Genomic DNA, 57671 nt, shown 5'->3' with positions numbered 1-57671 from the left:
GGGGTAGCGCGCTGGCGGCGGCTGATCGACGCGTTCCTGGTACAACGGGAACGGCTGGTCCGGATCCATCCGGACCTGTACGAGATGACGCTGCCGAATCCCGGTGCGACGGAGGAACAGTTGCTCGCCGCGGAGGAACGGCTGGGGTTCCGCATACCTTCGCAGTACCGCGAGTTCCTCACCGTGGCCAACGGCTGGAGTGAATGGAATCAGGACACCGCCCTGCTCTCGTGCGATCAGATCGGGCACGGCACGATCAGCGAATCGGAAGGGCTCGGGATCAGGCTCGCCGACGGGGACGTTCTGGTCGACTGGAGGACCGACGACGACTGGGTCCGGATCGCCGACAGTGACGGAACCTCCTCGGAGACCTTCGTACTGCACCGCGATTCCCAGGGGTACCGGGCGGGGCAGCTGATGATGACACCGCACGGTCACCGCTTCCACGACTCCTTCGACGACTACCTCGTCGATCAATTGGCGGCGCTGACCGAGTGGCTCGACGGCGAGGAGCTCGGACCGCGCGGGAGGTACTGGGGCAGGGATCTCCGGCTGGACCCGCCGACGACGAGGGAGATCGTCGAGCGACTCGCTGCGCTGCGCGCCGAGTTCGCGCAGCTACGGGCCGTGTCTGTTCCAGAATCACCGAACCCGCCGGCAGCACCGTCGGACATCGAGGTGCTTGAGCGCGAGCTCGGTCGGGCGTTGCACCCCGAGCATCGCGAGCTTCTGGAGGTCGCCGACGGATGGCCGGGCAACCCGCGCATCCTCAGCGTTGCGGAGATCCGATCGGGAGAGCGATGGGCCGAGGCGTTCGAGGCGCGGGACCGCCACAACGACTGGCAGGCCGCCGAATTCGCGAGGGTCGGCAGCACCACGTGGCGGAAGCCGCCGCCGTCCGCGGAAGCCGCCGCGCGTGCGTCGGTAGTCCCCTTCGCGACGCAGGTGATCGCAGCGTACGGAGTCGACATCGAGGATGGCTTCGTCCGCGATGCGATCGACGATGCCAAGTATGGGCCAGATGTGGCTTCCTGGCTCATGAAACCCCCGGTTTCACGATCGCAGCCGAGGCGGGCGGGCTGATCGGTGCAGGCCGCGATAGCCTGGAGCGCGTGACTTCTACGTTGACCGCCGATACGGCGAACGGAATCGATTTCAAGGTCGCGGACCTCTCTCTCGCCGAGTCCGGCCGCAAGCAGCTGAGCCTGGCGGAGCACGAGATGCCCGGCCTGATGGCGTTGCGTCGCGAGTACGCCGACGTCAAGCCGCTGAAGGGCGCCCGCATTTCGGGCTCGCTGCACATGACGGTGCAGACCGCGGTGCTCATCGAGACCCTCGTGGACCTCGGCGCCGAGGTGCGCTGGGCGTCGTGCAACATCTTCTCCACCCAGGACGAGGCGGCCGCGGCCGTCGTCGTGGGCCCGCACGGCACCGTCGAGGCGCCGCAGGGCGTGCCGGTGTTCGCGTGGAAGGGTGAGACCCTCGAGGAGTACTGGTGGGCCGCCGAGCAGATGCTGACCTGGCCGGGTGAGCCCGCCAACATGATCCTCGACGACGGCGGCGACGCCACCATGCTCGTGCTGCGTGGCGCGCAGTTCGAGGCCGCCGGTGTGGTCCCGCCCACCGACGAGGACGCCGACAGTCACGAGTACCAGGTGTTCCTGGCCCTGCTGCGCGAGTCGCTGGCCAAGGACGCCACCAAGTGGTCGACGATCGCCGAGTCGGTCAAGGGCGTCACCGAGGAGACCACCACGGGCGTGCTGCGCCTGTACCAGTTCGCGGCGGCGGGCGAGTTGGCGTTCCCGGCGATCAACGTCAACGACTCGGTCACCAAGAGCAAGTTCGACAACAAGTACGGCACCCGCCACAGCCTCATCGACGGCATCAACCGCGGCACCGACGTGCTCATCGGCGGCAAGAAGGTCCTCATCACCGGCTACGGCGACGTGGGCAAGGGCTGCGCCGAGTCGCTCGCGGGGCAGGGCGCACGCGTCCAGGTCACCGAGATCGACCCGATCAACGCGCTGCAGGCCCTGATGGACGGCTACGACGTGGTCACCGTCGAGGACGCGATCGGCGACGCCGACATCGTCATCACCTCCACGGGCAACAAGGACATCATCCTGCTCGAGCACATGAAGCAGATGAAGGACCACGCGATCCTCGGCAACATCGGCCACTTCGACAACGAGATCGACATGGCCGGCCTCGAGAAGTCGGGCGCGGTGCGGCTGAACATCAAGCCGCAGGTCGACCAGTGGACCTTCGGCGACACCGGTAAGTCGATCGTCGTGCTGTCGGAGGGCCGCCTGCTGAACCTGGGCAATGCGACGGGCCACCCGTCGTTCGTCATGTCCAACAGCTTCAGCAATCAGGTGATCGCGCAGATCGAGCTGTGGACCAAGCCCGACGAGTACGACAACGAGGTCTACCGTCTCCCCAAGCACCTCGACGAGAAGGTCGCGCGGATCCACGTCGAGGCCCTGGGCGGGCACCTCACCAAGCTCACCAAGGAGCAGGCCGAGTACATCGGCGTCGACGTCGAGGGCCCGTACAAGCCCGAGCACTACCGCTACTGAGCGGCACCGTTGCGACAGTGACTGATCGGCACCGTCGGGCTCGCTAACGGACGCGCGACGAACTGACGCACACCTTCCACCCTCCGGACTCCTTCCGGAGGGTGGTGGTGTCTGTGACGGTCTGCGCGACGATCGATCCCGAGCCGACCGGCACCGTCGTCTGCTCGGCGGTCGCGGTTCCGGCGTCGGCGTCGATGCGCACGGCCCCGACGGTCACCTTCCAGCGCCCGCTCGGCCCGAGCGTGGAGTCGACCTCGGCGGCGAAGGTCTGCGCGGTGAACTGCTGCTGCAGCAACATGGCGTCGGCGGAACAGCGGGTTCCGATGAGCCCGGCCAGGTCCCGGTTGTTGAGGGCCGTCGTCTCGGCGGTGACGACATCGCGGATCTGCTGCTCGTCGTCGCTGCCGCGGTTCGCGAGGATGTACCACGTGGCGCCGATGATGATGGCGATGATCAGCGCCGTCGCGCCGACCACGATCGCCACGGACCGGTCGCGCCGCGGCGGCCCCGACGGTGCGGTCTGCCAGGCCTGGGCGGACGGCTGGTGCGCCCGGGGCGCGGACGGCTGGGGGGCCGACGGGGCCGGCAGGGGCGCGCGCGGTCGGGGATCGGGGACCACCCCGGTGACCGCCCGCCCCGTCACGAAGGGCGTGCCCGCCGATGAGACGGGCCCGCCCGGCGCGAACTGCTGCGGCGGCCGCGGCGGCGCGATCCCGAGCCGGCGGTAGGTCTCCGCAGGGAGGACGGGATGCAGGAGTTCGCGGGGATCAGTCGGGCGCATCGGCGCGCTCCTCCGAGACCGCCGGCGCGTGGCTGCGGTGTTCGAGCGTCTGCAGCAGCGCGGTCAGCGCGTCCAGCTTCTCGTGCACCTCGTCGAGCTCGCGGCGCATGTAGTCGCGGCTCGCGGCCTCGCCGACGGCCAGGCGCACCGATGCCAGCTCACGGGCCAGGAACTCGGTATCGGCCTTGGTCTGCGCGGCGCGGGCGCGGTCCTCGTCGAGCGAGACTCGGTCCCGGCTCTCCTGTCGGTTCTGCGCGAGCAGGATGAGCGGCGCCGCGTACGCGGCCTGCGTGGAGAACGCAAGGTTGAGCAGGATGAACGGGTACGGGTCGAAGCGCAGCGCGATCCAACTGACGTTGATGATCACCCACACCACGACGATCACCGTCTGGATCGCCAGGTAGCGGCCGGTGCCCAGGAACCGGGCGACGCGCTCGGCGCCCTGGCCGATCATGTCGTCGCCCAGGTTCAGGTGGAAACTGCGGCCGAGCCGCGGCGTGTCGAGCCGGGAGCGGTCCTTCATCGGGCGGCCTCCACGGTGTTGTCGTCGTCCTCGTCGCGCCAGTCGTCGGGCAGCAGGTGGTCGAGCACGTCGTCGACGGATACGGCGCCCAGCAGGTGGTTCTCCGCGTCGATCACGGGCCCGGTGACCAGGTTGTACGCCGCGAAGTACCTGGTCACGGCGCCGAGCGGGTCATCCGGCGCGAGCCGCGGCAGGTCGGTGTCGACGATGCCGCCCACCAGGTCGGCGGGCGGCTCGCGCAGGAGTTGCTGCAGGTGCACCGCGCCGAGGTAGCGGCCCGTCGGGGTCGCGGTCGGGGGCCGGACGACGAACACCATGCTGGCCAGCGCGGGGGTGATGTCCTGGTTGCGGGCCCGGGCCAGGGCCTCGGCCACGGTGGTCGACGGGGTGACCACGATCGGCTCGGGCGTCATCATGCCGCCCGCGGTGTACGGCGAGAAGGTGAGCAGTCGACGGACCGTCCCCGAGTCCTCGGGGTCCATCACCGCCAACAGCTCCTCGCGCTGGTTGTCGGGGAGCTCGCCGAGGAGGTCGGCGGCGTCGTCGGGGTCCATGGCCTCGAGGACGTCGGCGGCGCGGGCCTTGGACAGGTGCGCGATCACCTCGGCCTGGTCGTCGTCGCCGAGTTCCTGAAGCACGTCCGCGAGCCGCTCGTCGTCGAACGCCGCCGCGAGGGCGAGCCGCCGCTGGGCGGGCAGCTCGCGCAGGGCCTGCGCCACGTCGGTGGCTCGCATGTCCTCGAACACCGTCAGCGCCTCGGCGATGTCGTGATCGGCACTCGTGAGCGCGGTGGTGGTGAAGCCCGAGACGTGGGGGAGGTCCACCACCTGGACGCCGCCGCGCCGACTCCACCCCGTCGCGCGGATCTTGACGGCCAGGCGGTGCACGACCCAGTCCCGGGTTCGGGTCTGCTCGATCCCCACGTCCACGACGGAGGCGTCGGCACCGTCGTACGGCTCCCCGGGTTCCTCGATCCGGACCTTGGTCCCCAGGAGCTGGCCGAGGGCGAGGGCCTCACCGGGCCGGATGTGCAGGCGGCGCAGGCTCACCGAGCCGGTGTTGAGCGTGATCGCGGCCGGTTCGACGCTGGTCACGCGCAGCATCGGAACGAAGATGCGGCGGCGGTTGGCCAGCTCGACGGCGAGGCCGAGGACACGTGGCGCCTTGCGATCGGCGCGCAGACCGATCACGGCGTCGCGGACACGGCCGACCGACTCCCCGTCCGGACCCACGACGGGCAGGCCGGACAGTCGAGCGACGAATACTCTGGAGACAGCCGACATGGTGTTCAGGGTAGTTTCGTTCTACGTATCGCATGTGAGGGAGGGCGTCGAATGTCGCAACCGTTACCCGGCCCGGGGTCGCAGAATCGCTCCGGAGGGCCCGCCGGGCAGCCCTTCCGCGGGCTGCCGACGCCGCCGAAGGGCTGGCCGATCGGGTCGTTCGGCACCTACGCTGAGGCGCAGCGCGCGGTCGACTACCTCTCCGACCAGGAGTTCCCGGTCCAGAACGTCACGATCGTGGGCGTGGACCTCATGCAGGTCGAGCGGATCACGGGGCGTTTGACCTGGGGGCGGGTGCTCAGCGCCGGCGCCGCGTCGGGCGCGTGGCTGGGCCTGTTCCTCGGCCTGCTGGTCGGGCTGTTCGTGGGCGGCGGTGCGAACGTGCTGCCGACCGTGATCGCCGGCATCGTCGGAGGCGTGGTGTTCGGTCTGATCAGTGCGGCGGTGCCGTACTGGGCCTCGCGCGGTACGCGCGACTTCTCATCGACGATGCAACTGGTCGCCGGCCGGTACGACGTGCTGTGCGATCCGCAGGTCGCCGAGCAGGCGCGCGACATGCTGGCCCGGTTGAACATCCAGTAGTCGCTCGCTGCCGTCAGCACCGCCCGCCCCGCGTCGCCGTGGGGCGTGCGGGGATCGACGTCGGGGTCGGCGGTAGATGTGTTGCTCGCGACAGCGATGCGTCTGGCGCATACCCTCATCTGTGCAGGTCGAAGGCTGTTTTTCAGGCACAGGTTATGCGTTTCTTGCATAGCTCGGCCGTGTGGCGCGCGCTAGGAGCCTTCGTCGCGGCGGGTGGGCTGTTCGCCGACGAATCGTCGCTGCCCTGGTGTTCCGGGGCGCCTGCGACCTACCGCTATCGGTTCGCACTCTGCATAACGTTGCAACGCTATGAAGTGCAAAGAATGATCTGTGGACCGCGGTCCGGTCGAGTCGTGATCGAACGATCGTTGCCGATGTGGCAACGATCAGGTTATCGTTTCCGGTATGGAAACGAATCGCGGTGGTGACGGGTCTCTTGTAGACGTTGCCCGAGCCGCCCGCGCTGCGCGACGAACTGCTTCTCCGTGGTGGTTGTCCCTGGCTTGGGCGTTGAACCTCGCGGTGTACTACTCAGTCGCCCTGGGCGGGCGTCACCTGTGGCGAGACATTCTGGTGGCCTTCGTGTTCCTCGGAGCTGGAACTCTTCTCGTGAGTGGGCTCCGGCGGTTGCGTGGTGCTCGACCTAGGGGGTACGACGGGGGTTCGTTGGCGGGGGAGGTCAGTTTCTGGTCTTCCATGTCGGGGCTCGTCATCGCGATGGTCGGCTCGCGCTTTCTGGAGCCTGGTGTATGGACGACGTACGCGACATCGATAGCGATCTCGACCGCCGCGTACCTCGTCGGTGACTGGGTGGCGCGGCTGATCGCTCGCCGCGGCGAGCGATGAGCAGCTCGAGATACGGGCCGCCGGCGTTCAACGACCTCATCCACCCGCGGCAACGGCTGATGATCTGCGCGGCGCTGGACCAGGCGCGGGACATGCGGTTCGACGTGCTCGCGAAGGCTCTGGACATGAGCGCGCCCACGTTGAGCAAGCATCTGGCGAAGCTGGAGGAGGCGAAGTACGTCGCGACCCGCCGGGACTCGGCGGACTCGCGGCGGCAGTGGGTGGAGCTGACCATCACCGGCCGGTCCGCCTTCGCGCGACACGTCGCGGCACTGCGTGAGCTCACGACCTGACCCGCGGTGCCGTAGGTCTCTCCGCTCCCCGCAGATATTCCCGGGCGCCCCGAGGATCCGCGCGGGGAGTGAAGGAATCTGCGGCGTCCGGTGATTTCTGCTGCGTATCGACGCGAGTGCAGCTGCGGCCGGAGGCGGCCCCGGGGGCGAGCGGCGCACCGTCGGACCTGCGAGAACGGAGTGGAAGGACGAGGGTCTCCCGAACCTGTTTACCGAGACGCCAAGTCCTGCTAAATTGCGAGAGGGTGATAGTGATCACAAGGAGGACTCTCATGGCTGACATCCAGGGACGTGTGCGGCGGGACCCGTTCGACCAGGGCTACCTCGACGTTCTGGAGGACCTGTCCGACGGTTCCGTGCACCGTCGGTTCGACCCGTACCTCGACATCGACTGGGACTCGCCGGAGCTGGCGCTGGACCCGAACGATCCGCGCTGGGTGCTGCCGGCGACGCTCGATTCGCTGGGCGCCACGCAGTGGTACCGCGACCTGCCGCTGGAGAAGCGGATCGAGATGGGGAAGTGGCGGATGGCCAACACGATCAAGGTGGGCGCGGCCTTCGAATCCATCCTGATCCGCGGGATGATGCAGTACATCATGAAGCTCCCGAACTCCTCGCCGGAGTTCCGCTACTGCCTCCATGAGATGACCGAGGAGTGCAACCACATCCAGATGTTCCAGGAGCTGGTCAACCGCATCGGCGTGGACGTTCCGGGTATGCGCAAGCGGTTCCGGCGGGCCTCGCCGATGATCGGCGTTCTCGGCGGCTACGCGCACGTGATCCTGTTCATGGGGATCCTCGGCGGCGAGGAGCCGATCGACCACTACCAGAAGGCGATCATGCGGCACGGCGGCCAGGTCCCGCCGCTGGTGTTGCGCACCATGGAGGTCCACGTCGCGGAAGAGGCGCGGCACATCTCCTTCGCGCACGAGTTCCTGCACGCTCACCTGCAGGGGATGACGAAGCGGCAGAAGCGGATCTGCGCGTTCGCCTTCCCGCTGGCGATGCGCTGGCTGGTCGGCGAGATCTTCACTCCGCCGAAGGAGTTCTTCGAGAGGTTCGAGGTGCCGCGCGAGGTCAAGCGCGAGGCCTTCTGGCGCGGGCCCGCGGCGCGGGCGCTGCTGAACGACTACTTCGCCGAGATGCGCGCGCTCGCCGACGATCTGGGTCTCATGACCCCGTTCGGCAGGCTCATGTGGAAGCTGCTCAAGATCGACGGTCACCAGGCCCGCTATCGCGGCGAGCCGACCCGCATGGCGCAGGCTGCGGCCTGACGGAGGCCCGCGCCCGGGGCGTAGCATCACGAGCCATGACCTCCGCAGGGCAGCCGGACTCCGGCTATCGGTTGCGGTGGCGCGAGCACAATTCGCAGCGTCGCGACCTGATTCTGCGGGCCGCCGCGGAACTGGTGGAGGAGTCCGCGCCCGGTGCGCCGATCTCGGTGCGGCACATCGCGGAGCGGGCCGGACTCGTGAAGTCGGTGGTCTACCGCCAGTTCAAGAGCAAGGACGACCTGGTGCGCGGCCTGCGCGGCTATGTCGTGGAGTCCTTCGCCGCGGAGCTGGAGGCCGACCTCGACGTCTCGGCGGGCACGCTCCGCGGGATCCTGCGCCGCGCCATCACCAGCGCCGCCGTCTGGATGGAGGACAACCCGCGCCTCGTCGACCTCCTGCGGTCCGGTCCCTCCGACACGGCCCCCGACGCCCCCGACGCCGTGGCCGAGCTCCGCCATCGCGTGGTCACCCGGGCGCACGAGACCATCGACGGCATCGCCGCCGTCACCCGCCTCGACCCCGAGCCCTTCGCGCGCATCCCGTTCGTGATGTTCACGACGGTGGAGGCGACGCTCACCAGCTGGGTCCGCGGCGAGGAGGCGATCCGGGGCAGCTCGCGCGCCCAGGTGGTCGAATCGCTCACGGACATCACGTGGTTCGTGCTCGACGGTGCCGCGCGCGGCATGGGCGTGACCGTCGATCCGGACGCCGAGTTCGCCACGGTCCTCGCGACCCTCGTGCCCGACGGTGCCGCGGCACCGTCGGGCGGATCCTGACCCGGATGGGCGATTGGCGGGGGTTCGCGAAAAGTGTCGGCCCGGTCTGGCACGATAATGCCGAATGTGGTTCACCTCACGGGCCGCGTCGGCTAGCTTTCCCAGCGGACGTCGCCCGGCGCAGGGCGGCATAGGAGGCGGCGTGACGATACGACCGAGAAGTACCCGGCGGCACGCGCGGCGCGCCGCCGCGGCGGGGCTCGCCGCCACGATGGGGGTCGCCCTCCTTGCGGGCTGCGGCACTGAGGGCAGCGGCGTCACGCTCAACGTGTACGCGCCTGCCGACGGTGCCACGGTGACCAAGGAGGTCGCCCAGGACTGCTCGACCAGCGAGTACACCGTCGTGGGGCACGCGCTCCCGAAGCAGGCCGACGATCAGCGCCTGCAGATCGCGCGGCGGGCCAACGGCAACGACCGCACCATGGACATCGTCGGCCTCGACGTGAACTGGACCGCCGAGTTCGCCGAGGCCGGCTGGATCCTGCCGTTCCCGGACGAGCAGGCCGCCGCCGCGAAGAAGACGGTGCTCGCCGGCCCGCTCAAGACCGCGATGTGGCAGGACAAGCAGTACGCGGCGCCGGCGTGGACCAACACGCAGTTGCTCTGGTACCGCAAGGACGCGCTGGAAAAGGTGCTCGGCCGCAAGATCGGCCCGGGCCCGCTCAAGCTCACCTGGGATCAGGTGGTGCAGTACGCGGCGAAGTCCGGGCAACTCGGCGGGCCCACGCAGATCGAGGCGCAGGCGGCGCAGTACGAGGGCGTGGTCGTGTGGTTCAACTCCCTCCTGGAGAGCGCGGGCGGGCGGATGGTCGCCGACGACGGCAAGACGGTGACGCTCACCGACACCCCGGAGCACCGCGCCGCCACCGTCAAGGCCCTGTCGATCATGAAGGCCGTCGCCACCGCGCCCGGCCGCGACCCGTCGTTCACCCAGCTCGACGAGGGCGCCTCCCGCCTGGGCATGGAGAAGGGCAACGCGATCTTCCAGGTGAACTGGCCCTTCGTGTTCGCGAGCGCGCAGAAGAACGGCGCCGCGGGCGACGTGCCGTACCTGACCGACCTGGCGAAGTTCAACGACCTGCTCAACCCGCCGAAGGACGCGAAGGACGCGCCCTCGCCGACGGTGGCGCAGCTCAACGAGATCAACACGCTCACCCGGCAGAAGTTCGACTTCGCGCCGTACCCGTCGGTGATCGCGGGCAAGCCCGCGAAGACCACGGTCGGCGGCATCAACTTCGCGGTCGCCAAGACCACCCGCTACGAGAAGCAGGCGTTCGAAGCGTTGGCGTGCCTGACCAACGAGGCCGCCGAGCGCAAGTACGCGGTCAAGGGCGGCACGCCGCCGATCCTGGCGAAGCTCTACGACGACGCGGAGTTCCGTAAGGCCTACCCGATGGCCAACCTGATCCGTGACCAGCTGCAGGAGGCCACGGCCGCGGTGCGCCCGATCACGCCGCAGTACCAGGCGATGTCGACCCTGCTGCAGGCGAAGCTGGCGCCCGTCGGCTCCTGGGACCCGGATTCTCTCGCCGACGAACTGACCGCTGCCGCCCAGAAGGCCATGGATGGAAAGGGGCTCGTGCCGTGACCGCCGTGACCGAGGCACCGTCGGACCAGCCGACGGGAGCCACCCCCGAGAGTGAGGGCCGGCGCGCCGAGCGCAAGCTCGGCCTGCTGCTGATCGCCCCCGCGGCGCTGGTGATGTTCCTGGTCACCGCGTACCCGATCATCTACGCCTTCTGGCTGAGCCTGCACAAGTCGTCGCTGGCGTATCCGGGGCAGGACGAGTTCATCGGGCTGTCCAACTACCTGACCGTTCTCAAGGACGGCTACTGGTGGCAGGCGCTGGGTATGACCTCGCTGATCACCGTGGTGTCCGTGGTGATCGAGTTCGTGCTCGGCCTCGCGATCGCGCTGGTCATGCACCGCACGCTCGTCGGCCGGGGCATCGTGCGCACCGTCGTGCTCATCCCGTACGGCATCGTGACCGTCGCCGCCGCGTTCTCCTGGTACTACGCCTGGACCCCGGAGACGGGCTACCTCGCGGGCCTGCTGCCCGACGGTTCCGCCCCGCTCACCCAGCAGTGGCCCTCGGTCGCGATCATCATCCTGGCCGAGGTGTGGAAGACGACGCCGTTCATGGCGTTGCTGCTGCTCTCCGGCCTGGCCCTGGTTCCGGACGACCTGCTCAAGGCCGCCGCCCTCGACGGCGCGGGCCCGTGGACGCGGCTGACCAGGATCACGATCCCGCTGATGAAGCCGGCGATCCTGGTCGCGCTGCTGTTCCGCACACTCGACGCGTTCCGCATCTTCGACAACATCTACATCTTGACGAAGGGCAGCAACAAGACCGGGTCCGTCTCGATCCTGGGTTACGACAACCTGTTCAAGGCGTTCAACCTGGGTGTGGGGTCGGCGATCTCGGTGCTGATCTTCGTCTGCGTCGCGATCATCGCGTTCATCTTCGTCAAGGCGTTCGGCACCTCGGTGCCGGGCTCCGACTCGGGCGATCGACGGTAGGGGTAGGACATGGCTCAAGGAACCGTCGGTAAGAAGCTCGGCTGGAGCGTCGTCGACCTCATCGTGGTCTGTTACGCGCTGATCCCCGTGCTGTGGATCCTCTCGCTCTCGCTCAAGCCGGTGTCGGCGATCAGCGACGGGAACTTCATCCCGAAGAAGTTCACCTTCGACAACTACACTGCGATCTTCGAGGGGAACGGCTTCGTCCGGCCGCTCATCAACTCGGTGGGCATCGCGCTGATCTCCACCGCGATCGCCGTGGTGATCGGCATGTTCGCCGCCTACGCGGTGGCGCGGCTGGACTTCCCGGGCAAGAAGCTGTTCGTGGGCGCCGCACTGCTGATCGCGATGTTCCCGCAGGTCTCGCTCATCACGCCGCTGTTCAACATCGAGCGCAAGGTGGGCCTGTTCGACACGTGGCCCGGCCTGATCCTGCCGTACATCACGTTCGCGCTGCCGCTCACGGTGTACACGCTGTCGGCGTTCTTCCGCGAGATCCCGTGGGAGCTGGAGAAGGCGGCGCAGATGGACGGCGCCACCCCGGCGCAGGCCTTCCGCCGCGTGATCGCCCCGCTCGCCGCGCCCGGCGTGGTGACCGCCGCGATCCTGGTGTTCATCTTCTGCTGGAACGACCTGCTCTTCGCGCTGACGCTGACGGCCACCGAAGCGTCCACGACCGCGCCGGTCGCGATCACCAACTTCACCGGCAGCTCGGAGTTCGAGGAGCCCACCGGGTCGATCGCGGCCGCCGCCGTGATCGTGACCATTCCCATCATCATCTTCGTCCTGATCTTCCAACGACGGATCGTCGCCGGGCTCACGTCCGGCGCGGTCAAGGGCTGACGCCGAAAGTATTCGAGGAGCAATCACATGGCCGACATCGTCCTGGACCACGTCAAGAAGACCTACCCCGACGGCTCGACCGCCGTCAGCGACATCAACATCGAGATCGCCGACGGCGAGTTCGTCATCCTGGTCGGCCCGTCGGGCTGCGGAAAGTCCACCACGCTGAACATGATCGCGGGCCTGGAGGACATCTCCGGCGGAGAGCTGCGCATCGGCGGCGAGCGGGTCAACGAGAAGGCGCCGAAGGACCGCGACATCGCGATGGTCTTCCAGTCCTACGCGCTCTACCCACACATGACCGTGCGCGAGAACATCGCCTTCCCGCTCAAGCTGGCGAAGCTGGGCAAGGACGAGATCAACGCCAAGGTCGAGGACGCGGCCCGCACCCTGGACCTCACCCAGCACCTCGACCGGCGGCCGTCGCAGCTCTCGGGCGGCCAGCGGCAGCGCGTCGCGATGGGTCGCGCGATCGTCCGCAGTCCCAAGGCCTTCCTCATGGACGAGCCGCTGTCCAACCTCGACGCCAAGCTGCGCGTGCAGATGCGCACCGAGGTCAGCCGGCTGCAGAAGCGCCTCGGCACCACGATGGTCTACGTGACGCACGACCAGACCGAGGCCATGACCCTCGGCGACCGCGTCGTCGTGCTCAAGAGCGGCGACGTGCAGCAGATCGGCGCGCCGCAGGAGCTCTACGACCGCCCGAACAACCTGTTCGTGGCCGGCTTCATCGGCTCGCCGGCGATGAACTTCGTGCCCGGCCGGTTGACCTCCGTCGGCATCGAGACCGCGCTCGGCGAGATCCTGCTGCTCGACGCGCCGCGCCTGGCCGAGCGTGCCGCGGCCGCCGGGAACCGGACCGGGGAGGTCGTGGTCGGCATCCGACCGGAGCACTTCGAGGACGCGCGCCTGCTCGACCCCAACCAGCGCGTCGGCGGCCTGACCTTCACCGCGAAGGTCGACGTTCTCGAGTCGATGGGCTCGGACAAGTTCGTGCACTTCGGTGTCCCCGACGCGGCGGCCCGCAGCAACGCCCTCACCGACCTCGATGCCGACCGGCAGCAGCCGATCGCGGGCGTCGACGAGGTCGTCGCGCGCCTGTCCGCGGACTCGACCGTCGCCCGCGGCGCCGAGGTGGACCTGTTCTACGACCCCACCAAGATCGCGGTGTTCGACGCCACGACCGGGCTGAACCTGGCCCTGTAGCGCGGTCGGCACGGGCCGGGACGGGGCGGGTCGTCATGCGGGTGCTCGCCGTCAGCGACGAGGAGGTGCCGGGCCTGGCCCTGGCATCGTCGGCGCTGCGACCGGACCTGATCCTGGGCGCCGGGGACCTGTCGGGCGGATACCTCGAGGGCCTCGTCGACCGGTACGGCGTGCCGTGCGTGTTCGTGCCCGGCAACCACGACCCCGACTTCTCGGGCTACCGCCGCACCCGCGGCGGGTACGTCCGCGGCGGCCTGCCCTGCGAGCCGCCGGGTCCGCGCGGGGGCGTCAACGCGGACGGCCGCGTGGTCACCGTCGCGGGCCTGACGGTGGCCGGCCTCGGCGGGTCCGTCCGCTACCGGGGCGGGCCCAACCAGTGGACGCAGGCGCAGGCGCGGCGCCGCGCCGCTCGGCTGCGGCTCGCGGCCCGCTGGCGTACCGTCGACCTGGTGCTGGCGCATTCGCCCGCGCTGGGCGTGGGGGACGGTGACGACGGCCCGCATCGCGGGCTCGCCGCGCTCGGCTCCCTGGTCGCGCGGATCCGGCCGCAGGTCTTCGTGCACGGGCACGTGCACCCGTTCGGGCGGCCCGGCCCGGACCACGAGATCGACGGTGTGCCGGTGCTCAACACCGTCGGGTACACGTACTTCGACATCACCCCCGGCCGGCCCGGGGACTTCTCCGTGAGGGAGCGGCGACGTGGCGCGTGATACCGGCTTCCCCGACGAGGACGCCCGCAGTGACTTCGAGCGGTCCCGGCGCCGCGCCAACATCGCGCGGCTCGCGGCGTGGGTGCGCGGCCAGCCCGGCGACGTCAACGAGGTGCTGCCCTACGACGAGGTCGTCTCCGCGCTGGGCCTGGTCACCGAGCGGAACCTGGGGTTGCAGGTCGTGCCGGTCGCGGCGATCGTGGGGAGCGTGGACCGCACCCGCGACTTCGACCGGCACTTCCGGCCGCGGTCGCCGGCGCTGCGTGCGCGCTGGCAGCGGCTCGCTGCGGCGCAGCGGCGGGGCGAGGCCATGCCGCCGATCGAGGTGCGCAAGGTCGGGGAGATGTACTTCGTCGTCGACGGGCACCACCGCGTGTCGATCGCCTTCGCGCGGGGGTTCGCCACCATCGACGCCTATGTCACCGAGGTGGTCACGCGGGTGGGCGCCGGCGGGATCGCGGTGCGCTCGGATCTGCTGCTCAAGGATCACCGACGGTTGTTCCTGGAGCGGGTGCCGCTGGCGGGTGCGGCGCGCGAGCGCATCCGGTTCACCAACGCGTGGGACTACTCCGTGCTCGCGGAGTCGGTGGAGGCATGGGGGTTCCGCCTGATCCAGGACGCGGGGGAGTACCTGCCGCGCGCCGACATCGCGCGCCGGTGGTTCGACGAGGAGTTCGCCCCCGTCATCGAGCTCGCCCGCGCCGCGGGGATCATGGAGTCCTCCACCGACGCCGAGGTCTACCTGTTCGTCGCGTGCGAGCGGTACCGGCTGGTGCGCAAGCACGTCTGGACGCCCGAGATCATCGACGAGGTGTCGGCGCAGAACCGGCCCTGGCAACCGGGCCGGTTCTTCTGACGTGGCCGGTCCGTAGGATCGATGCTCGTGAGTTCCGTCGTCGACGCCGTCCGTGAGCATCTCGTCGAGCACTACGCGGGTCGGGGCTTCGCGCCGCCGGCATCGGCGTCGGTGACCTTCCTGGGTCTCGAGCCGATGACGATCCAGCGCTGGGTGGGTGACCCGCTCGTCGCGTTCGCCAGCGTGGGCTGCTCGCGGCACGCGATGACGGACCCGAACGCGCTGGTCGCCGTCGACGACGGTCCGCGCGCGGAGGTGATCCTGGAGTTGCGCCCCGCGGCGGACGGACCAGGAGCTGCGCTGGACGGCGTGCACCGGTCGCTCGCGATCCTCGCCGCGACGCCCGCCGTCGAGGGGCTGGTCCTCGCGCCCGACGCGCTCGTCGACCTGGGTGCGCCGCTGTGGGCGGGCGCGCCGTTCACGGCGGTCCTGCTGGGGGAGTCGACGGTGCCCGATCTGGAGCGCGACGGCGGCGATCCGGTCCGGTTCCTACGCGCCGACCCGATCACGGCCAACGAGGCCGCGTGGGTGCGGCTCAAGGGAGGGGCGGCACTCCGAGAGGCGTGGAAAGAAGCCGGCATCGATCCGTCCGACCCCGGCCGCCCCGCAGCCAGAGAGGTCTAATCTCGCTCAGAGTTCCCACAGGGAAGCGATGGGCAGCCCGATGAGGTTCTCGCCGAACCGAACGCCCTGGTCGGCAGTGCCGAGCACGACCCCGCCCGCGAACCTGTCGCCCAGTCTCTCGGCGAGCCGCTGAAGGCCACGGAAGTGCTCGGGTTTGTAGGTCTGCTTCGCCTTCACCTCGATACCGAGGATCCGGCCGTCGTCGAGCTCGAGGACGACATCGACTTCGGCCCCCGAGGTCTCGCGGTAGTGGAAGAGATTGAACCGCGTGTCGCTCCAGGTCCGCTGCTTGAGCAGCTCGGACACGACGAGACCTTCGAGGAGCGGTCCCAGCAACTCCCCGCCGCCGACCAATGCGCCGGCCCGGGCTGCCGTGACGCCCGAGAGGTGCATCGCAAGCCCGGAATCAATGATGAGCCCCTTGGCCTTCCCGGTCTGGCGGGTGGTGAGTTTTCCAGTCCATGGCCGGATTCGCTTCATGAGGTACAGCGTCTCGGCGAGGTCGAGGTACGCGCTGATCGTGGTCTCGGGGATGTCGGCGTCGCGGGAGAGCCGGGCGCGCACAATCTCGCCCGATTGGTTGGCCGCGATGAGGCGAAGGACGGTCGCCAGTCGGTTGCCGTCCACCAAGCGGCGGACATCGCGGGCGTCTCGCTGGACTATCCGGTCCAGATAGCCGTCGAACCATGCCGTGCGTAGTCGCGGCGACCTGCTGAAGACCTCCGGGTAGCCGCCGGCCGCGAGAGCGTTCGCGTAGTCCTCACGCGTGAACGAGGTTTTTACGTCGAACGGATCGATTCCGGCAAGAAGGTGCGTCACGAAGTCATCGACCCGCCCTCGGATCTCCCCCTGGCTCAGAGGTCCGAGCGTCAGCGTCACCGCACGGCCGGCCAGGGAGTCGGGGGTCCGTTCGAGGCGCAACAGGTCGGCCGACCCGGTCAGGAGGAAACGCCCCGGCGTGCGGTTCCTGTCGACGGATGCCTTGATCGGCAACAGCAGCTCAGGAGCACGCTGGATCTCGTCGATGACGAGCATTCCGTCGGGAAGCTGATCCACGAAGGCCTGCGGATCGCTCTGTGCCGCGTTCCTCAGCAGTTCGTCGTCCAACGTGAGGTAGCGCGCCGCGCGACGCGAGCCTTCGACGAGCATCGTGGCAAGAGTGCTCTTGCCCACCTGTCGCGCGCCCTCGATGACGACAACCGGGAAGGCGACGGCGAGTTCCTCAGCCCAGGGGAGGGCGTGGCGGGGCAGGATGTCGTTCGAGGTCACGGGCCTATTGTTGCGCTAACACGCTGTTCTGCGCAATTGAGCCCGCTGTTCTGCAGGACTCAAGTCGCTGTTCTGCAGGACCCAAGTCGCTGTTCTGCAGTGAGTTGTCGAGGCGAACGCGGCTAGCGGCTACAGCCACTTGATCTTCCGGAAGGTGATGAACAGCGCGATACACGCGAGGATCATGATCGCGACGACCGCGTAGTACGAGTAGTGCCAGTGCAGTTCGGGCATGTTGTCGAAGTTCATGCCGTAGATGCCCGCGATCATCGTGGGCACCGCGACGAGGCCGATGATCGCCGACATCTTGCGCATGTCCTCGTTCTGCTGCATCCCGATCTTGGCGACGGCCGCGTCGATGAGCGAGCTGAGCACGTCGTTGTAGGTCTCCACGTGGTCGGCGACCATGGACTGGTGATCGAGCACGTCCGAGAAGTAGCGCTGGATCTCACCGGGAATGAGATCGGTGAAGTCACAGGTGAGCCGCTTGAGCGCGTGGGAGAGGGGATGGATGCCGCGACGCAGCTCGACGATGTCGCGCTTGAGCTGGTAGATCTCGTCGACCTTGGTGCGCGAGCGGGCCCGGAAGACCTCCTCCTCGACGTGATCGATGTCGTCCTCGAGCAGGTCGGACACGGCGACGTAGGTGTCGACCACGTGGTCGGCCACGGCGTGCATCACCGCCGACGGCCCCAGCTTGAGCAGCTCGGGATTGCCCTCGAGGTTGCGCCGGACCCGGCGCAGGCTGCCGTGGTCGCCGTGCCGGACGGTGATCACGTGGTCCGGTCCGACGAGCACCATGACCTCGCCGGTCTCGACGATGCGGGCCATCGGGTCGGTGCGGTCGTGGCCCACGTAGTTCACCGTCTTGAGGATGAGGAACAGCGTGTCGTCGAACCGGTCGACCTTGGGCCGGTTGTGCGTGACCAGCGTGTCCTCAACGGTCAGCGGGTGCAGCCCGAACACGCGGGCCACCTCGTCCATCTGATGCTGGTCGGGATCGAGCAGCCCGACCCACACGTAGCCCTCGCCGCGGCGCCGGACCTCCTCGATGGCCTCGACGTACCCGAACCGGCCGGGCAGGCGCTCACCGTCGACGTAGACGCCGCAGTCGACGACGGCGCGCGCCACGGGCACGCGGGGAACGCCGACCTCGGGGACCTCGCGGCGGGTCGCACCAGGCCGGGGCATGGACGGCATGGAGGGCATGCAGGTGATGGTAGTCCGGCGGGACGACGGTCCGCGTCGCGTGGGCGGGCCGGTGTCCGGCTCGCGGGGCGGCCGGGTAGAAAGTAGGCGTGAGATCTCGCAAGCTCGGTGCCGCGGTCGCGACCCTCGTCGCGCTCGGCGTCGCGGGCTGCTCGGATGCGGGCGATCTGTCCGATCTCGGGCCGCGGACCGCGCCGGGCATCGTCACCGTCGGATCGTCCGACGGTGCCGCCTCCCGCGTCGGGGCGCTCCTCTACGCGAACGCGCTGCGGACCGCGGGGACGCCCGTGCAGACGGAGCTGGGTCTCGGGCCCGGCGACGCCGCGGTGGCGGCCGTCGAGCGGGGCGACCTCACGATCGCGCCCGCGCTGACCGGCGAGCTCTGGGAGCGCTATCGTCCCGGCGTCGCGCAGCCGACGAAGGCGAAGGAATCGGAGTCCGAGAACCCGCGGGAGCAGTGGGACGCGCAGTTCGTGGCACTGAGTGCGGTGCTGCCCGAGGGGCTGGGCCTGGGCGATCCGACGCTCGCGCTCGACCAGCCGATGCTCTTCGTGTCGAAGGCCGCCCCGGCGGCCACACTGCGCGGGTGCGAGGGGCTGTCGGGGACCGTGGCGATCCCGTCGGGGTCACCGTCGGACCTGAAGGCCCGCTACGGCTGCCCGACGGGGCCGGTCCTCGTCGTGCCCGACGAGGCCGCCGCCGCGCGCGCCGTGACCGAGGGGCGGGCGTCCCTCGCGCAGATCGGGACGTTGTCGCCGGCGGCCCGGGATCTGACCCAGGTCGCGGACCCCGACGGTGCCGTCCCCTCCCGCGCCGTCGTGCCGCTCGTGCGCCGCGACGGCCTGACGGTGGCCCAGACGAAGCGGTTGTCCGCCATCGCCGGCGAGCTCACCACCGCCGACCTCGCGCAGATGGTCGCGAAGGTCGAGTCGGGGGAGCGGACCGCCGAGCAGGCCGCCGACGACTGGGCGAAGGAACACCCGCTGCACTGATCAGATGCGCTTGTTGAGCTGCTTGTCGACGAAGGCGTTGACGCGCTCGTAGGCCGAGCCACCGGCGCGGACCAGAACGTCGATGATCTTCGCGTCCATGCCCACGAGCACGCGGCCGCGGTTGCGCTTGACGCCGTTCAGGATCGTGCGGGCGGCGTCGGAGGCCTCGGTGCGGGCCAGGTACTTGTCGAACAGCTCGGCGGTGCCGGCCTGATCCTTGCCCTCGGCGACGGTGGCGTTGCGCGCGATGGCGGTCTTGATGCCGCCGGGGTGCACGCAGGACACGCCCACGTTGTGGCCGCTGGAGAGCATCTCGATCCGCAGCGCCTCGGTGAAGCCGCGCACGCCGAACTTCGAGGCGTTGTACGCGCTCTGGCCGCCGACGGCGAGCAGGCCGAACAGTGAGCTGGTGTTGACGATGTGCGCGTCGCCGGAGGCGATGAGCGCCGGCAGGAACGCCTTGGTGCCGTTGACGACGCCCCAGAAGTTGATGTCCATGACGCGGTCGTAGTCCTTGAACGACGTCGTCTCGATCGGCTCGTGGTGCGCGATGCCGGCGTTGTTGAACAGCAGGTTGACGGTGCCGTAGTGCTCGACGACCTCGTCGGCGTACGCCAGCAGCTGCTCACGCTCGCCCACGTTGACGACCTTGGTGTGCACGTCGGCGCCCAGAGCGCGGGCCTTCGCGGCGGTGGCGTCGAGGCCGGTGGGGTCGTAGTCGCAGAGCGAGAGCTTCGCGCCCTCCTCGGCCAGCTGGAGGGCCAGCTCGCGGCCCATGCCGGAGGCGGCGCCGGTGATGACGGCGACCTTGCCGCGGAAACTCTTCATGTTGTGATCCTCACGCTCTGCAGGCTGAACTGCTCGGATGCGCCGCTGCGCGGCGTTCTTACCCGACAGTAGGGTTGGGAACCGGCATCTGTCAACGACCTATTGAGTATGATTCAGTAGGTGACCAGAAAGTCCGTCGCCGCAGCGGTGGGGCGCAAGCGCACCCGGCTCAGCCCCCAGGCTCGGCGCCAGCAGTTCATCGACCTGGGCCTACTCAGCCTCAAACATCAGGCGCTCGAGCAGGTCTCCATCGAGGACATCGCGAGTCAGGCGGGGGTGTCGGCAGGCCTGCTGTTCCACTACTTCGACTCGAAGCTCGACTTCCAGGTCGCGCTCGTCGAGGAGCAGGCCCGGATCGTCGGCGAGATCGCGACCCCGGACCGCGAGCCCGAGGATCTCGCCGAGGTGATGCCGATCCTCAGCGCCACGCTGGGCACCTACGTCGATCACATCATGGAGAACCGGCAGTCCCTCCTCCCGATGCTGGCGGGCGTGAGCTGGTCGGAGCCGCGGATCCGCACGGCCGTCAAGACCGTGCGGGAGCAGATCGTCCGGCACTTCGTGGACCAGGCCGGCAACATCGGCGTGCAGCCCTCGCCGCAGTTCGTCCTCGCCGTGCACGGCTGGATCGCGGTCGTCGAGGAGACCCTCGTGCAGTGGCTCGACGAGAACGCCGGCTTCGCCGCGATGACCCGCGACGAGGTCGTGGACCACCTCGCCACGATGTTCGTGGGGATGGCGGGGGCGGTCGGGCTCGATCTCACTGTGGGGTAGGTCCGACGGTGTGCCGTGGTCCGGGCCGAGCGGGGGCAGGGCGTGTGGGCCGGGGGCCGGGTTCGCAGGGCCGGGCCCGACTTCCCGCCCGTTCCGTTCCCCCGTTCCGGCGTGCGGCTTTCGCTGGGTACTCGGATTCTGACCGGTTCGGACACGCTGTCCGGAGTGGACACGATCCGAGAGTCGACGGGACGAGGGAGCGGCAGATCCGGCGCGGCAGGTGCATCTGGGTTCCGCAACGAGCAGGGCCGGTCCTCCCGAAGGAGAACCGGCCCTGGATGGTGACCGAGTCGATCTAGACGAGGAAGGCCTCGTCGATGATCTGGGCCTGCTCGACCGCGTGCACCTTCGACGAGCCCGAGCACGGGGCCGACATGGCGCGACGCGAGACGCGCTTGATGCCCGTCAGGCGACCGTCGAGCTCCGGAAGGGCGAGGCCGAAGAACGGCCACGCGCCCTGGTTCGCGGGCTCCTCCTGGACCCACCGGATGTCGGTGGCGTTCGGGTACTTGTCCAGCGTCGCGGGCAGGCGCCGGGAGGGCAGCGGGTACAGCTGCTCCATGCGGATGATCGCCACGTCGTCGCGACCGTCCTTCTTCCGCCGCGCCTCGAGCTCCCAGTAGAGCTTGCCGGAGACCATCAGCAGCTTGGTGACCTTGCTGCGGTCGCCGCCGTCGATCTCGAACGCCGGGTCGTCGATGACCGAGCGGAACTTGCCGGTCGTGAAGTCCTCGACGGGGCTCACGGCGGCCTTGTTGCGCAGCATCGACTTCGGCGTCGCGACCACCATCGGGCGGCGCACACCGTCGAGGGCGTGGCGACGCAGGAGGTGGAAGTACGACGCCGGGGTCGACGGCATCGCGACCGTCATCGAGCCCTCGGCGCACAGCTGCAGGAAGCGCTCGATGCGGGCCGACGTGTGGTCCGGTCCCTGGCCCTCGTGGCCGTGGGGGAGCAGCAGGGTGACGCCGGAGGTCTGGCCCCACTTCGCCTCACCCGAACTGATGAACTCGTCGATGATCGACTGCGCGCCGTTGACGAAGTCGCCGAACTGCGCCTCCCAGCACACCAGCGCCGACTCGTCCGCGACGGAGTAGCCGTACTCGAAGCCCAGGCCCGCGTACTCGGTGAGTGCCGAGTCGTAGACCATGAACCGGCCGGGGGACGGCGTACCGTCGGGGCCCAGGTTGTCGAGCGGGGTGTACTCCGCGCCGGTCTGCCGGTCGATGAGCACCGCGTGACGCTGCGTGAACGTGCCGCGGCGGCTGTCCTGGCCGGCCAGGCGGACCGTCCGGCCCTCCTCGAGCAGCGTGCCGAAGGCGAGCAGCTCGCCGAAGGCCCAGTCGATGCCGCCCTCGCGGGACATCTCGAAGCGGCGCTTGACCACGGGGGCCACGCGCGGGTGCACGGTGAAGCCCTCGGGGACGTTGGCGTACGCGTCGCCCACCCGCTGGATCTGCTCCAGGGGCACCGCGGTCACGAGCGAGCTGGGCAGCGGCTGATCGGCGATGATCGACGGCGCGGGCTCGGCCTGGAACTTCTCGAGTTCCTTGACCTCGTTGAACACCCGCTCCAGCTGGCCCTGGTAGTCGCGCAGCGCGTCCTCGGCCTCCTTGGTCGAGATGTCGCCACGACCGATGAGGGCCTCGGTGTAGGACTTGCGGACACCGCGCTTGGTGTCGATCACGTCGTACATGCCGGGCTGGGTCATCGACGGGTCGTCGCCCTCGTTGTGGCCGCGGCGGCGGTAGCAGACGAGGTCGATGACGACGTCCTTGTCGAACTTCTCGCGGAAGTCCACCGCCAGCTTCGCGACCCAGACGCACGCCTCGGGATCGTCGCCGTTGACGTGGAAGATCGGCGCGCCGATCATCTTCGCCACGTCGGTGCAGTACTGCGAGCTGCGCGAGTGCTCCGGCGAGGTGGTGAAGCCCACCTGGTTGTTCACGACGATGTGGATGGTGCCGCCGTTGGAGAAGCCCGGCAGCTTCGCCATGTTCAGCGTCTCCGCCACGACACCCTGGCCGGCGAAGGCCGCGTCGCCGTGCAGCATCAGCGGCATGATCGGGTGCTCGCCCTCGGGCGGGTTCGCCATGTCCTGCTTGGCGTGCACGATGCCCTCGAGCACCGGGTCGACCGCCTCGAGGTGCGACGGGTTGGCGACCAGCGAGACCGTGATCTCGTTCTCGCCGAACATCTGGTAGTACTTGCCCTCGGCGCCCAGGTGGTACTTCACGTCGCCCGAGCCGTGCGCCTGCGCCGGGTTCAGGTTGCCCTCGAACTCGGTGAAGATCTTGCTGTAGGGCTTGCCGACGATGTTGGCCAGCACGTTGAGGCGGCCGCGGTGCGGCATGCCGATGACGACCTCGTCGAGCGCGTGCTCGGCGGCCTGGTCGAGCACCGCGTCCATCATCGGGATGACCGACTCGGCACCCTCGAGCGAGAAGCGCTTCTGGCCGACGTACTTCGTCTGCAGGAAGGTCTCGAAGGCCTCGGCCGCGTTGAGCTTGCTGAGGATGTACTTCTGCTCGGCGACGGTGGGCTTGATGTCCTTCGTCTCGACGCGCTCCTGCAGCCACTTCTGCTGCTCGGGCTCGAGGATGTGGGTGTACTCGATGCCCACGTGCCGGCAGTACGCGTCGCGCAGCACCGAGAGCACCTTGCGCAGCTTGAGCCGCTCGGCACCGTGGAAGCCGCCGACGTTGAACGTGCGGTCGAGGTCCCACAGCGTGAGCTCGTAGGTGAGCACGTTCAGGTCGGGGTGCGACTCGAGGCTGTCGTTGTTGTAGCGCAGCGGGTCGACATCGGCCATGAGGTGGCCGCGCGCCCGGTACGCCGCGATGAGCTCGAGGACGCGCGCGTCCTTGTCGATCCCGTGCGGCGGGATGTCCTGCCGCCAGCGGATCGGCTCGTAGGGCACGTGCATCGTGCGGAAGATGTCGTCCCAGAAGTCGTCGCTCAGCGTGAGCTCGTGGACGTACCGCAGGAAGTCGCCGGACTCGGCGCCCTGGATGATGCGGTGGTCGTAGGTCGAGGTCAGCGTGGTGAGCTTGCCGACCGCGAGCTCGGCGATCTTCTCGTCGCTCGCACCCTGGAACTCGGCGGGGTACTCCATCGCACCGACGCCGATGATCGCGCCCTGGCCCACCATGAGGCGGGGCACCGAGTGCACGGTGCCGATGCCGCCGGGGTTGGTCAGCGAGATGGTGACACCCGCGAAGTCCTCGGCGCCGAGCTTGCCCTGGCGGGCGCGGCGGACGATGTCCTCGTACGCGGCCACGAACTGGCCGAAGTCCATCGCCTCGGCGCCCTTGACGCCCGCGACCACGAGGCTGCGGCTGCCGTTCTTACCCACGAGGTCGATCGCGATGCCCAGGTTGACGTGGGGCGGCGTGACGGCGTTGGGCTTACCGTCGATCTCGGCGAAGTGCCGGTTCATGTTCGGGAAGGCCTTGACACCCTGTACCAGGGCGTAACCCAGGATGTGGGTGAAGCTGATCTTGCCGCCGCGCGTGCGCGCGAGGTGGTTGTTGATCACCACGCGGTTGTCGAACATCACCTTGACCGGCATCGAGCGCACCGACGTGGCCGTCGGCACCTCGCGGCTGGCGTTCATGTTCTTGACCACGGCGTTCGCCGCGCCGCGGAGCACGGTGCGCTCCTCCTCGGCGGGGAACTCGGCGGGCGCGGGGGCCTTGGGCGCCGGGGCGGGCTTGGCGGGGGACGACGGTGCCGGCGTGACCGGGGCGGCGGGCGCCGGGGTCAGCGTCGTGTCGGTGGTCTTCGCCGGCTTCGGCGCGGGGGTGGCGGCCGGTTGTGCCGCGGGCCCCGCGGCCGGGGCTGCGGCGCTCGGGGACGCCGCGTTGTTCGACGCCGCACCCGGCGTGTACTTCGAGAGGAATTCGTGCCAGCTCGGGTCGACCGACTTCGGGTCGGCCTTGAACCGCTCGTACATCTCCTCGACCAGCCACTCGTTTTGGCCGAAATCCGATACAGAACTGCTGCTCACGGCAGGTCCTCGCCTCGATTCATCATCGTCGTCTTGGGCGCGCGCCGCACTGGATCACAGACGGCGCAAGTCCGCTCGGTTCAGGGTAGTCCACCACGGAAAATGTGTGACCGGTTACCTCGGTTAGAGGCGGCGGCCGCTCACTCCGTGCCCGGCGCCGGCAGGGCGGTGCCGGGCACATTCGTCGCCGCGCCCTCGACCACTCGCAGGTGTGGCGCCGGCCACGCGGTGGGGACCGGGCCGAAGGCCTCGCGGGCGTTCTTGATCACGCCCTTGCCGAGCACCCGGTTGCCGCCGGCGCCGACGACGAGGCCGATGCCCGCGGGGAGCAGCTTGCCGAGCACGAAGGGTGCCTTCTTCGCCATGAAGCGTCGGGTGAACATCTTCATGAGCTGCTTGTTCAGGTTTCCCAGCCCCGGGATGGCGGGGTTCTTCTTGAGGTTGAGCAGGGTGGCGTTCTTGGCGCCGACGGTGGCGCGGAGCGCCCCGAGCCCGGCGTCGCCCAGTACCGCGGTGAGTACGAGCGCCTTGCGCAGCTCCCGGTCGTCGATGGGGATCCCGTAGACCTCGGCGACCGCGAGCGCGTAGAGCGCCGACGCCTCCATGAACACGACCGTCTCGGCGCCCACGGCGCCGAGGGCCGCCACCGTGCCGACACCGGGGACCGCCGCCGCCGCGCCGACGGCCGCGCCGCTGCCCGTCACGGCCAGCATGTATCGCTTCTCGAGCCGCTCGATGATCTGCGCGGGCGACTCGTCGGGGTGGTCGGCGCGGACGCTGGCGACGTACTTCGCGACAGCCGGACCCTGGAGCCGGGCGGCGCGATCGATGACCGATCCGAGCGCGCCGCCACCGTCGTGCTGGACGGCCGGGAGCGCGGGCTGCTCGGGGGAGAGAGGGGCGGGCTTGTTCGCCATGGTGACCTCCGTGGGACGCGATCGAGGTGGGACCTTGCACCCATCTAACCCCCGGCCGCCCCCGAAAAGTTCCCACCGGCGTGCCGGCCGGACCGGTGAGCGGCGTACCGTCGGGCGGCATGCCGAGCATCGACGAGCAGCCGTACACCCTGGTCATACCCACGCGGTGGAAGGACAACGACGTGTACGGGCACGTCAACAACGTCGAGTACTACAGCTTCTTCGACACCGTGATCAACACCTACCTCATCCGCGAGGGCGGCCTCGACATCCATCGCGGGCCCGTGATCGGCCTCTGTGTGGAATCTCACTGTCGCTACGATGCACCGCTCGCCTTCCCCGAGCCCGTCACCGCCGGCCTGGCCGTCACGAAGCTGGGCCGGTCCAGCGTCCGGTACGCCGTCACCCTCTTCGGGTCCGACGGTGCGCCCGCCGCCGAGGGCTGGTTCGTGCACGTGTTCGTCGATCGCGAGGCCCGCCGCCCCGCCGGCGTCCCGGACGGCCTGCGGGCGGCGCTGATGCGGCTGCTCGTCACCCCCGCCGCGTAGCCTGCGACGCATGACCTTCCTCTCGCCCCTGGAACCCGTCACACTGGCGGGCCACCTGGTCACGCTCGCCCCGCTCGCGCACGACCAGTACGACGGCCTGCTCGAGGCCCTCGAGGACGGCCAGCTCTGGGACCGCTGGTACACCTCGGTCCCGTCGCCCGACGGCCTGCGCGCGGAGATCGACCGCCGGCTCGCGCTGCAGGAGAAGGGCGAGATGATCCCTTTCACGGCGATCGACGCGGCCGGCCGGGTGCTCGGGATGACCACGTACTACGACATCGATGCCGCGGTTCCGCGGATGGAGATCGGCTTCACCTGGAACCGCGCGTCGGCGCACGGCACGGGCACGAACGCGGAGTCCAAGTTGCTGCTGCTCGAGCACGCCTTCGACGTGCTGGGCTGCGAGTGCATCGGGCTGCGCACCCAGTGGGTCAACACGCAGTCACGGGAGGCCATCGCCCGGCTCGGCGCCAAGCAGGACGGGGTGCTGCGCAGCCACCGCCGCTACCGCAACGGCGCGCTGATGGACGCGGTGCTGTTCTCGATCCTCCGGCACGAGTGGCCCGCCGTCCGCTCGCACCTGCGGCACCGTCTGCGCCACCGGCACGAGGCGTACCGGGCGACTCCGCAGTAGGCCGACGTCCATGCCCAGACCGCAACCGACGGCGCACGGGCTGTGGCGGCCCGGCCTGGGCCTCGCGCTGTGGTTCACCGACGAGGTCGGCGAGCCCACCGCCGAGCCGGACCCGGCGGCGCTGCCCGCGCCGATCGCCGAGGTCCTCGGCGACCGCAGGCCCCGGCGCACCGTCGCGCTGACGGGGCCGAGCGGGCGGCTCGTGGCGCCCGCCCTCACTCTCGGGCCCACGCGCGCCCTGGACCTGCTGGACCGGCTCGACCCGTCCGACGGTGCCGGTGACCTGCGGTTCCTGCGGTGGGTCGCGCGGTCGGTCGAGCGCTTCGTCGCGGCGGGTGCGGTGAGTCCCGCGGTGCGCAGCGACGACGGCGAGTGGACCGTGCGGTGGGCCCCGATCGAGTCGGTGCAGTGGCGCACCTGGGTGCAGGCCGCCGCAGCCGCCATGCCGCCGGTGCTGCGCCGGACCGGTGACCTGGCCGCCGTCCTCGACATGGGCGCGGAGCTCACCGACGGCTACGCGCGCCGGCGCCTCGGCGAGGGCCCGTGGTCCTGGGTCGCCGCCCCCGCGCTGCGCGCCCTGGTCGACGGTGCGCCCCTGCCGCCCGCCGCCGTCGCCGATGCGGGCGCCGCCGCGGCGTGGACCGAGTGGTCGGGCAGTGTCCGGTCGGCGGAGACGCTGCTGGTGCTGCGCCTCGTCGAACCCGACGGTCGCGCCCCCGGCGACGACCCCCTGCGGCCGCGCGACACTCCGTCCGACACGCCGTGGCGGCTCGAGGTCTGCCGCCGCGTCCCGGGTGCCGCCCCGGTCCGGGCGGATCCGGCGCGGATGAGCCCCGTCGACCTGGACGACCTGGCGGGCGAGCTGGCCCGGGCCCTGGCGGTGTATCCGCCGCTCAAGCGGGCCCGGCAGGACGGGACCTCGCTGGACTTCCTGCTCACCACCACGGAGGCCGAGTCGTTGTTCCTGGAGGGCGCTCCGGGGCTGACCAAGGCCGGGTACGAGGTGCTGCTGCCGGCGTCGATCGCGACGGTGCGGCCCGCGCTGCGGCTCGTCGGGCGGGAGCAGCCGGGGCGCACGGCGCTCACCGTGCAGGCCGGGCTCGCCGAGATCAAGGACTTCGCGTGGCAGCTCGCGGTGGGCGATGTGGTGCTCACCGCGAGTGAGCTCGCGGGCCTGGCGAACGCCGCGTCGGGCCTGGTCGAGGTGCGCGGCAAGTGGGTCCGCGCGGACCGTCGCACGCTGGCGCAGGCCGCGCGGTTCGTGGCCGAGCAGCGGTCGGCGGCGGAGTCCGGCACGGATCTGCAGGACCTGCTGGGCATGATCGCCGACCCCGCCGCGCTGCCCGCCCCGCTGGCCGCGGTCGACGGGCTCGGCTGGCTCGACTCGGTGTACCGGGGCGGCACCATCGCGCCCGCCGTCGTGGCGGCCCCGTCGACGCTCAAGGCGCAGCTGCGGCCCTACCAGCTGCGCGGGCTCGAGTGGCTGGTGAGCCTGTGGCGCGCGGGCATCGGCGCCGTCCTCGCCGACGACATGGGCCTGGGTAAGACGATCCAGGTGCTCGCGCTGCTCTGCCACGAGCGGCTCGACCCGCGCGACGGCGACGGGGTGCGCCCGACGCTGTTGGTCTGCCCCATGTCCGTCGTCGGGAACTGGGTCGCGGAGGCGCAGCGTTTCGCCCCGGACCTGCGGATCCACGTGCACCACGGCAGCGATCGGCCCACCGGCGAGGAGTTCGGGCGGATCGCGCGGGAGTCCGACGTGGTGCTCACGACCTTCGCCCTCGCCGCCCGCGACCGGGAGCTGCTCGCCGGGCACCATTGGGGGCGCATCGTCGTGGACGAGGCGCAGCACGTGAAGAACGTCAACACCGCCGCGGCGAAGGCGCTGCGGTCGATCCCCGCGGGGCACCGGGTGGCGCTCACGGGCACGCCGGTGGAGAACCGTTTGGAGGATCTGCGGGCGGTGATCGACCTGGTCAACCCGGGGCTGCTGGGCTCGGCGCGCACCTTCCGCAACCGGTTCGCGATGCCCATCGAGCGGGAACAGGACCGCGCCGCGGTGCGCCGGCTGAACACGCTGACCTCGCCGTTCATCCTGCGACGCGAGAAGACCGACCCGAACATCGCGCCCGAGCTGCCGGAGAAGGCCGAGTTCACGGTGCGCGCGTCGCTCACGCCGGAGCAGGCGGGGCTGTACCAGGCGGTGCTGAACGAGCTGGTGCGCGAGCTCCGGGAGTCGAAGGGCATGGGCCGGCGGGGCCTGGTCCTGGCCTCGTTGACCCGGCTCAAGCAGATCTGCAATCACCCGGCGCACTACCTGGGCGACGGCTCGCCCCTGCTGCGCCGCGGGCAGCACCGCTCCGGAAAGCTGGAGCTGCTCGCCGACGTCCTCGAGACCGTCGCGGCCGAGGGCGAGCGCGCCCTCGTGTTCACGCAGTACGCCGAGTTCGCCCGGATGCTGCAACCCTGGCTCGCGGGCCTGCTCGGCGCGGAGGTCCCGGTGCTCGACGGTGCCGTTGATCGCCGGGACAGGGATTCCCTGGTCGCCCGGTTCCAGTCCGGCGACGGCCCTCCGGCCCTGGTGGCGACGGTGCAGTCGGGCGGAACGGGGCTCAACCTCACTGCCGCGAACCATGTGGTGCACGTGGACCGCTGGTGGAACCCCGCGGTGGAGAACCAGGCCACCGACCGGGCCTTCCGCATCGGCCAGACGCGGGCGGTGCAGGTCCGCAAGTTCGTCTGTGCGGGCACCCTCGAGGAGCGGATCGACGGGGTGATCGCCGCGAAGAAGGAGCTCTCGTCCATGACGGTGCGGGTCGGCGAGGCGTGGCTCACCGAGCTGAACAACGACGAGCTGTACGAGTTGATCGCCCTGCGCGACGAGGCGGTGACGTAGATGGCGCGCACGGCCAGGGATACGGCGCGGCCGATGGGCGGAACGTGGTTCTCGCGCAAGCTGATCCAGCAGCGCGAGGAGGTCACGGAGCGGCGCAAGGTCCAGTACGCGCGGCGGCTGTACTCCGAGCACCAGGTGTACGCGATGGCCGTGGTGCCGGGGTCGGTCACCGCGACCGTGCAGGGCAGCCAGCTGGATCCCTTCGCCGTCGCGCTCTCGCGGGTGCCGGGCGACGCGGCCGCTGTGGTGTCGCTACTGGTGGGGCAGGGCGCGTCCGGCGAGTTGCTCTCGGTGACGCGCGGCGAGTTGGGCCGCGCGCTGGGGGAGCTGGTGCTGCCCGAGTCGGCGTCCGACGTGGTCGTCGCGTGCGCCTGCCCCGACGAGTCCGGTGCCTGCGTGCACGCGCTCGCGCTGACCTACGAGTTCTGCGCGGCAGCGGACACCGACCCGTCATTGGTGCTGGACTTCGCCGGCGTGCCCTTGGCCGGGCTGCTCGCGCGCGTGTCCACCGATTCCGCACCGCGGCCGGGCGGTGCGGCACCGTCGGACGACGGTGCCGGGGATGCCTGGGACCCCGACGCCTGGGACGCGGGCCCGGCGGCCTTCTACGGCGACGGCCTCGACCTCCCGCCGTTGCCCGAGCCCGCGCCGATCGACGCGATGACCCTGCTCGACCCTGCGCTCTTGCGCATGGCCCTGCGCCGTACCGGTACCAAACCCGCCGACGTCGCGGAGGCCTCCGATGAGCTGGCGGAGCTCTACGACCGCCTTCGAAACCCGCGATGACCTCGAGTTTGTGGATGATGTTGGTACGATATGTACATCATCGACATGGAGGTGGGGAATGTCGGTCACACAGATCGACGTCGACGACGAGGCCCTGGTCGAGGTCATGCGGATCTCTGGGGTCCGGACCAAGAAGGAGGCGGTGAATCTGGCGCTGCGCGACTACGTGGAACGGTTCCGCCGCATTGAGGCGCTTGCACGCTCGCGTGAGCACGCGAAGTCGTGGGACTACGAGGGATGGGTCGCGGCTCGCGCCGACGAGAAAGCCGTGGGTTGATCCAGTTCCTCGCGGACTCGTCGGCCGTCTGGCGCCTGCAGCGTGACCCCGCACTGACCGAGGAGTGGTCCTCCGTTCAACTCAGTGGAGCGATCGGCTCCTGCACCGCGCAGCGCGCAGAGTTTCTGCGGTCCGCGCGCAATGTCGATGAATTCGACCAGATGACCTCGATGTTCGTGGAGCTCTACCCGGACGTTCCGGTCCCGAAGTCCGTGTGGGGGTGGATCGACGCCGCGCAGTACCGTCTCGCGAAGGTCGGTGCGGTGAGGGCGTTGTCGGTTGTGGATCTCCTCGTCTGCGCGACCGCCGCGACCCGCGGCCTGGTCATCCTGCATGACGACGCCGATTTCGAGCTCGCCGAGCGCCACCTCCCGGATGTGCGGGCGAGGCGCGTCGTCGGCAGGGCGGAGTGATCGACGCGGCAGGGCCGCGTCGGTGGCGGAACATGTCAGTGGGGATCACTACCCTGAGAGTGACGATCCGAGGGGGTGAGAGATGCGGTTCCTGCACACGGCCGATTGGCAGCTGGGGATGACGCGGCACTTCCTCGACGCGGATGCGCAGGCCCGGTTCACCGATGCCCGGCTGGACGCGATCTCCCGGCTCGGGGCGGTCGCGGCGGAGCAGGAGGCGGAGTTCGTCGTCGTGTGCGGTGACGTCTTCGAGGACAACCGCCTCGCGCCCGCCGTCATCGCGCGCAGCCTGGACCGGATCGCGGCCCTCGGGCGCCCGGTCTACCTGCTGCCCGGTAACCACGATCCGCTCGACGCGGCGTCGATCTACACCTCCGAGGTGTTCGCGCGGCACCGCCCGGCCAACGTGGTCGTGCTGGATGCGCCGGGTGTGTACGAGGTGCGCCCGGGCGTCGAGCTGCTCGCTGCGCCGTGGTTCTCCAAGCACCCCGCGGGGGATCCGCTCACCGAGGCGGTCGCCGCCGCCCCCGCGCCGGCGGCGGGTGTGATCCGCATCGCCGTCGGGCACGGCGGCACCCTGCCCGTGGGCGCGCAGGACCAGCGCCTCATCGACGTGGCCGCGCTGTCCGGCCGGATCGCCGCGGGCGAGCTGCGCTACGTCGCGCTGGGCGATCGGCACTCGGTCACCGACGTGGCGCAGGGCATCTGGTACGCCGGTGCGCCCGAGGTCACCAACTTCGACCACAAGGAGACGGGTTCCGGCTCGGTCCTCGTCGTGGACGTCCCCGAGGCGGGCGCCGCGACGGTGACCCCGGTCCGGGTGGGTACGTGGCGCTTCGCGGCGCGGGAGTTCCCGCTGTCCTCCGAGCGTGACGTCGCCGCGGCGATCGGCGCCCTGTCGGCGCTGCCGGACAAGGACCGTACCGTGGTCAAGGTGGGGTTCACGGGCACCGTCGGGCTGGCGGCGAAGGCCGAGCTGGACGCGGAGATCGAGGCCCTGCGGGCGCGGTTCGCCGCCGTCGAGCTGTGGGAGCGCAAGACGGATCTCGCCGTGCTGCCGGGGGAATCGGAGTTGGAGTCGCTGGAGCTCACGGGCCCGGCGGCCGATGCCGCTGAGGAGTTGTTGGGCGTCGCCCGCAGCGGGGGTGACCGCGCGGCGGACGCCTCCGGCGCACTCGCCCTGCTCTACCGCCTCACCCGCCAGGAGGTCGGCGCATGAGGCTGCACCGCCTGGCCATCAAGGACTTCCGCGGCGTCGCGGAGCGGGAGATCTCCTTCGCCGATACCGGCGTCACGCTGCTGCACGGCCCCAACGAGGCCGGCAAGTCGTCGATGGTCGAGGCGTTGCAGCTCCTGCTGGACGTCAAGGCCACGTCCAAGTCGCAGCGCGTCGAGGCCGTGTGCCCCGCCCATCGCGACGCGGGGCCGTTCGTCGAGGCGGAGCTCACCGTCGGGCCGTACCGGTTCGTCTACGCCAAGCAGTACCACCGGCGCCCCGGCACCGTGCTGACGGTGCTCGAGCCCGCACCGCAGCAGCTCACGGGCGGCAGCGCGGAGTCCTGGGTGACGGAGCAGATGCGCACCTACGTCGACGGCGACCTGCTGACAGCGCTGACGGTGCTGCAGGGCCCCGGCCCCGAGCAGCCCTCGCTGCGCGACAGCGCAGCCTTCGCGAAGGCGTTGGACGCGGCATCCGGCGGTGCGGGCGAGGATGAGCCGGGTGCCGAGCGCCTGGCCGAGGCCGTCGCCGCCGAGCGGGCGCGGTACTTCACCCCCACCGGCCGTCCCACGGGCGAGCTGTCGGCCGCCCGCGCCCGGGAGGCCGCCGCGCGCGCCGCCCTCGATGCCGCCGAGGCCGCGTTGCGCGAGGTCGACCGGGTCGCGGACCAGCACGCCCTCGCCTCCGCGCGCCTGTCCGCCCTGGTGGACCGACGGTCCGCCGCCGCCGCGGCGCTCGAGGCCGTCGGCGCCGATCAGGAGCGGATGACGCGGCTGCAGTCGCAGCTGGCCCAGTCCCGCGCCGCGGAAGAATCCGCCTCCCTGCGGGAGCAACACGCGGGGGAGGCGGCGTATCGTCGTCGCCGGCTCGTCGAGCAGCAGGCCCTCGCCGCGGAGCGCGCCGCGCAGGTGCGCGTGCTGCGCGACCGAGCGCTCGCCGATCGCGAGGTGCTCACCGCGGAGGCGTCGTGGTTGGAGACCACGGTGCACGAACTGTCCGCGGTCGCCGCCGATCGGCGGGAGCGGAAGGCGCAGGCGCAGTACGCCGTCGACTACGCGCGGGAGTCCGTGGGCTATCAGAGGCTCGGGAAGCGGATCGAGCAGGCGCAGCTTCTCGGCAAGGACGTCGAGGATGCGCGGAACCGGCTGGCGTCCAACCCGATCGACCGCCGCGCCCTGCAGACCATCGCCGTCGCGGAGCAGCGCCACGAGAAGGCGCGGGCCCGGTTCTCCGCGCTCGCGGCCACGCTGCAATTGGAGCGCTTGGGATTCTCCGACGTGCTCGTGGACGGTCGGAACATCGGCGAGGAGCCGGTGGAGGTCGTCGCCGGCAACGGCATGGTCATCGAAGTGCCCGGCGCCGTCCGGATCGAGGTCGTCCAGCGCGGCGAGAGTGCCGATGCGGCGGCCGAGGTCAAGGCGGCGTACAGCGCCCTGGTGGCCGCCTGCCGCGATGCCGGCGCCGCGAGCGTCGAGGAGGCGCGGGAGCTGCACGAGCAGCGCGAGGCGATCGAGATCGAGCTGCAGGAGGCGCGGATCGCGCTGGCCCACGCCCTCGGCGAGCACACCGTGGACGAGCTGCGCCGGCTCGCGGAGGAGTCCGCCGAGCGGATCGTGGCGCTGGAGGCGGCGGTCGACCCGGAGCTGCTCGCCGTCGATCCCGAACGTGCCAAGGCCAACCTCATCGAGGCCACCCAGGCTGAGGTGTCCTCGCGGAGCGAGGAGAAGCAGACCCGCGAGCAGCTGGGGAGCAAGCACCAGGAACTGCACCGCGCCACCACGGACGCGCAGGTCGCGGCGGATCGGCTGCAGCACTTCGACAGCCGGGCCTCCGAGCTGACGGCGGAGCTGGAACGGGCGCGCGCCGAGGCGGCCGACGATGCGCTCGGCGTCGCCGCGGATGCCGCCGTCGCCGCCCGGCAGTCAGCCGCGGCCCAGCTGGCCGAGCACGAGGCCGCTGCCCGTGAGGCCGATGTGACGGGCTTCGCCACCCGGCTCGGCGCGGCTCGCACGCAGGCCGAGCAGGCGCAGGCGGCGGAGGCCGCAGCCCGCGACGAACTGTCCGCGCTGAACGGTCAGCTTCAGCTGTTCCAGGCCGACGGCCACCGCGACCGGCTCGACGCCGCCGCGGCCGAACACGTCCACGCCGAGCGGGCCCTCACCTCGGTCGAGGAGCGCGCGCGGGCGGCGGCGCTGCTGCACGACACGCTCACCGCGCACCGCGACGCCCGCCGCGCCCGCGTGCAGGCCCCGTATCAGCGGGCACTGGAGAGCCTGGGGCGCACCGTCTTCGGTGATCCGCTCACCATCGCCGTCGGCGACGACCTGACGATCGTCTCGCGCACCGTCGACGGGGTCACCGTGCCCTTCGAGTCCCTCTCCGGCGGCGCGCAGGAACAGCTCGGCGTGCTCAGCAGGCTGGCGTGCGCCCGTCTGGTCGACGGTGCCGACGGTGCCCCCGTCATCTTCGACGACGCCCTCGGCCACAGCGACCCGGCCCGCCTCGGCGCGATGGCCGATGCACTCGTCGAGGCCGGCCGCGGCGCCCAGGTAATCGTGTTCAGCTGCGTCCCCGGCCGCTTCGACGCCCTCCGCGGCCGCGACGGCGTCACCGAGGTCGCGCTCACGGGGACGTGATGTGACCGGCCGAAAGCTCGGTCGCAGCGGCGATGTCACTGTCGGACAGGATTCGAGAGCGCCAGGATCGACGGCAACCGGCTCCTAAGGTGATGCCCGAACGGACCCCGATCGGGATCGGTCCGCGCGACGACCGCACAGGTGGCGGCGCAGCCCTACACCTGCTCGCGCAGCTTGAACTTCAGCACCTTCCCCGCCGGATTGCGGGGTAGGGCGTCGACGAGGTGCAGGGCCAACGGCAGCTTGTACGGCGCGAGGGAGTCCTTGGCGAACTCGCGGACCTCCTCGAGCGTCAGCGTCGCCTCGGGCTTGAGCGCGACGATCGCGGTCACGGCCTCGCCCCACTTCTCGTGCGGCGTCCCGATGATCGCGACCTCCGCGACCGAGGGGTGTCGGTACAGTACCGACTCGACCTCCGCCGGGTAGACGTTCTCGCCACCGGAGATCACCATGTCCTTGACCCGATCCACGACGGTCACGTAGCCGTCCGCGTCCTGCTCGCCGACATCGCCCGTGTGGAACCAGCCGTCGCCGTCGATCGCGGCACTGGTCGCCGCCGGGTTCTGCCAGTAGCCGGGCGTCACGTGCGGCCCGCGCACGCAGACCTCGCCGCGCTCGCCGTCGGGGACGGGCGCACCGTCGGGCCCGAGGAGCGCGACCTCGGAGAGCGGAAGGACGTGGTGGCCGGCGGCGCCGATCTTGCGGGAGGTGTCGTAGACGTCCATGACCAGGGCGAGCGGCGCCGTTTCGGTGAGCCCGTAGCCCTGGCAGAACGGGATGTTCCGGCCGTTGTAGAGCGCGATGAGCGGCTCCGGGACGGGCGCGCCGCCGCAGGTGAACTGGCGGACGCTGGAGAGGTCGGCGGTCTCGAAAGCAGGGACCTGGCTCATGAACAGGAACATCGCCGGGACGCCGAACATCGTGGTCACGCGGTGCTTCTCGATGAGCTGCAGCGCGGCGGTGGGGTCGAAGGCGGGGAGGATCACCAGCCGGCCGCCCTTCTGCAGGGTGATCAGCGTGGTCACGTTGAGGCCGCCGATGTGGAACAGCGGCGCCGCGACCAGGCTGATGTCCGTCGACATCGTGTCCAGGCTCAGCAGCGCGTTCATGTTGTTCCAGAACATGTTCCCGTGCGTGAGCATCGCGCCCTTGGGGCGCCCGGTGGTGCCGGAGGTGTACATGATGAGGGCGAGGTCGTCCTCAGCCGGAGACCGGGGCTCCGCGATCGGTTCGCGTGCGGAGAGGAGGGCGTCGAGCTGCTCCCAGCCGGCCACGGGCTCGAGTGCGATCGCCCGCGTCAGGCCCGACGACTCTCGCACCGGCTCCACGACGGCCGCACGGTCGGCGTCGGCGATCAGTGTGTGGACGCCCGCGTCCGTGAGGATGTACTCCAGCTCAGCCGAGGTCAGGCGGAAGTTCAGCGGTACGAACACCGCGCCCGCGCGGGACGCTGCGAACATCGCGGTGAGGAAGTCGGGGTGATTGAAGCCCACGTAGCCGACGCGATCACCGGTCCCGACGCCGCCGGCCACGAGTTCTGCCGCCAGCCGGTCGACGCGGTCGGCGAACTCGCGGTAGCTCCACGTCCTGTCGCCGTACGTGATCGCGGGGCGGTCCCCGCTCACGGCGGCGCGCCGGGCGATCCAGGAACCGAGGTCGACGGCGGGACGTGCGGGCATGGGCTCTCCTCGACGGGCGTGTGGAAATCTGAGGCTCATCTTCTCCGCTCTTCGCGGCTCGGGCGCCGGTTTGCCGGTTTTGCTCGCCTCAGACGCGCGGGGCGCCCTGTCGGCCCCGTCCGGGGATTCATCGGTCCTCGGCGCGCGCCTTCAGGGCGGAGAGGCCCTTCTCGAAGTCCTTGCCCACGAACCGGTCCATCGGGAGGACCTTGCCGAGCAGGGAGAACAGCCCGGTGGTCTCGCCGGTCATCGTCCAGGTGACGCGCACACCGTCGCCCGCAGGGACGATGTCGAAGCGCACGTGGTTGTTCGCGGCCATCGGTTTGCGGAACTCGAGGTCGACGTCCACGGACCGTCCGGGGTCCGTCGCCGAGATGGACATCCGGCCCTCGCCCGCCTTGCGATTGCCGCGCCATTCGTAGGCGGCGCCCGGACCCTCGGACGGGCCGCTGTACTCGCGGTGCAGCTGGGGGTCGAGGCCCTCCCAGGGCGACCAGTGGCGCCACTCGTGGAAGTCGTCGATGAGGCCGAAGACGGTGTCGGCGGGCGCGGCGATCTCGATGGATCGGGCCACGGTGAAGGCGGTCATGGCGGCAAGCGTACGACCTCGACGCCGCCCGAGCGCGACGAGCGAGCGGGCGAGCGAGCGCCGACCGGCGAAGCCGTCATTACACTCGCGTGCATGACTGCTGCACCCGACACGACATCCGGCCTTCCCGCGTCGGGCCTCACCGCCGCGCAGGTCGCCGAGCGGGTGCGCGACGGCCGGGTCAACGCCCTACCGAACCGGTCGGGCCGGAGCGCGTGGGACATCGTCCGCGCCAACGTGTTCACCCGGATCAACGCGATGCTCGGGGTGTTGTTCCTGCTGGTGCTGTTCACGGGCTCGCTGATCAATGGGCTGTTCGGCCTGCTGATCGTGTTCAACTCCGGCATCGGCATCATCCAGGAGCTTCGCGCGAAGAAGACCCTGGACTCGCTGGCCATCGTGGGCCAGGCCCGGCCGGTGGTCCGGCGCGACGGTGCCGCCACCGAGGTCGCGCAGTCCGAGGTCGTGCTCGACGACGTGATCGAGATCGGCCCCGGCGACCAGATCGTCGTCGACGGCGAGACCCTCGAGTTCGAGGCCCTCGAGGTCGACGAGTCGCTCCTCACGGGTGAAGCGGACCCCGTCGACAAGCAGCTCGGCGACGAGATCTTCTCCGGTAGTTTCGTGGTGTCGGGATCGGGCGCCTACCGGGCGACGAAGGTCGGCGCCGACGCGTACGCCGCGCAGCTCGCCGACGAGGCCAGCAAGTTCACCCTGGTCAACTCCGAGCTCCGGTCGGGTATCGACAAGATCCTGCAGGTGATCACGTGGCTGCTGATCCCGGCCGGCATCCTCACCGTGTTCAACCAGCTGGTCATCTCGAAGCAGGAGCTCAACCAGGCGATCCTCGGCATGGTCGCCGCGCTGGTGCCGATGGTCCCCGAGGGCCTCGTCCTCATGACCTCCATCGCGTTCGCGGTGGGCGTCGTCCGGCTCGGGCAGCGCAAGTGCCTGGTACAGGAGCTGCCCGCGATCGAAGGGCTGGCCCGCGTCAACGTGGTCTGCGCGGACAAGACCGGCACGCTCACCGAGAACGGCATGCGGCTCTCGGAGCTCGACGTCCTCGACGGCGACCGCGCCGACATCGAGCGTGCCCTCGCCGCGATCGCCCACCTCGATCCCCGTCCCAACGCCAGCGTGCAGGCGATCGCCGAGGCCTATCCCGACGCGCCGTCGTGGCGCGCCACCGCGGTCGCGCCCTTCAGCTCCGCCAAGAAGTGGTCCGGGATCTCCCTCGCGGACGGGGATGCGCCGCAGGGCAACTGGATCCTCGGCGCCGCGGACGTCCTCCTCGATCCGGAGTCCGACGGTGCCCGCCGCGCCACGGAGCTCGGCTCAACGGGGCTGCGGGTGCTGCTCGTGGCCTCGACCGACGTGCCCGTGGACACCGAGGGCGAGGGCCTGGCCGCGCCGGGGAATCTGGTGCCCCGCGCGCTGATCGCGCTCGAGCAGCGCGTGCGTGTCGACGCCCGCGACACCCTCGACTTCTTCGAGGCGCAGGGCGTGGGCGTCAAGGTGATCTCCGGCGACAACGCGGTGTCCGTGGGCGCGGTGGCGCACTCGCTGGGGCTCGGCTCGGCGGACTCCTCGGTGGATGCGCGGAAGCTGCCCGCCGACAACGACGAACTGGCGCAGGTGGTCACCGACAACGTCACCTTCGGCCGGGTGCGCCCCGACCAGAAGCGGGCGATGGTCACTGCGCTGCAGTCCCGCGGCGACACCGTCGCGATGACCGGCGACGGCGTCAACGACGTGCTCGCGCTCAAGGATGCTGACATCGGCGTCGCGATGGGTTCCGGCAGCTCCGCTGCGCGGTCGGTCGCACAGATCGTGCTGCTGGACAACAAGTTCGCCACCCTCCCGTACGTCGTGGGGGAGGGCCGTCGGGTCATCGGCAACATCGAGCGGGTCGCGAACCTGTTCCTCACCAAGACCGTGTACGCGGTGCTGCTCGCGTGGCTCGTGGGCTTGGCGGGCCTGGGCGCCAAGATCTTCGGCTTCGCGCCCATCTCGTACCCGTTCCAGCCGATCCACGTGACGATCGCCGCGTGGTTCACCATTGGTATCCCCGCGTTCGTGATGTCCTTGGCGCCCAACAATGAGCGCGCCCAGACCGGCTTCGTCTCCCGCGTACTGAAGTTGGCGGCACCGTCGGGCATCGCGGTCGGCCTGGCCACCTTCCTGTGCTACCTCGTGGTGAACCCGGGTGGCTCGGGGGCCTCGATCGGGGCGAAGGCCGCCACGCTGAGCCCGGAGCAGATCAAGGCTTCGACGGCGGCGCTGATCACGCTGCTCGTCGGGTCGTTGTGGGTGCTGGGGATCGTGGCGCGGCCGTACACGTGGTGGAAGGTGCTGCTCGTCGGCGTGTCCGTGGCCTTCTACGTGGTGCTGTTCTCGATCCCGCTGGCACAGGAGAAGTTCTTCCTCGACATCAGCGACCCCGAGATGGTGGGCATCGGCTTCGCCTTCGGCGGGGTGGCGATCGTGCTGGTCGAGGTGCTCCGTCGGCTCGCGCCCCGGATCTTCCACAGCTACGCGAAAAAGCGCTGAACGGTTCGGTTCCTCGGGGCCGGGCCATGCAGGGGTGTCATCGCTTGGGCAGCGGCGTTCCCCACCAGTGGATGTCGTTCTCGTCCCCGACGAGGTGATCGCGGACGGTCCCGAGGGGTTCGCCGATGCAGAACGCGGCGGCGTCCCGGCCGACGGTGGCCGGGTCGTCGGGGGAGCCGTACAGCGGTGAGGTCGTCGCCTCGGTGGCGAACCCCAGCGTGAGGGGCAGGCTCCACCAGCGGTATACGACGTAGAACACGTCGCCCCGGGAACCGGCGTCGATCACGCCGACGGACCACTCCTCGGTGATCCGGCCGTCCCGGAGCGCGAGGAGGCATGCGAGGAGCGCCGTCTCCGCGGGTGTACCCGGAGCGCTGTAGCTCTCGAGCAGCGCGCGGTGGTGCGTGGTGAACCTGCGCTGCGTCTCCGAGTACACGGCGGCGGCTTCGGAGTGACCGAAGAAGTCCTCGTCGTTATCGCCCCGGATCACCGTGGCACCCCGTCGTCCCGCACGTGCGGCGCCGTACCTCCGGGACTCCTTCCGGTGCTATCGACATTCACCTGTTCATGATCACACGATCACCGCGGCCTGGTCGTTGAATGGTTGTTAGGTAGACCTAATTTCGATACGGTCGGAACATGGACAAGCTCGCACCGTCGCCGCTCGATCCGCTCGCCGCCGCTGTGGCCGACCGGCTGCACGCGCAGAGCAAGAAGCAAATCGTCGCGAACGTGCCCGCGATCGCGGGGCGGATGGCGGTCTCGTTGCTGCGGGATCGGAGCGCGGACTTCACGCAGGGCGAGGAGGGGCGACGGTTCGTCGCCGACAAGCTCGTCGCGATCGCCCCGGCAAAGGCGGCGCTGATCCACATGCTGTGCCGCTCGATCGGCGCGACGCGGATCGTGGAGGCGGGCACGTCCTTCGGGGTGTCGACGATCTACCTGGCGGCTGCGGTCCGCGACACCCTCGCCGAGCGCGGAGGCGGCGGTGAGGGGATCGTCATCGGCACCGAGCACGAGCCGACGAAGGTCCAGCGCGCGCGGCGGAATCTGCGGGAGGCCGGCGTCGAGGAGTTCGTCGAGATCCGCGAGGGCGACCTGCGTGAGACCCTCGTCGACCTGACCGGGCCGATCGACTTCATACTCGTCGACATCTGGGTGCCGATGGCGCTGCCCGTGCTGCGGCTGGTGACGCCCCACCTACGACCCGGTGCGCTGGTGGTGTGCGACAACGTGGTCGGGGCCGCGAAGGAGTACCGCGAGTACCTCGAGTTCGTCCGCGACCCCGACGGCCCGTTCACCTCCGTCACCGTGCCCGGCAACGGCGGCATGGAGATCTCCCGCAAGCGATGACGACTGCGGCGCCCCCGCGGGTGACCCGTGCGAGGTGGTCAGGCGAAGCGGCGGCGGAGAGCGCCGTCGTCGGTGAGCGGCAGCTCGGGTGGGGTGGTCCAGAACGCGGAGGCGAGGTCGTAGCCGTCGTGGACCAGGGCGGCCCGGTCCGGCCATCGTTCAGCGGTCCACGCGGGTTCGTTGTGCATCGAGTCGATGCCCGCGCGCACGCCGCCCTCCAGCTCGAAGTGCAGATCCCGCGCGGCGGTTCGGGACTCAGGCGCGCCGACGGGCGTCCCAGTCGCCACGTCGATGAGGTGCACTGCGGCGTCGCGGACCCGTCGTTCGGTCCAGGCGAAGGTCCGACGGTGCGCGTTCGGCGCCAGCAGGTACATCACCAGGAGCGCCACGAGCACGCCGACGGCGGTCTCGAGTAGGCGATCCCGCATCACCGGCCCCGCCGAGCCGGAGACGGCGCCGGCGCCGCTCGCCATCAGCGCGACGGGCGTGATCACGACGACCGCGGCGGCGTAGTTCCGGACGATGAGCATCTCGATGCTGAACTGCAGTACGCCGATCACCGCGATGAGCGCGTACCCCTGCAGCGACAGTGCGTGCAGGCCCGCGAACAGCATCAGGCCGATGGCGGTTCCGAGGAACCGGTGCAGCGCTCGGACGGTTCCTCGGACGCGGTCGAACCCGGTCTGCAACACCACGAGTGCGCCGATCGCCGCCCAGTGCGGTCGGTCGAAACCGAGCGCGATGCTCACCGCGCCAGCTGCGACGCAGGCGATCCCGACGCGAGTGGCGGTGATCGTCGCGTGCGAGCAGCGGTTCAGTGAACGGCGCAGCCGGTGGCCGACCGTCGGCCGGAGCCGCGACGTGGTGATCTGCCGCGTGGGATCGACCTCGGCGTCGGGGGAGTCGTCCGAGTCGGCGGCGAACCGGCGATGGGCCTCCCGCACCGCGATCAGCAGGTCCGCATCGGCGGGACGGGACGCGGAGCGGGCGTCGTCGAGGGTCGTCCACGCGGCGAGGAGAGCTGCACCCGCGGCGTGCCGTTGCTCCGCGGATCGCGGACCGCCCGGCGCGAGAAGGCCGTTCACGGCACCGATCGCGCGGCCGACCGCCTCGCGCTGCGGGCGGGACGAGTCGACCGTGGCGCCCGCCATGGATACGACGACTGCCGAGACGGCGCCGCACGCGGCCGCGAACACGAGCATCCCGGGCGATGCGCCCGACTCCACCGCGATCAGCCCGCCGGAGCCGACGAGGGCGAAGAACAGTGCGCCGGGCGGCCCGAGGCGCAGCGCGTCGACGACGTACACGGCGAGCACCGCGGGCGCCGCGACCAGGAGCACCGCGCCGATCTTGAGCGCCGTCCCGCCCGCCGGTACCGCGGCGCCGATCAGCGCGCCGCCGACGACCGCGAGCAGCAACGCCGCCCCCGCCGTGGCGACCACCTGCGCCCGGATCCGGTACGGCCGTCCCTCGCCGTAGAGCACCGCGAACGCCCCGAAGGTCACGAACAGTGCCGCGTGCGCCTGTCCCGCCGCGACCATCGCGGCGCCCGGGATCACGACCGCCGCCGCGGCCCGCAACCCGGCCTGCCACCGCCAGACGGGCGCACCGTCGGCGAAGACGAGCGAGCGCACGCGCGCGACGCGGGGCAGGGGATCGGGAACCGGTTCGCTCACCTACCTATTCCATCACCACCGAGTCGATGGGCGAAGCGCGACGAGTGAACTGCGCTGACAGGCAGCTCGAGCGGGATGGAACAACGATGCACGGAAGAAAGTGCCCCCGGCAGGATTCGAACCTGCGGCCTTTCGCTCCGGAGGCGAACGCTCTATCCCCTGAGCTACGGGGGCGCAGGGCGTAGCAAGGTTAGCGCATAGGGCGGGCCCGGCGGAAACCGGGCGGTCAGGCGCCCCCTAGGATGGTCTGGTGACTCCCGCTGACCTTTCGGAACTCCTGCATGCCACTGCGACGACCGTGCTCACCGAGCGCGGCCTCGACGCCTCGGTGCTGCCCGGACGCGTCATCGTCGAGCGGCCGCGCAATCCCGAGCACGGCGACTACGCGACCAACCTCGCGATGCAGGTCGCGAAGAAGGCGGGCGTGAACCCGCGCGACCTCGCCACCTGGCTCGCGGACGCGCTCGGTACCGCCGACGGCATCGACGAGGCCACGATCGCGGGCCCGGGCTTCCTCAACATCCGCCTCGCCGCGGACGCGCAGAACCAGCTGATCGCGAGCATCCTCGAGCAGTCCGGCGCGTTCGGGCACGGGAAGGCGCTCGACGATGCGCTGATCAACCTCGAGTTCGTCTCCGCCAACCCGACGGGGCCGGTCCACCTCGGGGGCGCGCGCTGGGCCGCCGTGGGCGACAGCCTGGGCCGCGTCCTGGAGGCGCAGGGCGCCGAGGTCACGCGCGAGTACTACTTCAACGACCACGGCGCGCAGATCGACCGGTTCGCGCGCTCGCTGGACGCCGCGGCCAACGGCGAGCCGACGCCCGAGGACGGCTATGCCGGCGACTACATCAACGACATCGCCGCCACCGTCATCAAGGGCCACGAGGGCATCCTCGACCTTCCCGAGGCCGAGCGGGTCGAGGCCTTCCGCGCCGACGGCGTCGAGCTCATGTTCGCGCACATCAAGCGGACTCTGCACGAGTTCGGTACCGACTTCGCCGTGTTCACGCACGAGGACGAGATGTTCACGTCGGGCCTGGTGGAGAGCAGCGTCGAGCAGCTCAAGGCGGGCGGCAACCTGTACGAGAAGGACGGCGCCTGGTGGCTCAAGGCCACCGACTACGGCGACGACAAGGACCGCGTCGTCATCAAGTCCGACGGCAACGCCGCCTACATCGCCGGCGACATCGCCTACATCAAGCACAAGTTCGACCGCGGATTCACCCTCGCGATCTACATGCTGGGCGCCGACCACCACGGCTACATCGGCCGGCTCAAGGCGGCCGCCGCCGCGCTCGGCTACGACCCGGCGCGGATCGAGGTGCTCATCGGGCAGCTCGTCAACCTCGTCAAGGACGGCAAGCCCGTCCGGATGAGCAAGCGGGCGGGCACCGTCATCACCCTCGACGACCTCGTCGAGGCCGTGGGCGTCGACGCCGCGCGCTACTCGCTGGTGCGCAGCTCGGTGGACACCTCCATCGACCTCGATCTGGACCTCCTCGCGCAGGCGAGCAACGAGAATCCGGTCTACTACGTGCAGTACGCCCACGCCCGTCTCTCGGCGATCGCGCGGTCGGCGCAGGAGCTCGGCATCGAGCCCTCGACGGAGCACCTCGGCCTCCTCGACCACCCGCGCGAGGGTGACCTCGTGCGCACCCTCGGCGAATTCCCCGCGGTCGCCGCGGGCGCCGCGAATCTTCGTGAGCCGCACCGCATCGCGCGGTACCTCGAGGAACTGGCGGGCGCGTACCACCGGTTCTACGGCGAGTGCCGCGTGCTGCCGATGGGAGACGAGCAACCGACCGATCTGCATCGGGCGCGCGTGGCGCTGTGCGCCGCCACCCGCCAGGTGCTCGCCAACGGCCTGGCGCTCGTGGGCGTCTCGGCCCCGGAGCGCATGTGATGACGGGCGAACTGGCGCAGGCCGTCTGGCCCGCGCACGCGCGTCGCGAGGCCGACGGTGCCGTCTCCGTCGCCGGCGTGCCCGTCACCGCGCTCGCCGCCGACTTCGGAACGCCGCTGCTCGTGATCGACGAGGACGACTTCCGCGCCCGCTGCCGCGGCATGCGGGAGGCCTTCGGCGACGACGCGGCGGTGCATTACGCCTCGAAGGCGTTCCTGTCCATGGAGATCGCCCGCTGGGTGCGCGACGAGGGCCTGAACCTGGACGTGTGCAGCGGCGGCGAGCTGGCCGTAGCCCTGCGTGCGGGCTTCCCTGCAGAGCGGATCGCGCTGCACGGCAACAACAAGTCGGCCGGAGAACTGGACTTCGCGGTGGAGTCCCGCATCGGCCACGTCGTCATCGACTCGCTGTCCGAGATCGGGCGCCTCGATGCGATCGCGGGGGAGCGGAAGGTCGTGCAGGAGGTGCTCATCCGCCTCACCCCCGGCGTCGAGGCGCACACGCACGAGTTCATCTCCACCGCGCACGAGGACCAGAAGTTCGGCTTCTCGCTGGCTGCCACGAACCGTGCGGACTCACCCGCGATGCAGGCCGTCACGGCGGTGTTCGAGGCGCCGAACCTGCGCCTCGTCGGCCTGCACAGCCACATCGGCTCACAGATCTTCGACGTCAACGGCTTCGAGATCGCTGCGCGCCGCGTGCTCGAGCTGCTGCGCGACGTGGTCGCCCGCTTCGGCGCGGAGAAGACCGCGCAGCTGCGCACCATCGACCTCGGTGGCGGCCTGGGCATCTCGTACACCGCGCACGACGACCCGCCGCCGCTGGCGGATCTGGCGGCCAAACTGCGGCACATCGTCGAGACCGAGTCGGCCGCGCTGGGATTGAGTACGCCGCACATCGCGGTCGAGCCCGGCCGAGCGATCGCGGGGCCTCCCGGCATCACGCTGTACGAGGTCGGCACCATCAAGGACGTCGCGGTGGATTCCGAGGACGTGGTGGCCCAGGGCTTCCGCCGGTACGTCTCCGTCGACGGCGGCATGTCCGACAACATCCGCACAGCCCTGTACGGCGCGGAGTACACCGCTGTGGTCGCGAACCGGGATCCGCAGGGTGAGCCCGTGCGGTCGCGGATCGTCGGCAAGCACTGCGAGACCGGCGACATCGTGGTCCGCGACGCGGTCACTCCCGGGGACCTTGCGGAGGGCGACCTCATGGCCGTCGCCGCCACGGGGGCGTACTGCTATTCGATGTCCAGTCGCTACAACATGCAGCCGCGACCGGCTGTCGTAGCGGTGAAAGACGGCGCGGCGCGGCTGATCCTGCGCCGGGAGACCGTGGACGACCTGGTGAGCCTGGAGGTGCTCTGATGACTGAAAACACTGATCAGGCCAAGGAACTGGGCGTCGCCCTGCTCGGCATGGGCACGGTGGGCGCCGAGGTGGCGCGCATCCTCGTGGAGAACGCGGACGACCTCGCGGCGCGCGTCGGTGCGAACCTCGTCATCCGGGGGATCGCTGTGCGCGACACCGGCAAGGACCGCGGCCTCAAGGAACTCGGCCTGAAGAAGAGCCTGCTCACCGACGATGCGGAGGCCCTCGTCGGCCGCGACGACGTGGACATCGTGGTCGAGGTGATGGGCGGCATCGAGCCCACCCGCACGCTGATGCTCAGCGCGTTCAAGGCCGGTAAGTCCGTGGTCACCGCCAACAAGGCGCTGCTCGCGGAATACACCGGTCAGCTCGCCGACGCCGCCAACAAGGCCCGCGCCGACCTGTACTTCGAGGCCGCGGTGGCCGGCGCGATCCCCGTGATCCGCCCGCTGCAGCAGTCCCTGGCCGGCGACTCGGTGGAGCTCGTGGCGGGCATCGTCAACGGCACCACCAACTTCATCCTCTCCAACATGGCGGAGAAGGGCGAGGCCTACGAGACCGTGCTCGCCGAGGCCGGTCGGCTGGGCTATGCCGAGGCCGACCCGACCGCCGACGTCGAGGGCTACGACGCGGCCAGCAAGGCTGCCATCCTCGCCTCCATCGCCTTCCACACCCGCGTGAAGGCCGATGACGTCTACCGCGAGGGCATCACGGGCGTCACCGCCGCCGACATCGAGGCGGCGAAGGCCTTCGACTGCACCATCAAGCTGCTCGCGATCTGCGAGAAGATCACCGATGCGCAGGGCGCCCACCGGGTCTCGGCCCGTGTGTACCCGGCGCTGGTACCCCTCAAGCATCCGCTCGCGAGCGTCGACGGGGCGTACAACGCCGTCTTCGTGGAGGCCGAGAACGCGGGTCGCCTGATGTTCTACGGCGCCGGCGCGGGCGGTGCGCCGACCGCGTCCGCGGTGATGGGCGACCTGGTCGCCGCGGCCCGCAACAAGGTCGTCTCCGGGCGCGGGCCGCGCGACTCGGCCTACGCCAAACTGCCCATCGCGCCGATCGGCGAGGTGCTCACCCGCTACTACGTGGCGATGGAGGTCGCGGACCGGCCGGGCGTGCTCAGCGCGGTCGCCAACGAATTCACGGCGCGGGACGTGTCCATCAGCACCGTCCGCCAGCAGGCCGACACCCCCGAGCGCGGAGCGCGCCTGGTGATCCTCACGCACCAGGCGCCGGACGCGGCCCTGTCGGCCACCGTCGAAGCCCTGAAGAACCTGGACGTGGTGACCGCCGTGTCCTCCGTGCTCCGTGTGGAGGGAACCAATGACTAGCAGCCCCGTGCACCAGCCCTGGCCCGGCCTGATCCAGGCGTACCGGCACCGTCTGCCCGTGTGCGACACGTGGGAGCCGGGCTGGGAGCCCGTCACCCTGCGCGAGGGCGCGACCCCGCTGCTGCCCGCGCGGGCGCTCTCGGAACTCACCGGCTGCGAGGTGTACCTCAAGGTGGAGGGCCTCAACCCCACCGGCTCGTTCAAGGACCGCGGCATGACGATGGCCGTGACCGAGGCCAAGGCCACCGGCAAGAAGGGCGTGCTGTGCGCGTCCACCGGCAACACCTCGGCGTCGGCCGCCGCGTACGCGGCGATCGCCGGACTCGAATGCGCCGTCCTCGTGCCCGCGGGGAAGATCGCCATGGGCAAGCTGGCCCAGGCCGTCATGTACGGCGCGCGGATCATCGAGGTCGACGGCAACTTCGACGACTGCCTCGAGCTGGCGCGCAAGACCACCGCCACGTTCGACACCATTTCGCTGGTGAACTCGGTGAACCCGGTACGGATCGAGGGGCAGAAGACCGCGGCCTTCGAGATCGTCGACGCCCTCGGCAAGGCCCCCGACGTGCACGCGCTGCCCGTGGGCAACGCCGGCAACATCACGGCGTACTGGCGCGGCTACAGCGAGTACTTCGCCGACGGCATCAGCAGCAGCCGTCCGCGCATGCTGGGCGTGCAGGCCGCGGGCGCTGCGCCGCTCGTCAACGGCGCCCCGGTCAAGGATCCCGAGACCATCGCCACCGCCATCCGTATCGGCAGCCCCGCGTCCTGGAACCAGGCCGTCGCCGCCAAGGACGAGTCGAACGGCGAGTTCCGCGCCGCTACCGACGAGAAGCTGCTCGAGGCGTACCGCCTGGTCGCCAAGACCGAGGGCGTCTTCGTCGAGCCCGCGTCCGCCGCGTCCGTGGCGGGCCTGCTCGCCGCCACCGCGGACGGCTGGATCGAGAAGGGCTCCACCGTGGTCTGCACCGTGACCGGCAACGGCCTCAAGGACCCCGACACCGCGCTGAGCAGCCTGCCCGAGATCGCCCGCGTGGGCATCGACCCCGTCGCCGTGGCCGCCGCCATGGGGCTGACGGAGTAAGCGCGGCCGTGTCACCCGCTTCGAACTCCCCGCTCGTGCTCCCGGTCGGCCTCAAGGCCACCGTGACGGTCCCCGCGTCCAGCGCCAACCTCGGCCCCGGGTTCGACACCCTCGGCCTGGCGCTGGCGCTCTACGACGACGTCACCGTCGAGACCGTCGACCCGTCGGACCCCGACTCCGGCGGGGACCTGACCGTCATCGTCACCGGGGAGGGCGCCGACGAGGTGCCCACCGACGACCGTCACCTCGTGGTGGTCGCGCTCCGCCGCACCCTGGCGTACCTCGGCGTCTCGGCCGCCGGGCTGCGCCTGACCTGCGTGAACCGGATCCCGCATTCGCGCGGACTGGGCTCGTCGGCGGCTGCCGCGGTCGCCGGGATCGCCGCCGCTGCCGCGCTGGCGGCCGACGCCGACGCGCCGCGCGCCCTCACCACCGACGAGATGGTGCAGCTCGCGTCCGAGTTCGAGGGGCATCCGGACAACGCGTCCGCCAGCGTCCTGGGCGGCGGCGTCGTGTCCTGGACGGTGCCGGCGATCCCGGTGCCCGACGTGGCCGGCTACCGGGACCATGCGGCCGCGAGTCACGCACCGTCGGCCCCGGTCCACTACGGTGCCAGGCGGATGGACGTGCACCCGGACATCCGGGCGTACGTGTTCGTGCCGGACGTGCAGTCCTCGACCTCGGTCACCCGCGGCCTTCTGCCGCGGCTGGTGCCGCACGCCGACGCCGCGTTCAACGCCTCGCGCGCCGCGCTGATGGTGCTCGCGCTCACCGAGCATCCCGACCTGCTGCTCGACGCCTCCGACGACCGCCTGCATCAGCGCTATCGTGCGGCGTCGATGAAGGAGTCGGCGGGCCTCGTCGAGCGGTTGCGCGCCGCCGGCGTCGCCGCGGCCGTCTCGGGTGCGGGCCCGACGGTGCTCGCCCTGACCCCGCAGGCCCTGCCCACGAGGCTGGCGGACGCTGCGACGGAGGCGGGCTTCAGCGTCCGTGAACTCGCGATCGCCGACGGGGTGTCCAGGTCCTGAGCCGGGACTCACCGGGAACCGGTGATTGCCGGGTGTTGACAGGGCGGCTATCATGACAAACGTGTCCGTCGAATGCGCGGACGCTGTTTCGGCACCTTGCCACCTCATGTCTGACAACCAGTCCCGGACGTGTTGGCGCGCCGGTACCCGTTCCAGGCCGAGAATCCCATCCCCGCCCCACACCGCGGGTCCGGCAGCCGAAGCGCAGACAAGCACCTTCAAATGACGTGCGTCGCCCCGCGGAAACACCTGTGCACCAACGCAGGAGGGCCCGGCGAAACACGGTAGGCCCCTCCGCCGCACCGCGCGGACGGGAAGTGAAAGGAACTCCGTGACTGAAACGGACGTGACCACCAGCCCGGAGGCGGGCACCGCCACGGCCGGCTCCGCGCGCGCCGATGAGCGGCGCCGCTCCGGCCTGAACGGCATGGTGCTGGCCGAGCTCCGCGGCATCGCGAGCGAGCTGGGGATCAAGGGCATCTCCGGCCTGCGCAAGGGCGATCTCATCGCGGCCATCACCGCTCAGCAGGGCGGCGGGGCCGCACCGGCCAAGGCCGCGCCGAAGTCCGCCAAGGCCGCGCCGAAGGCGGACGCCCCGAAGGCCGAGGCACCGAGCGCTGAGGCGCCGAAGAACGAGGCACGCAAGAACGAGGCGCCCAAGAACGAGGCGCCCAAGGCGGAGGCCCAGAAGGCGGAGGCACCCCAGGCGGACCGGGCACCGTCGGACGCCCCGAAGAAGGACGCGCCCCAGGGCGACGCCCCGAAGAACGACGGCGAGCAGGGCCAGCAGCGCGAGGGCGGCCAGCGCCGCGAGCGCAACCAGCGCCGCAACCAGAACCAGGACGGCGAGAACCGCCAGCAGGGCGACAACCGCCAGGACCGCCAGCAGGGCGACCGCCAGCAGCGGAACCAGGGCAACAGCCAGGGTGGCCAGGGCCAGGGCAACCGGAACCAGAACAACGGCCCGGAGGACGACGGCGACGGGACCGGGCGCCGCGGGCGCCGCTTCCGCGAGCGCCGCCGTGGCCGTGACCGGGGCCAGAACGACGGTGAGCCGCAGGTCAGCGAGGACGACGTCCTGCAGCCCGTGGCCGGCATCCTGGACGTGCTCGACAACTACGCCTTCGTGCGCACCTCCGGCTACATCGCCGGGCCGAACGACGTGTACGTGTCGATGAACATGATCCGCCGCAACGGCCTGCGCCGCGGCGACGCGATCACCGGCGCGGTGAAGATGCCCCGCGACGGCGAGTCCAACGACGGTGGCAACCAGGGCGGTAACCAGGGCGGCGGCGGTCGCGGCAACCAGGCGAACCGGCAGAAGTTCAACCCGCTGGTGCGCCTGGACTCGGTCAACGGCCAGGACGTCGATTCGGCGAAGAACCGGCCCGAGTTCAACAAGCTCACGCCGCTCTACCCGAACCAGCGGCTGCGCCTCGAGACCGCGCAGAACATCCTCACCACCCGCGTGATCGACCTGATCATGCCCATCGGCAAGGGCCAGCGCGCCCTGATCTCCGCCCCGCCGAAGGCCGGTAAGACCACGGTGCTGCAGGACATCGCGAACGCGATCGCCACCAACAACCCCGAGTGCTACCTCATGGTCGTGCTGGTGGACGAGCGCCCCGAAGAGGTCACCGACATGCAGCGCAGCGTGCGCGGCGAGGTCATCAGCTCCACCTTCGACCGGCCCCCGTCGGACCACACCTCGGTCGCCGAGCTGGCCATCGAGCGGGCCAAGCGGCTCGTCGAGGGCGGCAAGGACGTGGTCGTGCTGCTCGACTCGATCACCCGCCTCGGTCGCGCCTACAACAACTCGAGCCCCGCGTCGGGCCGCATCCTCTCGGGCGGTATCGATTCGACGGCGCTGTACCCGCCGAAGCGGTTCCTGGGCGCGGCGCGCAACATCGAGAACGGCGGCTCGCTGACGATCATCGCCACCGCGCTGGTCGAGACCGGTTCCACCGGTGACACCGTGATCTTCGAGGAGTTCAAGGGCACCGGCAACGCCGAGCTCAAGCTGGACCGCAAGATCTCGGAGCGGCGCGTCTTCCCGGCCGTCGACGTCGCGGCGTCGAACACCCGTAAGGACGAGCTCATCATGGCCCCCGACGAGGCCGCCGTGGTCAACAAGCTGCGCCGGCTGCTCGCCGCGCTGGACGGCCAGCAGGCCATCGACCTGCTGATCAGCCAGCTCAAGAAGACGAAGAACAACATCGAGTTCCTCATGACGGTGCAGAAGAACAGCGGCTTCGCCGACAACGACTGACCCGAGACGACGACGGCGCCCCACTCCACTGGAGTGGGGCGCCGTTCGCGTTCAGGGGAGCGGCGGCACCGTCGGGCATGCCGACGGTGCCGGGGCGTCCCTACTGCGGGAGGAACGGGGTGATCGCGGTGGCGATCTCGGTGCCGCGGCCGCAGTCCCGGTTGCCGACCTTCTGCAGCCCCACGTACAGCACGCCGTTGGTCAGGGACTTGTAGGCGGTCACGCAGTAGTCGGGGGTGCTCGTGTTGATGCTCGGCACGGTGAAGGTGCGCCACTTGGTGGTGCCGGGGATCGTGACCGGCGTGCCCGACTCCCACGCGTTCGAGTCGGTGAAGGTCGCGAACCGCACGTCCGCGTTGCTCGCCTTCGAGTCCGAGCCCTTGCAGGCGAACTTGACGCCGGTGGCGGAGCGCTGCCCCGGATCGTCGACGAGCGCGCTGATGCCCAGCGTCGAGATCGTGGCCGCGGGCAGCAGACACGGATCGATGTAGCCGTCGCGGAGCGTGGAGGTGTTGTTCACGGGCACGGGCGTCGTGGTCGATGCCGGGACGGCGCTGGTGGAACTGCTCGTCGGCGCTGCCACCGCGGAGTCGTCGGACCCGGAGAGGCGGAATGCCAGCACCGAGACCCCCACGACCGCCACGACCGCGACCGCCGCCACCGCGCCGATGATCACGCCGCGCTTGGGGCCGGACCCGGCCTGCTGCCCCTGCGCTGCCGGCCCGACGGGCGCGCCCTGCCAGGTGCCCTGGGGCCCCGGGATCGGGCCGGACGGCCGCTGGACGGGCTGCGCCGGTACGCCCTGGAAGAGCTGGGCCGTCTGCGGGGGCGTCGGGGGGCGGAGCGCGGGGCCCGGCGGGGGCGTCGGCACCCGGTGCGGGTTCGACGGTGCCTGCCCCTGCGCGTAGGTGCCGGATGCGGCGGCGCGCAGCGCGTGCGCGAACTCGCGGCACGTGGCGAACCGCTGCTGCGGCTGCTTCGCCATCGCGCGGGCGATGACGGCGTCGATCGCGGGTGGGAGGTCCGGGCGCAGCCGCGACGGCACGGGCGGCGGCGCCATGAGGTGGTCGCGGATCACGGCGGTGCCGCTGCTGACGCCGTAGGGCTTGGCGCCCGTGAGCAGCTGCACCGTCGTCCCGGCCAGGCTGTACTCGTCGCTGCGGCCGTCCACCGGATCGCCCGCGAGCTGTTCGGGGGAGGCGTAGTCGAGGGTGCCGACGACCATCCCCACCTGCGTCAGGTCGCTGTGCTCCTGCTGCTGCCGCGCGATACCGAAGTCGCCCAGCATGATCCGCGGCGTCGCGCCGGTCGTGTCGATCATGATGTTGCCCGGCTTGACGTCCCGGTGGAGCAGCCCGGCGTCGTGCGCGTAGTCCAGCGCCGCCGCGACCCCGTCGACGATCGTGAGGACCTGGTCGACGGGGAGTCCGCGCGGGTTGCGCGCGAGGAGCCCCGAGGCGTCCTGTCCGGGAACCAGCTTCATCGACATCCACAGCCGGCCCTCGTCGTTGCCACGGTCGTAGACGGGCACGATGTTCGGGTGGTCGAGGCCGGCGGCCATGTCGGCCTCGCGCTCGAAGCGCGCGCGGTACACCGGATCGTCGGAGAAGGCGGCGGGCAGCACCTTGAGGGCGTCCACGCGCGGCAGCCGCGGGTGCCGGGCCGCGTACACCGCGCCCATTCCGCCCGCGCCCAGTAGGCGCTCGACGACGTACCCGCCGATCACGGTCCCGGGGGGCTCGGTGCCCGCCGATCCACTACCTGACTCGCTCACGTCCTGTACTCCCGCTCCATGACTGTCCGGCCCGCTCGCACCGGCGTGGATTCCTGCTGGAAGCTAACACCGGCCGACTTGCGGCGCGCCAGTCAACCACCAAAGAGGCACCGCCGGACCGCGTCGGGCGGGCGCGGGCCGCGGACGGGCGTCCCGGATCCGTCCGGGAATTTCTCGACGGCCAGGGCGTTCTGGCATACTGGAACGTCGGTATGGGTTCCGGTTCACGGTCCTGGCACAGCCAGGGGCGACCCGGCGACCACTGAACTGAGAAGGAACGGCAAACATGAAGCAGGGTATTCACCCCGAGTACGTGGCCACCACCGTCGTCTGCGGTTGCGGCAACACGTTCGAGACGCACAGCACCAAGGCCGACGGCCGGATCAACGTCGAGGTCTGCTCGCAGTGCCACCCGTTCTACACGGGCAAGCAGAAGATCCTCGACACCGGCGGCCGCGTCGCCCGGTTCGAGAAGCGCTACGGCAAGCGCGCGGGCAAGGCCACCGAGGCTGCCGCCTCCGAGTAGTCGTCCCACCGACGCCCGTCCTGCCCCGCAGGCCGGGCGTCGGCGCGTTTCACGGCCCGTTCACCCCTCACGGAAAGTCCCCTCATGAGCGCCTCGTCCCCCTCCGCCATCGACGACATCCTCGCCGAGTACTCCGGTCTCGAGCAGCAGATGTCCGACCCGGCGCTGCACAACGACGCCGGGGCGGCGCGCCGGGTGGGCAAGCGGTTCGCGGAGCTCGCGCCGATCATGGCCACCCACCGCAAGCTGGAGGCGGCCCGCGAGGACCGTGCCGCCGCGCAGGAGCTGGCGGCCGACGACGCGTCCTTCGCCGACGAGGTGATCGCGCTGACCGAGCAGATCGACGTCCTCGAGCAGCAGCTCACCGACCTGCTGGCCCCGCGCGACCCGCACGACTCCGACGACGTGGTGCTCGAGGTCAAGTCCGGTGAGGGCGGCGAGGAATCGGCCCTGTTCGCCGGCGACCTGGCCCGCATGTACCTCCGCTACGCGGAGCGGCGCGGCTGGAAGGTCGAGACCCTCGGCGCCACCTACTCCGACCTCGGCGGCTTCAAGGACGCCACCTTCGCGATCAAGTCCCGCGGACCCGGCGCCGACGGCTCGATCGACGGCGTCTGGGCCCGGATGAAGTTCGAGGGCGGCGTGCACCGCGTGCAGCGCGTCCCGGCGACCGAGAGCCAGGGCCGCATCCACACCTCGGCCGCCGGGGTGCTCGTCTATCCCGAGCCCGACGAGGTCGAGGAGGTGCAGATCGACGAGGGCGACCTGCGCATCGACGTGTATCGGTCCTCCGGCAAGGGCGGCCAGGGTGTCAACACCACCGACTCGGCCGTGCGCATCACCCACCTGCCCACGAACATCGTCGTGACCTGCCAGAACGAGCGCTCGCAGCTGCAGAACAAGGCCCGCGCCATGCAGGTGCTCGCCGCACGCCTGCAGGCACTGAAGGAGGAGGAGGCCGAGGCCGCCGCGTCCGACTCCCGGGCCGCACAGATCCGCACCGTCGACCGGTCCGAGCGGATCCGGACCTACAACTTCCCGGAGAACCGGATCGCGGACCACCGCATCGGCTACAAGTCGCACAACCTCGACCAGGTCCTCGACGGCGAACTCGACGGGCTGCTCGACGCCCTGCAGGTGGCCGACCGGCAGGCCCGCCTCGAGGCCGAGTAAGTCCCGGCGTGAGCAGGCCAACCCGACTCGCCGCGGCCGCGACGGCCCGCCTCGCGGAGGCCGGCGTACCGTCCGCCCGGGTCGACGCGGAGATCCTGCTCGCCGAGGCCCTCGGCATCGACCGGGGCCGCATCCCGGTCGCCGACGACGCGACCGCAGCGCAGGAGGCCGCGTACGAGGCCCTCATCGCCCGCAGGGCGGCGCGGGAGCCGCTGCAGCACATCCTGGGCCGCGCGTACTTCGGCCCGCTCACGCTCGCCGTGGGGCCGGGAGTGTTCGTCCCGCGCCCCGAGACCGAGCTGCTGGCCGTCCGGGCCGCCCGGCAGGCGGGCAGCGGAGCCGGCATCGTCGACCTGTGCGCCGGCTCCGGCGCCCTGGGGCTGTACCTCGCGGCGACGGTGCCCGACGCCCGCGTCGTGCTCGTCGAACGCGACCCGGCCGCGCTGGCCTACCTCCGGCGCAACGCCGCGGGAACGGGGGCGACGGTGCTCGCCGCCGACGTCCGCGACCCGGGACTTCCGGCGCGCCTGACGGAGCTGCTCGGCACCGTGGATCTCGTCGTGAGCAATCCGCCCTACGTACCCGACGGCGCAACGCTCGACGTGGAGGCCGCGGCCGATCCCGCTCTCGCGCTGTTCTCCGGCGCCGACGGCCTCGACCTGATCCGCGAACTCGCGCCGCTGGCCGCCCGCCTGCTCGCCGGTGGGGGTGCGGTCGGGATCGAGCACGACGACACCAACGGCGCCGGGACCGCGGAGCTGCTGCGCCGGGCGGGCTTCTCCGGCGTCGAGGAGCACCGGGACCTCGCGGGGAGGCCGCGCTACGTCACTGGCAGGATGGACGCGTGAGTATCGCGTACGACTGCACCGATCCCGACTCCCGCGCCGCGGGCATCAGCGCGGCCCGCGCCGCACTGAAGGGGGGCCGCCTCGTCGTCATGCCGACGGACACCCTCTACGGCATCGGTTGCGACGCCTTCGACAGCCGCGCCGTGGCCGATGTGCTCGCCGCGAAGCACCGCGGGCCCGACATGCCCATCGGCGTGCTCGTCGGGTCCTGGAACACCATCGACGGGCTCGTCAGCCGCGTCAGCGACCAGGCGCGCGAGCTGACCCGCGCGTTCTGGCCCGGCGCCGTCTCGCTCGTCGTCGAGCAGGCGCCCAGCCTCGCCTGGGACCTCGGCGACACCCGCGGCACCGTCATGCTGCGGATGCCGCTGCACCCCGTCGCGATCGAACTCCTCCGCGAGGTCGGGCCGATGGCCGTGTCCAGCGCGAACGTCTCCGGCAGGCCGCCCGCGGCCACGATGAACGAGGCGCGGGATCAGCTGGGCGACTCGGTCGAGGTCTACCTCGACGGCGGCCCGTCCGAGCACGCCGTCGCCTCCAGCATCGTCGACCTGTCCGGCCCGCAGCCCCGCGTCCTGCGCGAGGGCGCGGTCACGAGGGCCCGGATCGCCGAGGTCCTCGGCGTCACCGTCGAATCCCTGGGCTGAGCTACTTTCCGGGCGCGACCCCGCCGACGTCGGTGATCTGCCAGTCCTTCGCACTGTCGAGCGTGATGGTGTAAACCGTGATGATCTCCCGGCCGGCCGTGGCCTGAGAGTTCGTGGAGGAGACCTTCACGTACGAGTTGACCTTGTAGACCGAGCCGGACTGCGAGTTCACCACCGAGTCCTGCACGGTGCCCCTGGACACCCACTGCAACGGCGTGAGGAGGTCGTTCATCGCGCCCGCGGTGGCCTCGAGCTTGGTCTTGAGCTCGGGTGAGACGCCCTTGACGAGTGCGGTGCGCCAGGGAGCCAGGTCGCGGTAGTCGAAGGTGGAGGCACCGGCCGCGTAGTCGGCGGCGACCTTCTCCGCGCGGGCCGTGTCGGAGGCGGTCTGCTTGAGGGCATCGCGCTGGGCGGTGGCGGCGTGCTGCTTCTGCTCGGCCTCGTCCGCGCGGCCGTTCGCACCCGACCAGAGGACGGCGAAGGTCACCGTCGACACGAGGAGCGCGACGGCCAGGACCGAGGCGACCACCAGCCCGACGACGAGCCCGGCGGAGCGGCGCGGTGGGGGAGTGGGGTTCCCGTACCCGGCGGGGACGACACCGGGCGACGGCTGCGGCTGGTTCACGATCAGATAGTCGCACATTCGCAGCGACGACAATGCCCCGGGAGCGGCTGGACCCGGAAACGACGAAGCGCCGAGGCCCGGGAGGGGCCTCGGCGCGTAGCCGGGAGTGCGCGGTCCGTCAGGTGGCGGGGGGCGCCGGC

General features: G+C 70.6%; 48 protein-coding genes, 1 tRNA gene and 1 pseudogene (1 of these 50 running past the window's edge). 35 read left to right on the top strand and 15 right to left on the bottom strand.

Features of this window, described 5'->3' with window-relative positions; translation table 11 throughout:
* Together ABZX10_RS19180 and ahcY are read left to right on the top strand one after the other, a co-directional pair.
* On the top strand, positions 1 to 1083 hold the 3' portion of the coding sequence (locus ABZX10_RS19180; protein ID WP_355543527.1) for an SMI1/KNR4 family protein. The gene continues 15 nt to the left of window position 1, outside the view; the window shows 1083 of its 1098 coding nt (coding positions 16-1098); its start codon lies off the left edge, out of view; it ends in the stop codon at positions 1081 to 1083.
* A gap of 29 nt (positions 1084 to 1112) precedes the next feature.
* The gene (ahcY, locus tag ABZX10_RS19175) at positions 1113 to 2579 is read left to right on the top strand and encodes an adenosylhomocysteinase (RefSeq protein ID WP_355543524.1); all 1467 of its coding nucleotides are present in this window, start codon (positions 1113 to 1115) and stop codon (positions 2577 to 2579) included.
* A 43-nt stretch (positions 2580 to 2622) separates the two neighbouring features.
* On the opposite strand, the gene ABZX10_RS19170 is transcribed toward ahcY, so the two are convergent.
* The 3 genes from ABZX10_RS19170 to ABZX10_RS19160 are packed head-to-tail and all read right to left on the bottom strand — an operon-like array spanning position 2623 to position 5166.
* Positions 2623 to 3360, bottom strand: a complete 738-nt coding sequence (locus ABZX10_RS19170) for a nuclear transport factor 2 family protein (protein WP_355543521.1) — start codon at positions 3358 to 3360, stop codon at positions 2623 to 2625.
* Positions 3347 to 3883 (bottom strand): DUF1003 domain-containing protein, encoded by a 537-nt coding sequence (locus tag ABZX10_RS19165; protein WP_355543518.1) that lies wholly within the window; start codon positions 3881 to 3883, stop codon positions 3347 to 3349. Before ABZX10_RS19165 ends, ABZX10_RS19170 begins: the two co-directional genes overlap by 14 nt.
* On the bottom strand, positions 3880 to 5166 hold the full coding sequence (locus ABZX10_RS19160; RefSeq protein ID WP_355543515.1) for a CBS domain-containing protein: 1287 nt from the start codon (positions 5164 to 5166) through the stop codon (positions 3880 to 3882). Before ABZX10_RS19160 ends, ABZX10_RS19165 begins: the two co-directional genes overlap by 4 nt.
* A 51-nt stretch (positions 5167 to 5217) precedes the next feature.
* Here ABZX10_RS19160 and ABZX10_RS19155 point away from each other — a divergent pair, with 51 nt between their 5' ends.
* The 11 genes from ABZX10_RS19155 (at position 5218) to ABZX10_RS19105 (ending at position 15696) form a co-directional block, all read left to right on the top strand.
* Positions 5218 to 5748, top strand: coding sequence for a general stress protein (locus tag ABZX10_RS19155; RefSeq protein WP_355543512.1), 531 nt, complete (start codon positions 5218 to 5220; stop codon positions 5746 to 5748).
* A gap of 842 nt (positions 5749 to 6590) precedes the next feature.
* Entirely contained in the window at positions 6591 to 6887 is a 297-nt protein-coding gene (locus tag ABZX10_RS19150) for a transcriptional regulator (protein ID WP_355543509.1), read from the top strand.
* A gap of 272 nt (positions 6888 to 7159) precedes the next feature.
* Entirely contained in the window at positions 7160 to 8161 is a 1002-nt protein-coding gene (locus ABZX10_RS19145; protein ID WP_355543507.1) for a diiron oxygenase, read from the top strand.
* 35 nt (positions 8162 to 8196) lie between these two features.
* Complete coding sequence (locus tag ABZX10_RS19140) at positions 8197 to 8937, top strand: TetR/AcrR family transcriptional regulator (protein ID WP_355543504.1); 741 nt, start codon at positions 8197 to 8199, stop codon at positions 8935 to 8937.
* Positions 8938 to 9079: 142 nt separating this feature from the next.
* Positions 9080 to 10525 (top strand): extracellular solute-binding protein, encoded by a 1446-nt coding sequence (locus tag ABZX10_RS19135; protein WP_355543501.1) that lies wholly within the window; start codon positions 9080 to 9082, stop codon positions 10523 to 10525.
* Positions 10522 to 11457, top strand: coding sequence for a sugar ABC transporter permease (locus ABZX10_RS19130; protein ID WP_355543496.1), 936 nt, complete (start codon positions 10522 to 10524; stop codon positions 11455 to 11457). The genes ABZX10_RS19135 and ABZX10_RS19130 overlap by 4 nt, the downstream gene beginning before the upstream one ends.
* A 9-nt stretch (positions 11458 to 11466) precedes the next feature.
* The gene (locus ABZX10_RS19125) at positions 11467 to 12300 is read left to right on the top strand and encodes a carbohydrate ABC transporter permease (RefSeq protein WP_355543493.1); all 834 of its coding nucleotides are present in this window, start codon (positions 11467 to 11469) and stop codon (positions 12298 to 12300) included.
* A gap of 27 nt (positions 12301 to 12327) precedes the next feature.
* A complete protein-coding gene (gene ugpC, locus ABZX10_RS19120) occupies positions 12328 to 13506 on the top strand; it encodes a sn-glycerol-3-phosphate ABC transporter ATP-binding protein UgpC (RefSeq protein WP_355543490.1) in 1179 nt (392 codons plus the stop codon).
* Between the two features lie 35 nt (positions 13507 to 13541).
* A complete protein-coding gene (locus ABZX10_RS19115; protein ID WP_355543487.1) occupies positions 13542 to 14216 on the top strand; it encodes a metallophosphoesterase in 675 nt (224 codons plus the stop codon).
* Positions 14206 to 15072, top strand: a complete 867-nt coding sequence (locus tag ABZX10_RS19110) for a ParB N-terminal domain-containing protein (protein ID WP_355543484.1) — start codon at positions 14206 to 14208, stop codon at positions 15070 to 15072. Before ABZX10_RS19115 ends, ABZX10_RS19110 begins: the two co-directional genes overlap by 11 nt.
* A 21-nt stretch (positions 15073 to 15093) precedes the next feature.
* On the top strand, positions 15094 to 15696 hold the full coding sequence (locus tag ABZX10_RS19105) for a suppressor of fused domain protein (RefSeq protein ID WP_355543481.1): 603 nt from the start codon (positions 15094 to 15096) through the stop codon (positions 15694 to 15696).
* Positions 15697 to 15702: 6 nt separating this feature from the next.
* On the opposite strand, the gene ABZX10_RS19100 is transcribed toward ABZX10_RS19105, so the two are convergent.
* Positions 15703 to 16965 (bottom strand): ATP-binding protein, encoded by a 1263-nt coding sequence (locus tag ABZX10_RS19100; protein WP_355543478.1) that lies wholly within the window; start codon positions 16963 to 16965, stop codon positions 15703 to 15705.
* A gap of 129 nt (positions 16966 to 17094) precedes the next feature.
* Positions 17095 to 18174 carry a magnesium/cobalt transporter CorA gene (gene corA / locus ABZX10_RS19095; protein ID WP_355543475.1) on the bottom strand — a complete coding sequence of 360 codons (1080 nt, stop codon included), beginning with the start codon at positions 18172 to 18174 and terminating at the stop codon, positions 17095 to 17097.
* Between the two features lie 89 nt (positions 18175 to 18263).
* Between corA and ABZX10_RS19090 the strand changes: the two genes are divergently transcribed.
* Complete coding sequence (locus ABZX10_RS19090) at positions 18264 to 19166, top strand: glycine betaine ABC transporter substrate-binding protein (RefSeq protein WP_355543472.1); 903 nt, start codon at positions 18264 to 18266, stop codon at positions 19164 to 19166.
* Here the strand turns inward: ABZX10_RS19090 and ABZX10_RS19085 are convergent, their stop codons facing one another.
* Entirely contained in the window at positions 19167 to 19994 is an 828-nt protein-coding gene (locus ABZX10_RS19085) for an SDR family oxidoreductase (RefSeq protein ID WP_355543469.1), read from the bottom strand. It lies immediately after the preceding gene.
* Positions 19995 to 20114: 120 nt separating this feature from the next.
* Here ABZX10_RS19085 and ABZX10_RS19080 point away from each other — a divergent pair, with 120 nt between their 5' ends.
* Complete coding sequence (locus ABZX10_RS19080) at positions 20115 to 20768, top strand: TetR/AcrR family transcriptional regulator (protein WP_355543466.1); 654 nt, start codon at positions 20115 to 20117, stop codon at positions 20766 to 20768.
* Positions 20769 to 21063: 295 nt separating this feature from the next.
* On the opposite strand, the gene ABZX10_RS19075 is transcribed toward ABZX10_RS19080, so the two are convergent.
* Both ABZX10_RS19075 and ABZX10_RS19070 read right to left on the bottom strand, forming a co-directional pair.
* Complete coding sequence (locus tag ABZX10_RS19075; RefSeq protein WP_355543463.1) at positions 21064 to 24777, bottom strand: multifunctional oxoglutarate decarboxylase/oxoglutarate dehydrogenase thiamine pyrophosphate-binding subunit/dihydrolipoyllysine-residue succinyltransferase subunit; 3714 nt, start codon at positions 24775 to 24777, stop codon at positions 21064 to 21066.
* A 140-nt stretch (positions 24778 to 24917) separates the two neighbouring features.
* Positions 24918 to 25694 carry a hypothetical protein gene (locus ABZX10_RS19070; RefSeq protein ID WP_355543460.1) on the bottom strand — a complete coding sequence of 259 codons (777 nt, stop codon included), beginning with the start codon at positions 25692 to 25694 and terminating at the stop codon, positions 24918 to 24920.
* Positions 25695 to 25813: 119 nt separating this feature from the next.
* Here ABZX10_RS19070 and ABZX10_RS19065 point away from each other — a divergent pair, with 119 nt between their 5' ends.
* From ABZX10_RS19065 to ABZX10_RS19030, 8 genes and pseudogenes are all read left to right on the top strand, one after another.
* The gene (locus ABZX10_RS19065; protein WP_355543457.1) at positions 25814 to 26242 is read left to right on the top strand and encodes a thioesterase family protein; all 429 of its coding nucleotides are present in this window, start codon (positions 25814 to 25816) and stop codon (positions 26240 to 26242) included.
* A 10-nt stretch (positions 26243 to 26252) separates the two neighbouring features.
* Positions 26253 to 26876 carry a GNAT family protein gene (locus tag ABZX10_RS19060; RefSeq protein WP_355543454.1) on the top strand — a complete coding sequence of 208 codons (624 nt, stop codon included), beginning with the start codon at positions 26253 to 26255 and terminating at the stop codon, positions 26874 to 26876.
* Positions 26877 to 26886: 10 nt separating this feature from the next.
* The gene (locus ABZX10_RS19055) at positions 26887 to 29772 is read left to right on the top strand and encodes a DEAD/DEAH box helicase (RefSeq protein WP_355543451.1); all 2886 of its coding nucleotides are present in this window, start codon (positions 26887 to 26889) and stop codon (positions 29770 to 29772) included.
* A gap of 33 nt (positions 29773 to 29805) precedes the next feature.
* On the top strand, positions 29806 to 30558 hold the full coding sequence (locus tag ABZX10_RS19050; protein WP_355543448.1) for a hypothetical protein: 753 nt from the start codon (positions 29806 to 29808) through the stop codon (positions 30556 to 30558).
* 58 nt (positions 30559 to 30616) lie between these two features.
* A pseudogene (locus tag ABZX10_RS19045) lies at positions 30617 to 30769 on the top strand (type II toxin-antitoxin system VapB family antitoxin); the annotation flags it as partial.
* Between the two features lie 62 nt (positions 30770 to 30831).
* Positions 30832 to 31248, top strand: a complete 417-nt coding sequence (locus ABZX10_RS19040) for a VapC toxin family PIN domain ribonuclease (protein WP_355543445.1) — start codon at positions 30832 to 30834, stop codon at positions 31246 to 31248.
* Between the two features lie 82 nt (positions 31249 to 31330).
* On the top strand, positions 31331 to 32467 hold the full coding sequence (locus tag ABZX10_RS19035) for an exonuclease SbcCD subunit D (protein ID WP_355543442.1): 1137 nt from the start codon (positions 31331 to 31333) through the stop codon (positions 32465 to 32467).
* Entirely contained in the window at positions 32464 to 35103 is a 2640-nt protein-coding gene (locus ABZX10_RS19030) for an AAA family ATPase (RefSeq protein WP_355543439.1), read from the top strand. The genes ABZX10_RS19035 and ABZX10_RS19030 overlap by 4 nt, the downstream gene beginning before the upstream one ends.
* A 155-nt stretch (positions 35104 to 35258) precedes the next feature.
* Here the strand turns inward: ABZX10_RS19030 and ABZX10_RS19025 are convergent, their stop codons facing one another.
* On the bottom strand, positions 35259 to 36782 hold the full coding sequence (locus ABZX10_RS19025; protein ID WP_355543436.1) for a long-chain fatty acid--CoA ligase: 1524 nt from the start codon (positions 36780 to 36782) through the stop codon (positions 35259 to 35261).
* A gap of 127 nt (positions 36783 to 36909) precedes the next feature.
* Positions 36910 to 37371, bottom strand: a complete 462-nt coding sequence (locus ABZX10_RS19020) for an SRPBCC family protein (RefSeq protein ID WP_355543433.1) — start codon at positions 37369 to 37371, stop codon at positions 36910 to 36912.
* A gap of 93 nt (positions 37372 to 37464) precedes the next feature.
* Here ABZX10_RS19020 and ABZX10_RS19015 point away from each other — a divergent pair, with 93 nt between their 5' ends.
* A complete protein-coding gene (locus tag ABZX10_RS19015) occupies positions 37465 to 39921 on the top strand; it encodes an HAD-IC family P-type ATPase (protein ID WP_355543430.1) in 2457 nt (818 codons plus the stop codon).
* 37 nt (positions 39922 to 39958) lie between these two features.
* Here the strand turns inward: ABZX10_RS19015 and ABZX10_RS19010 are convergent, their stop codons facing one another.
* Positions 39959 to 40411 (bottom strand): hypothetical protein, encoded by a 453-nt coding sequence (locus ABZX10_RS19010; RefSeq protein ID WP_355543427.1) that lies wholly within the window; start codon positions 40409 to 40411, stop codon positions 39959 to 39961.
* Positions 40412 to 40560: 149 nt separating this feature from the next.
* Here ABZX10_RS19010 and ABZX10_RS19005 point away from each other — a divergent pair, with 149 nt between their 5' ends.
* On the top strand, positions 40561 to 41274 hold the full coding sequence (locus ABZX10_RS19005; protein WP_355543424.1) for a class I SAM-dependent methyltransferase: 714 nt from the start codon (positions 40561 to 40563) through the stop codon (positions 41272 to 41274).
* Positions 41275 to 41312: 38 nt separating this feature from the next.
* On the opposite strand, the gene ABZX10_RS19000 is transcribed toward ABZX10_RS19005, so the two are convergent.
* Together ABZX10_RS19000 and ABZX10_RS18995 are read right to left on the bottom strand one after the other, a co-directional pair.
* A complete protein-coding gene (locus ABZX10_RS19000) occupies positions 41313 to 42950 on the bottom strand; it encodes an FUSC family protein (RefSeq protein ID WP_355543421.1) in 1638 nt (545 codons plus the stop codon).
* Positions 42951 to 43051: 101 nt separating this feature from the next.
* Positions 43052 to 43124 (bottom strand) — tRNA-Arg (locus ABZX10_RS18995).
* 76 nt (positions 43125 to 43200) lie between these two features.
* On the opposite strand from ABZX10_RS18995, the gene argS reads away from it, so the two are divergent.
* The 6 genes from argS to rho all read left to right on the top strand — a co-directional run bounded on the left by argS (position 43201) and on the right by rho (position 51938).
* Positions 43201 to 44853: an arginine--tRNA ligase gene (argS, locus tag ABZX10_RS18990; protein WP_355543418.1), complete on the top strand. Its 1653-nt coding sequence runs from the start codon at positions 43201 to 43203 to the stop codon at positions 44851 to 44853.
* A complete protein-coding gene (gene lysA, locus ABZX10_RS18985) occupies positions 44781 to 46220 on the top strand; it encodes a diaminopimelate decarboxylase (protein WP_355543415.1) in 1440 nt (479 codons plus the stop codon). Before argS ends, lysA begins: the two co-directional genes overlap by 73 nt.
* Positions 46220 to 47557, top strand: a complete 1338-nt coding sequence (locus ABZX10_RS18980) for a homoserine dehydrogenase (protein ID WP_355543412.1) — start codon at positions 46220 to 46222, stop codon at positions 47555 to 47557. The genes lysA and ABZX10_RS18980 overlap by 1 nt, the downstream gene beginning before the upstream one ends.
* A complete protein-coding gene (thrC, locus tag ABZX10_RS18975) occupies positions 47550 to 48641 on the top strand; it encodes a threonine synthase (RefSeq protein WP_355543409.1) in 1092 nt (363 codons plus the stop codon). The genes ABZX10_RS18980 and thrC overlap by 8 nt, the downstream gene beginning before the upstream one ends.
* 8 nt (positions 48642 to 48649) lie before the next feature.
* Complete coding sequence (thrB, locus tag ABZX10_RS18970) at positions 48650 to 49669, top strand: homoserine kinase (RefSeq protein ID WP_355543406.1); 1020 nt, start codon at positions 48650 to 48652, stop codon at positions 49667 to 49669.
* Between the two features lie 331 nt (positions 49670 to 50000).
* Entirely contained in the window at positions 50001 to 51938 is a 1938-nt protein-coding gene (gene rho, locus ABZX10_RS18965; RefSeq protein ID WP_355543403.1) for a transcription termination factor Rho, read from the top strand.
* 100 nt (positions 51939 to 52038) lie between these two features.
* Here rho and ABZX10_RS18960 read toward each other — a convergent pair whose 3' ends face one another.
* Positions 52039 to 53712 carry a protein kinase gene (locus ABZX10_RS18960; RefSeq protein WP_355543400.1) on the bottom strand — a complete coding sequence of 558 codons (1674 nt, stop codon included), beginning with the start codon at positions 53710 to 53712 and terminating at the stop codon, positions 52039 to 52041.
* 286 nt (positions 53713 to 53998) lie between these two features.
* Between ABZX10_RS18960 and rpmE the strand changes: the two genes are divergently transcribed.
* The 4 genes from rpmE (at position 53999) to ABZX10_RS18940 (ending at position 56906) form a co-directional block, all read left to right on the top strand.
* Positions 53999 to 54238, top strand: coding sequence for a 50S ribosomal protein L31 (gene rpmE, locus ABZX10_RS18955; protein ID WP_068575195.1), 240 nt, complete (start codon positions 53999 to 54001; stop codon positions 54236 to 54238).
* Positions 54239 to 54322: 84 nt separating this feature from the next.
* Entirely contained in the window at positions 54323 to 55411 is a 1089-nt protein-coding gene (prfA, locus tag ABZX10_RS18950) for a peptide chain release factor 1 (protein WP_355543396.1), read from the top strand.
* Positions 55412 to 55419: 8 nt separating this feature from the next.
* Positions 55420 to 56259 carry a peptide chain release factor N(5)-glutamine methyltransferase gene (gene prmC, locus ABZX10_RS18945; protein WP_355543392.1) on the top strand — a complete coding sequence of 280 codons (840 nt, stop codon included), beginning with the start codon at positions 55420 to 55422 and terminating at the stop codon, positions 56257 to 56259.
* Positions 56256 to 56906, top strand: coding sequence for an L-threonylcarbamoyladenylate synthase (locus ABZX10_RS18940; RefSeq protein WP_355543389.1), 651 nt, complete (start codon positions 56256 to 56258; stop codon positions 56904 to 56906). Before prmC ends, ABZX10_RS18940 begins: the two co-directional genes overlap by 4 nt.
* 1 nt (position 56907) lies before the next feature.
* Here the strand turns inward: ABZX10_RS18940 and ABZX10_RS18935 are convergent, their stop codons facing one another.
* Positions 56908 to 57531 (bottom strand): hypothetical protein, encoded by a 624-nt coding sequence (locus ABZX10_RS18935; protein WP_355543386.1) that lies wholly within the window; start codon positions 57529 to 57531, stop codon positions 56908 to 56910.
* Between the last annotated feature and the right edge of the window lie 140 nt (positions 57532 to 57671).

The sequence above is a fragment of the Tsukamurella sp. NPDC003166 genome, from assembly GCF_040611135.1.
In the GTDB taxonomy this organism is placed as follows: Bacteria; Actinomycetota; Actinomycetes; order Mycobacteriales; family Mycobacteriaceae; genus Tsukamurella.
This window is presented reverse-complemented; position numbering and strand designations above follow the sequence as displayed.

Coding starts and splice junctions, on each gene's coding strand:
- ABZX10_RS19170 (WP_355543521.1), bottom strand. CDS start 3,360: ATGCGCCCGACTGATCCCCGCGAACTCCTGCATCCCGTCCTCCCTGCG.
- ABZX10_RS19165 (WP_355543518.1), bottom strand. CDS start 3,883: ATGAAGGACCGCTCCCGGCTCGACACGCCGCGGCTCGGCCGCAGTTTC.
- ABZX10_RS19160 (WP_355543515.1), bottom strand. CDS start 5,166: ATGTCGGCTGTCTCCAGAGTATTCGTCGCTCGACTGTCCGGCCTGCCC.
- ABZX10_RS19155 (WP_355543512.1), top strand. CDS start 5,218: ATGTCGCAACCGTTACCCGGCCCGGGGTCGCAGAATCGCTCCGGAGGG.
- ABZX10_RS19150 (WP_355543509.1), top strand. CDS start 6,591: ATGAGCAGCTCGAGATACGGGCCGCCGGCGTTCAACGACCTCATCCAC.
- ABZX10_RS19145 (WP_355543507.1), top strand. CDS start 7,160: ATGGCTGACATCCAGGGACGTGTGCGGCGGGACCCGTTCGACCAGGGC.
- ABZX10_RS19140 (WP_355543504.1), top strand. CDS start 8,197: ATGACCTCCGCAGGGCAGCCGGACTCCGGCTATCGGTTGCGGTGGCGC.
- ABZX10_RS19125 (WP_355543493.1), top strand. CDS start 11,467: ATGGCTCAAGGAACCGTCGGTAAGAAGCTCGGCTGGAGCGTCGTCGAC.
- ugpC (WP_355543490.1), top strand. CDS start 12,328: ATGGCCGACATCGTCCTGGACCACGTCAAGAAGACCTACCCCGACGGC.
- ABZX10_RS19115 (WP_355543487.1), top strand. CDS start 13,542: ATGCGGGTGCTCGCCGTCAGCGACGAGGAGGTGCCGGGCCTGGCCCTG.
- ABZX10_RS19105 (WP_355543481.1), top strand. CDS start 15,094: ATGCTCGTGAGTTCCGTCGTCGACGCCGTCCGTGAGCATCTCGTCGAG.
- corA (WP_355543475.1), bottom strand. CDS start 18,174: ATGCCCTCCATGCCGTCCATGCCCCGGCCTGGTGCGACCCGCCGCGAG.
- ABZX10_RS19085 (WP_355543469.1), bottom strand. CDS start 19,994: ATGAAGAGTTTCCGCGGCAAGGTCGCCGTCATCACCGGCGCCGCCTCC.
- ABZX10_RS19070 (WP_355543460.1), bottom strand. CDS start 25,694: ATGGCGAACAAGCCCGCCCCTCTCTCCCCCGAGCAGCCCGCGCTCCCG.
- ABZX10_RS19065 (WP_355543457.1), top strand. CDS start 25,814: ATGCCGAGCATCGACGAGCAGCCGTACACCCTGGTCATACCCACGCGG.
- ABZX10_RS19060 (WP_355543454.1), top strand. CDS start 26,253: ATGACCTTCCTCTCGCCCCTGGAACCCGTCACACTGGCGGGCCACCTG.
- ABZX10_RS19055 (WP_355543451.1), top strand. CDS start 26,887: ATGCCCAGACCGCAACCGACGGCGCACGGGCTGTGGCGGCCCGGCCTG.
- ABZX10_RS19050 (WP_355543448.1), top strand. CDS start 29,806: ATGGGCGGAACGTGGTTCTCGCGCAAGCTGATCCAGCAGCGCGAGGAG.
- ABZX10_RS19035 (WP_355543442.1), top strand. CDS start 31,331: ATGCGGTTCCTGCACACGGCCGATTGGCAGCTGGGGATGACGCGGCAC.
- ABZX10_RS19030 (WP_355543439.1), top strand. CDS start 32,464: ATGAGGCTGCACCGCCTGGCCATCAAGGACTTCCGCGGCGTCGCGGAG.
- ABZX10_RS19025 (WP_355543436.1), bottom strand. CDS start 36,782: ATGCCCGCACGTCCCGCCGTCGACCTCGGTTCCTGGATCGCCCGGCGC.
- ABZX10_RS19020 (WP_355543433.1), bottom strand. CDS start 37,371: ATGACCGCCTTCACCGTGGCCCGATCCATCGAGATCGCCGCGCCCGCC.
- ABZX10_RS19015 (WP_355543430.1), top strand. CDS start 37,465: ATGACTGCTGCACCCGACACGACATCCGGCCTTCCCGCGTCGGGCCTC.
- ABZX10_RS19005 (WP_355543424.1), top strand. CDS start 40,561: ATGGACAAGCTCGCACCGTCGCCGCTCGATCCGCTCGCCGCCGCTGTG.
- ABZX10_RS18980 (WP_355543412.1), top strand. CDS start 46,220: ATGACTGAAAACACTGATCAGGCCAAGGAACTGGGCGTCGCCCTGCTC.
- thrC (WP_355543409.1), top strand. CDS start 47,550: ATGACTAGCAGCCCCGTGCACCAGCCCTGGCCCGGCCTGATCCAGGCG.
- rpmE (WP_068575195.1), top strand. CDS start 53,999: ATGAAGCAGGGTATTCACCCCGAGTACGTGGCCACCACCGTCGTCTGC.
- prfA (WP_355543396.1), top strand. CDS start 54,323: ATGAGCGCCTCGTCCCCCTCCGCCATCGACGACATCCTCGCCGAGTAC.